Source organism: Phormidesmis sp. 146-20, assembly GCF_052939475.1.
Genome location: NZ_JBJPHT010000001.1, coordinates 1 through 57,671 on the forward strand (window position 1 = coordinate 1; position 57,671 = coordinate 57,671).

The window sequence follows — 57,671 nt, forward strand, 5'->3', positions numbered from 1 at the left end:
TTCGATGAGAGTGACTCGCTTCGTTTCAATCGGCTTCAGCCCCCTAAATCCCCCACAAGTGAGGGACTTTGAACGAGAAATATTGTCTCAAAGTCCCCCAAAATTGGGGGGTTGGGGGGCAGAAGTGCTGAATAACGAAGCGAGAAAATTCCATCGAATTCACGTTTGGTTTAGGTCGATCGCTCCTGCCTCCTGTGCTGACCCCACCCCGCAAACTGAGCTAATCGCCGAATAACGCCAACGGTCAACCTTCTACGGGGCGGCGCTTGCTTTCACAATTGGTCATTCCTACAACATTCTCCCTCAAGGTTGATTTAACTGTGCGATGTGCTTTTCATATTATTAAGCAATGTGAAGGCTACTAATCTGCTAGATCAATTCGTGTTGTGACGATGCATAGCCACGCTTTGAAGTTAGCCGATTTTTTGACCAAGCTCCTTCCCAGTCGTCAATCCCTAGTTTTTCGGAGTTACCTGATGCTGAACCTTTCGTCTGGTGAGGAGATTGCTTCACCTTCAGCCGATGATTTTTTAGCCCCTTCTTCTGGCAGGCAAACAATTCGACCTGCCCAAGCAGATGTCTCGTTAAAATCGTCTGGCGACGAAACCCTGCGGTCAGCGTATGGCAAATCCAGCTTTGAAGCCTCGCTAGTCAACCCTTGGCGCAATGTGGTGACTTCTCCTCGTCCCAAGGCGGCTCCCGCTCCAATTTACGATCATGCCGCTCCTATCTCACCTTTGCGCGATCGCGATATTGCCGAGTTGTCGGGGCTGTTCGATCGAGAAGACATTCTAGAGTTAGAACAAAACGTCAATCATTACTTGATTCGTCTATTTCCTGAGCCTTGCTGGGAAGACGATGATGATTTGAGCTTTTTGAACGAACACCTTTGAAGGGATGAGGGATGAAGAAAAGCGGTGAGGGTGGAGCTTTAAGGTTTAAGGTTTGAAGTGGCATCAGAATTGGGGGTTGAATGAAATCCTGCTGATGCTGATTGGTTCTTGTCCCTTTCACCTTCCTTGCTATGGCTTCTTTGCTTCCCTCTTCCCTGATTGAACTGATTGACGGACTTCCTAACCTCTCAGGTCACGAATCGGAAGTGCGATCGATCACCCAATCCGAGGCTGCTGTTTTTTTGCCGACAACTACGGTCAAACTCAAATCGGTGAAGGCGACATTTGCGATCGCGCTCCACATGCATCAACCGACAATTCCCGCTGGGACAGATGGCGCGTTGATCAGCAACCTCCAACAGATGTTTGAGCATCCCTACCTTGGCGACAACCACAATGCGGGCACGTTTGCCTGGTGCTATTCGCGCATGGGTGATTTTATTCCAGAGTTGGTGGCTCAAGGCTGCAATCCACGGGTGATGCTCGACTATTCAGGCAATTTGCTCTGGGGATTGAGGCAGATGGGGCGAGGCGATGTGCTGGATAATTTGAAGCGGGTGACGTGCGATCGCACCTACCAACCTCATGTCGAGTGGCTGGGGACGATGTGGGGTCATGCCGTCGTGCCGTCTACACCCATTCCTGACATCAAGCTGCATATTCAGGCGTGGCAACATCATTTTGCGGCGATTTTTGGCTGGGAAGCACTAGCGCGAGTGAAAGGATTTTCGCCTCCAGAAATGCATTTGCCCAATCATCCCGATACGCTGTTTGCGTTCATTCAGGCGCTCAAAGATTGTGGCTATCGCTGGCTGATGGTGCAAGAACATTCGGTCGAAACGCTGACCGGACAGCCGCTCGAAAATCGTCATCTGCCTCATCGACTGATCGCCCGCAACTCCCACGGTGAGACGGTGAGCATTACGGCGCTGATCAAAACTCAAGGCTCAGACACCAAATTAGTAGGTCAAATGCAGCCTTACTATGAGGCAAAAACGCTGTCTCGACAAACGATCGCCGGGGTCAATATTCCCCCGATCGTCACACAGATTGGCGATGGCGAAAATGGGGGCGTGATGATGAATGAGTTTCCTAGTGCGTTTGTGCGGACGTGGCATGAGGCGGCGAACAATCCCGATGTGGTGGGTGTGACGGGCACAGAATATTTGGAACTGATCGAGGCGGCGGGCTGTGATGACCAAGCGTATCCAACTTGTCAGGCGATCGCTCAACATCTAATCTGGCAGCGAGTCGATCCAGAAGCGGCCACGACTGAATTGGTGGAAGGAGCGATCGACGATTTGACGCAAACTCAGCCCAATTTTCACATGGATGGCGCTTCGTGGACAAACAGCTTGAGTTGGGTCAAAGGCTACGAAAATGTGTTGGCTCCGATGAATCAGTTGAGCGCTTTATTTCATCAAAGATTTGATAGTGAATCGTCCGACATTACGCAACAAGAAAATTACCGTCAAGCACTCTTATATAACCTTGTGTTGCAAACCAGTTGTTTTCGATATTGGGGGCAGGGAGCCTGGACAGATTACGCACAAGAAATCTATCGTCGAGGCAAAGAGTTGTTAGAAAAATAAGTTTGTAACTTACTTCTAATGGGTTTGAAACTGAGTAAGCAGCCACGCTCCCACTTGCGATTGATCGGTTTCTCGACTTTGCCGAAGGGCGGCTTCTAAAACTGCAAACTCTAAGCCTGGTAGCACTTCTGATTGATCAATTCTTTTGCTGCCGCGATCGATCATTTGAAACGCCAAAATTTCTGCTTTTTCGACATCCACAACCCAATATTCAGAGATGCCTAGTTCTTCGTATAAAGTGCGTTTGTTGCCGCGATCGTCCAACAATGTTGTTTTAGAAACTTCGATCACAAGGTCAGGAACAGGATACAAATCGAGATCCACAATATTGGTTCCTCTTGGAATCAGTCTGGCGCGACCTCCGATGTAGTAAGACACATCAGGCTGAAATTCTTGTACTCCTACTTTGCGGAAGGAGCAGTTATCGAGCGATCGAAATGCAATCCCTTTGAGAGTCGCAAACAAAAAGACTGCAAAGAGAATGACAGCGTGGTCATCCGCATGGTCACATCCAACTGCTGCCATCTCAACCCTCATGTTTCCTTGGTAATAGTAGCCTTTCGCTTTTTCGTGGGCGGGGTCGTCGATCGTCTGAAGATACTCCTCCCACGACGCAGGAACCCAGGCATCTGTGACTACTTTGGCTTTGAGTTCTACCATTGCTTCATTCGCCTTCGATCAAGACTTTAGCCACTACACCATTATGATCGCTCATTTTAATCGTGTCTGTAAAACTTTCCCAGGCTGATACCTGATGACTTTTGGCAAAGTTTTGACTGATGCAAATGTGGTCGATATTTTGGCGATTTGCTAATTCAAAGTCTCTCTCGGTGAGGCAGATTAAGTGACTGTGATCGAGTTCCTTAGTCAACAAATCCTCAACCTCTTTTGTACTGTACCAGCCTGATTCGTTTCTAGATTGATTGAAGTCACCTGCTACGCACAAAGCATGATTTGGATATTGCAAAGTGAGATTTGCCCAATCGTTTCCTTGACGTAAAATTGCTTCTTGATGCTTTTCCCAAACGCTCACATAAGCTTCGTCTAGTTCAAGGTTTTTACGGCTAATTACTCCTTCATTTTTGTAAGGAATGATTGTTCCATAAACGATTAGATTTAGACCAGATTCTAGTTTTAATGCAATGCAAGCAGTTTCTATAGACTGAGATTTGATCAATACTTTTTGATGAGGAAGCCGAGAGCAAATCATCACGTCAGCATTTCTAGAACCATACTCTTGAGACAGAGTTGTTGAATAGTTGGGCAAAAATTCAGCAGCGAGTGCTGTCCCATGTCTGACTTCTGTAAACACCCAAATATCTGCATTGGTTTCTTGAATCTTTTGGGCGATCGCCTCTTTTCTACTCCAACTGCGAGGCGTTAATTTCTGAAGATTCCAGGTGGCGATCGTCAACATGATTTCGCTTAAAAAAGGGACATAAAAAAAGGGACATGATTGCTCACATCCCCATTATTCCTTTAAGTTAGAGAAATTGACTACTCGATGCCTTCGATCTTGTCCTCAACTTCTTGATACAACTCGCGCAGTTTGTCGAGATTTTCTTCGCTGGTTTCCCAGTATCCTCGACCGTTGGCTTCTAGCAATGTCGTCACCATTTTACGGAACGAGTTTGGATTGAGATCTAGCAATCGCTTTTGCATTTCTGCATCTTTGATAAACGTATCATTCGCGTCTTCATAGATCCAATTATCTACGGCTCCTGCGGTTGCTGACCAGCCCATTGTATTAACCAATCGCTTTGACAGTTCACGAACGCCTTCATAGCCATGACTCAGCATTCCCTCATACCATTTGGGATTGAGTAATTTGGTGCGCGCATCCAATCTCACCGTCTCAGACAGCGTGCGGACTTGAGCGTTTGCGGTCGTCGTGTCTGCGATGAAAGAAACGGGCGCTTTGCCGTCATCTCTCAGGCGAGAAACTACCTTCGTCGGATCAGAGTCGTAGTAGTGCGAAACGTCGGTCAGCGAAATCTCAGAAGAGTCCAGATTTTGGAAGGTAACCTCCGCCGTCTTGAGCGCCGCTTCAAAGATCTTGCGATCCTGTCCCATTTCGCCCGGATTGTCCGACGAGAACGCAAACGACTTGCGCGCCAGATACATATCCTGAAGTTCGGCTTCGCCTTCCCAAGTGCTATTCTCGATCGCCAGGTTCACATTCGACGAATAAGATCCAGATGCATTGGAGAAGACACGAGTCGCTGCCTGACGCAGATTAATGCCCATCTCTTCAGCTTGCTTGGTGGCGTGTTTGCGAACGAAATTCATCTCCATTGGCTCATCCGCTTCGGCGGCCATTTTCACCGCGCGATCGAGCAATGCCATCTGATTAATAAACAAGTCGCGGAACACTCCAGAACAGTTGACGACGACATCAATGCGCGGACGACCCAACTCTTCGAGCGAAATCAACTCAACTTTGTTAATCCGCCCCAGAGAATCGGGAACCGGACGCACCCCAACCATCCAGAAGATTTGCGCCAGCGATTCGCCGTAGGTTTTGATGTTGTCGGTGCCCCAGAGAACGCAGGCGATCGTTTCAGGATAGCGACCTTCATTTTCGGCACACTGACGCGCTAGGAGGCGATCGACGACAATTTTGGCAGACTTGACCGCCGCCGCTGTCGGAATCGATTGGGGATCAAGGGCGTGAATATTCTTCCCCGTCGGCAATACGTCAGGATTGCGAATCGGATCGCCACCTGGGCCGGGAATAATGTATTCGCCTTCCAATCCGGTCAGCAATGCGCCGAGTTCATTGTCTGCAACGACTTGCTTGAGGCAAAATTCCAGATACTCAAACAGCGGCTTGATTTGTTCGACATCGACTTTGGTGTAGCCTGCACTGTGCAACGATTCGATCCAGGGTTCTTTTTTGCCCATGTTGAAGAAGTTGAGCCTCGTCACCTTAGAAACGCGCCCATCTGCATCGATTTGAGCCTGCACCATCGCGCCCACTGCATCCCGAACCGCCATCGTAATGTCCTGCAAAAGCTGAACGTCTTCAAGAACGCCGCGATCGCTCCCTTGATAAATATCGTCAATGTCACGGCCCACGCTATTCGCAATGATCCGAGTCAAGCTCACGACATCATCTTCGGCCCGATCCAAACTGGCAATGTTGACTAAAGTTGCGATCGCTTCTTCCGCCGTCGGAGGCTTCCCAATCACATGCAGTCCACAGGGCAACAGCCGCGATTCGATCTCCATCAGCTTGATGTAAACCTTACCCACGATGTTGTCTTGCGCTTCGACCGTCATATCTTTGACGCTGTGATCCGGCAGAGCAATGTCACGATCGAGATTCACAATCCGACATTTGTCAACGATCGTATCAACAATCTGCACGCCCCGACCCGAATCTCTGAGCGATTGGTAAGACGCAACCAGTTCGCCCAGTTCTTTCAAACCCTTGTACAGTCCCGCGTTCTCAGCAGGCGGTGTCAGGTAACTGATCGTTTCGGCATACGATCGGCGCTTGGCGATCGTCGCTTCAGACGGATTGTTAGCCGCGTAGTAGTAGAGGTTGGGAATGGTGCCAATCAAGCTATCGGGGAAGCAGTCACCCGACATGCCAATCTGCTTACCTGGCATGAATTCTAGCGATCCGTGAGTGCCAAAGTGCAGAACAGCGTCAGCCTTCCAGATCTTTTCTAAGTACGTGTAGTAGGCAGCAAATCCATGATGGGGACTGGCCGATCGCGAGAACAACAGCCGCATCGGATCGCCTTCATAACCAAAGGTCGGCTGCACTCCGATAAACACGTTACCAAACGATTTGCCGTACACCAGCAGATTTTGACCATCTGTGTTCAAATGTCCAGGAGGCGGGCCCCAAGACTCGTGCAGTTTCTCAGAATAAGGCGTTAACTCCTCATATTCCGGCACCGACATCCGATAAGCAATGTTCAATTCGGGGCTGTTGTACTGCGCTCTGGCATCATGCAACACTTCCAGCATCAGCGCTTCGGCCGTATCCGGAACGCCTGCAACATCATACCCATTGTTTTGCAGCGCTTCTAGAACTTTGTGAATGGAGCCAAACACATCTAAATAAGCCGCCGTCCCCACATTCCCTTTATCGGGTGGAAAGCTGAAAACCGTGATGGCAACACGCTTCTCAAGTTTGGGCTTGCGGCGCAGATTGGCCCACTTCATGGCTCGTTGGGCGATCGCTTCTACTCGATCTTGAAGGGCGATCGCTTTCCCGGTATTGCCGTCGCGTCCAGAAAGAATAATCGGCTCGATCCCGCCATCCAACTCAGGTAAGGCAATCTGCAACGCCACTTGAATCGGGTGCAACCCCAAATCGCTATCCTGCCATTCTTCCGTCGTTTGGAAGACCAGCGGCAACGCCACCATATAAGGACGGTTGAGACGCTTGAGGGACTCGATCGCTTTGGGGTGATCTTGACGAGCCGGGCCGCCCACTAGCGCAAATCCAGTCAGCGAGACGACCACATCCACCACCGCATTCTTGGAGATCGGATCGTAGAAAAACGCATCCACAGGCTTCGAGAAGTCTAATCCTCCCGCAAAAACCGGAATGACTCGTGCGCCCATGCACTCCAATTCTTGCACCATTGCCACATAGTGAGCGTCGTCTCCGGTGACCAAGTGCGTTCTTTGCAGCACCAATCCCACACAGGGCGCTAACGGATCTTTGGTATCAGCAGGAATGTCTTTGCGCGAATCGAACCAGTTCAAATATTCTTTAACATCCTCAAACATCTGAGGCGCGAGGGGATGCCAGATGCCCAGATCAGGATAGGTGACAGGCTCTTGATACGCCAGCACTTTCACATCTTTGTCTTTGATCACATACTTGTCGGTCAGCATCAGCAGGAAGTTTTCTAGATTTTCCTGTGAGCCACCCAGCCAGTATTGAAAGCTCAACATAAAGTTGCGAGCATCTTGCGCTTTGTCCATCGGCAGATATTTCAGCACTTTGGGCAAGGTTTGCAGCAGCTTTAACATGCCATCTTGAAAGCCAGCGCCTTGCTTTTCTTTGCGCTTTTTCATGAACTGAGCGATCGCGCTCTTTGACTGACCCAACTGAGCCATCGAAAAGCTGCCCATCTTATTCAACCGCATCACCTGCGGCATCGACGGAAAGACGACGGCCACATCCAGGCGATCGCGATAAGGCTCGACCGCTGCCACAACCTTATCGGCCAGGTCTTCTAAGAAAATTAGCGAAGCGATGAAAATATTGGCTTCAGAAACATCTCGCTTAAAGTTTTCGTAATTTTCGGCATCCCGCAGTTCTTCAATCAGGTAGCCGCTGATTTCATACGCGAGATTAGGATGGTTTTGGTTAATCGATCGAATGGCAGCAGAGAGCGCGCTTTGATATTGCGGCTCTAGCACGACATAGACCACCTTTACTAAAGACCGTCCCTGAAGGTTGTCGGGTGCAATGTGTCTAATGGTGGGCTTGACGTGGGTGAACATGCTAGTGAGACTCCTTGCGATGCGTGTTCTCTTCTTCTAGTCAGTCGAGTGAGCGAACTTTTGACGAGCCGTTGCTGCTGTCTCAGGTTCGGATAGGGATGAAGCAGTACAGATCAGGAAACCAAAATTTCCTCAACGCTCAGAGAGACCTTCTTGAAGTTTCTTGAAGTCGTTTTTTCTCGTGAGCGGGTGCAGACGTAAATTTATCCCTGTATGTGTTTTTACCAGAAAAGGCATACCAGAAAAGCATTCTGGCGAATAACTGACACAATTTGATAAGAACTTTGAGATATTTGTTTACACTTATTTACAAATAGCCGAGTATTAGCTCATAATGTTGTTTCTAAAAATTTACATTCTCAATTTAGAAGAACAACTTTTGCCAAAACAGACGGACAGACCCCCAACTTCTCTTTGAAGGTCAAGGATCTGAAATGCTTTTTTAGAATGCGATCGCCAGCTTAAGGAGTGCGATCGGGCGAGGTTTGAGGCGATTCACCCATTCGCTCAATCTGGTTTAACACGCCTTGTAGAGAAATCTTTTGGCTGGCAACGCCTCCGACCACAGCCATCGAGAACCCCAATAAAATCAAACTACCCAAAAGAGCGAGAAGCTGAGAATGTTTGGAAACGCCAGAGTCGCGCAAAATTCTTGCCAATGGCCGACTTTGACGGCGCAACATCTTCTCGGTCACCTTTTGTTTTTTGGGTGAAAACGGGTCGCGAACGTAATGACCGCTCATACTGACCACAAGCCGTTGCCGACAGTGAGGACAGGTCAACAAACCATTCACCATTTTGACGGACTGCAAACCGCCCATCTGATGGCAGACTGGACAGGGGGAAGAGTGGCGATCGAAGGTATCAGCATTCATCAGGCACTTTTGGTTGTCACGCGACAAAATGACAATTTTTTTAAGAGAACTGATCAGCGGCACACTTGCCATCAGAAACTAACCAATATTCTGGCTCAGTTTATAGAGCATTGCGAAAAATTCACGATCGACTTTTTTCACAAACCCCTCTCAGGCGAGTTTATCCAGTCTATCCAGGTTTTTCTCGATTTCTAATTTCTGTGGCCTTAAATAGGTTTAGCTTTATGCCCAGTATGGATCAGAAAGCCCTTCGCATGATTTTTTATAGAAATTTTATAGAAAATCTTCTCAAATCTCAGGGCTATTTGTGCAGAAGTCTGATCCTCACGTCGATCGCCAACAGTCTACACAGGAGTGCTATTTTGAGGGTTTCTCGGTGCGATCGTACTGCCCCATTGGCTTGTCTGGGACGATCGTTCTACATCTGTTGATTGTTGAGGCACGATCGCGTTTAGCTTTTGATAGAGCGCCGATCGCAAATTTCTTGTCTTAGCTGTAATTCATGACTCACAATGAGAGTAAGAAATAAAAATTAACTTTGTCTGACGTAAATATCCGGGATGCCTTCTGTTTCTTCGCCAAAAGGCTTGTCGTCCGAACCGCAAGCACCCTCTCCTCCTCCTTTACCCGGTACACTTCGCCTCCAGCCGTCCCCCGAAACGATCGTCCTGATTTTGGCCGTCGTAATTGGGGGCAGCGCAGGTATGGGGGTTGTGACCTTCAGATACCTGATCGAAATTCTGCATCATCTACTGCTCGAAGACGGGATGGGAACGATCGCTCACCTGGGCGCGTGGACGTTGGCCTGCGTTCCGACTCTGGGCGGGGTGTTGATTGGGCTAATGCGCTGGTGCTTTAAAGACTTTGGCCCTGGCATTTCTTCGCTGATTGCTGCGGTGCAGGCGGGTCAAGAAATTTCGGTGATGCGTCCGGTTACTAAAATGGTTGCGGCGGCGATTTCTCTGGGATCAGGGGCATCGTTGGGGCCAGAAGGGCCGAGCGTTGAGATTGGCGCAAACTTAGGGATTCTTCTAGGTCAGGCATTGCGAGTGTCTCAAGAACGCCAGCGTTTACTGTTGGGGGCCGGAGCCGCCGCGGGGTTGGCCGCAGGATTTAATGCACCGATCGCTGGGGTATTTTTTGCGCTAGAAGTCGTTTTGGGTACCACGTTTGCAACTTCGGCAGCGAGTGTAGTTCTTTTGTCAGCAGTCGTTTCGGCGCTCGTGGCTCAGATTGGATTGGGCGCTCAACCTGCCTTTAATCTGCCCGTGTATGAGGTTCGCAGTCCCTTAGAATTGCCGCTCTACCTGGGATTGGGGCTGTGTGCCAGCCTGGTATCGATCGCTTACACCAAGTCGCTCCAGTGGTCACAAAACTGGTTTAACGGCAAGATTCCGGGATTCGCTTGGATTAACCAGATTCCGAGAGAACTTCACCCCATCATGGGCGGACTCTTTGTGGGACTGGTCGCCCTCCAGCTACCGCAGATTTTAGGGGTGGGATATGAAACCGTTGAAGCCATGCTGCGAGATGTGGAGTTTTCTCTCAGATTGCTCGTGGCGCTATTGGTGGTCAAACTGTTTGCAACGGCGATTAGTCTGGGCAGTGGTCTGGTGGGTGGTGTGTTTGCTCCAGCTATGTTTTTGGGCGCAACGTTGGGAGCCGCCTACGGAAAGATTTTGCCGTTTGCTTTGCCCTGGTTTGCAGCGAGTATTGCGGCTCCGCCTGCCTATGCGATGGTGGGAATGGCGGCTGTTTTGGCGGCGAGTGTCAATGCTCCACTGACGGCGATTTTGCTGCTGTTTGAGATGACTCGTGACTATCGGATCGTGTTGCCCCTGATGGCGGCGGTGGGCTTGAGCGTGTGGCTAGTGGAGCGATTGAATCAGTCTCCAGAACGCGGGACAAATCTCAAAAAAATTGAGTCTCCTCAAGAAGCCGATCGCGCTCAACAAATTCTCAACACGATCGCTGTGGGGGATGCCATGCAGACAACATTTCTCCTGCTTTCTGAGTCGCTGCCCCTAGTTGAAGCGGGCTGGTCACTCACCGAACATCATTTGCACAGCGCCCTGGTCGTCGATAGCCAAGACCAACTGCTAGGAATCGTGACACTGCAAGACATCAATCGGTCAATCACTCGCTGGGAACACGCTCAAGTCAAAGTTTGTGACCTCGATCAGTCGCTGCAAACTCAAAGAATTGGCGAAATCTGCACCAAAGAACTGCTCTACGCTTATCAAGACGAACCAGTTGCCGAAGCCCGCGATCGCATGTCTGCCCGTGGCATTCACCAACTCCCTGTTCTGGATCGAGCGGCTCCCCATCAAATTCTTGGCATGTTGGAGCGAGAAGACATTGATCTGGCTTACAACCTTGCTCTGACGAGATCGGTTCTGTTGCCCTACCTGTCGATCAAAATCCAAGCGGATAAATTACCTCAGGCTTCTCAAGCAACTTCTACATCGGTGATTTCTCGCCTACCTGAGATCCAATAGCTTGTGAAAGTCACTTATTTCGAGCCGTCCAAATCCCGGTGAACATCATCAGCATTCCGCCGAGAAAGATTGCGATCGCAAGTCCGGCGGGTGCTACATTTAGCCAGTCGATGTTTTCCATAAAGTTGAATCAGCCAGAGGTGAGCTTACAAAAATTCAGTGCTGTACTCTTACCTTAATACAGACAGAAGGATTTCTGAGAAAAACAAAAGATGTGGCTCAGGAGATTCTCCTGGGTTTGCATCGAAAACTTCGGAGAAGCCGTCTTTGATTGATGACGATCAATCCGATTTTTCTACTTCAGCCAGCAGTTTTTGAGCGTGCGCTAAGTAACAGCAATAAGTAACAGCAAGATGAGCATCAGCCAGCCAAATTTTAGTTGCGTTTATTCCACATCAGTCAGCAAGGCATCTTCGGGTCGCTCAACCTGACGTAGATGAATGTGCTTGCGCCCTAGAGAGATCTCAAACTCATCACCAGGTTGCAGTTCCATTTGTTTGGTGTAGGCTGCGCCAATTAACAGATTGCCATTTGATTGAACGCTAATCCGATAGCTGGCACTGCGACCACCTCGCCCGTTGGTATTTTGCTTGCCGTCAAGCTCAATGCCTTCTGCATCAATTAGCGCGTTTAAAAACTTCATCATGTTGACGCGCTCTACACCGTTTTTGGTCACTGTGTAATAGCCGCACTCTCTTGCTTTTTCTTCTTTGTTGAGGTTTTCGAGTTCCTTAACCTTCTTGAGGAGTGCTTCACCAACAAGAGGCTCAATCTTTTTCTTTTTGCTCATCAACTTGGGTTTGAAATAATAACAGTGCAGTTGGGTTGTTGGCGGGTGCTAACAGGTGGTGGCAAGCAAGTCTTACTTAATGTTAGCCGCTTAGTTTATATTACACTGAGGTTGTAGGTTTTTCACCTTTTAATGGCGATTGTTTCTAAGGCATTCACTTAAGACATTTGTTAAAGATAACTGATTTGATTTGAGATAGATTTAGTAGACTCGATGTTTTAGTTTGTCGAATATGAATGATGGGCAATTGGTTGAGAGAGGCTGTTTTTGACCACATGCGATCGCGCTCTTAACTTAATCAACCCTAAGCGTTTCTGATCAAAGCTTTTGGTGATAACTGTGTGCCCAAGAGGACGCAAATTCGACAAATTGATTGGCTGTAGTCGCGAATTTAGGAACGTCTCTCTAACTCCTTCGTGAATGAAGAGCTTTAGCCGGAACGCTTGTCATAAAATCTCTCAGAGTTGGCGGTTGAAAGCAAAAGTCTCACACATTGACGCGAAAGAACCTGAGCGAATTCACATTAAGATGATCCCGCTTCTTCTCAGAGGATGTTTGAAAAGTATCAAATCGTCAGGAGATCCCCCTAGCCCTCCTTAAAAAAGGGAACAAGACCTCAAAGTCCACCTTTTTAACGTCAGTTCGATGAGAGTGACTCGCTTCGTTGCGATCAGCTTCAGCCCCCTAAATCCCCCAAAATTGGGGGACTTTGACCCAGAGAAAGTTCCAGAGTTCAAAGAAATTATGCTGATTCAAAGTCCCTCAGAATGGGGGATTTAGGGGGCGAATCCCCTGGCAACGAAACGAAAAAGTTTATCGAACTGACATCTTTTTAAGGGAGATTTAGGGCGGATCGAAAAACTGTAACGTCAGAAAAAACACTTTTCAAACATCCTCTTGAAATGCTGCCCGAACTTTGCGTCTAATCGCGCGCTCAAAGAGGCTAGAGAACGGTTTGATTTTGGCTGTCTAAAGCGATCGACGCATCAGGGCTAAGAAGTAGGACTAAGAAGTCATGCAGGCTGCCCCAAATTTGCTCCAGACATCCTGCCAAAATCTCAGCACTCTACAATGCTAAAAAGAATGCTAAAAAGATTGACTGCTTTGTTCAGTTAAAAAAAGTTCTTTGAGACCGCCTGCGCGCCCTGTCTGCAAGGGCTAAAATAAAAAAAGAGCGGAAAGACTGCTTCTGAGAGACTTTAACCTAAGCCACTAACTCAGCACTCGCTGGTATCTGGGCAATTAGGGGGAGGACAGTTCAGCAATCAGACCGCTCTTAACCATTCATTCACCTGTTTTTATAAAGTACTAACCAGGCTTGTCAATTTCATGTTTCAAAGATGAACTTGAAATGACAGTTTGCACCCCTGTGAGGGAGTCATTCTCTTTTACAGCGTCTCTTACAAAAACAAGGGAGCAAACTGACGGCAATCTCGTCTATAAAAGCGCTAATCCCAAATTTGATGGCTCTGTGATACGACTCCTGATGGGCAACTCAAAGCAGATTGCAATTGAAGGTCATCTGGTTTGTCTAGAGTGCGATCGACCGACTTCAAATCTCTTGAAAACAGTGAGAGGTCTGCTAAGTTCCGGATGGTTGTCTTGTTACATGAAGGCCATTTTATGACCGTCCAATGGTTACGATTAAGGAAAACTGAAGTGCGATGAATATGCCAAACCACGATTCTAAAACTCGTCTGGCTGCATGGCGATCGACCTGGAAGCAGTCTGTTCTCTATGTACTTTTGCCCTTTGTGGGAGCCGGAACCGCTCTTGCCGGAAGTCGTTTGGTGACCCCTGACTTTCTGCAAACTCAGCCTGCAGTTGCTCAAGCGGCCGATACTCAGATTGCTCAGAGCCGAAGCTCGGCCATTTTGTCTGCTACCGATCCCAATTTTATTGCGGCGGCTGTTGATCGAGTTGGGCCGGCCGTCGTGCGGATCAACGCCTCTCGCACAGTGAGAAACCGAGTACCGCCGATCTTTAATGATCCGTTTTTTAGACAGTTTTTTGGCTCCGAGATTCCTGATATGCCAGCAACGCGGGTTGAGCGAGGCACGGGGTCAGGCTTTATCATCAACGCAAACGGCGTGATTTTAACCAATTCTCATGTGGTCAATGGGGCAGATACTGTTTCGGTCAAGCTCAAAGACGGTCGAGAGTTTCAGGGCAAGGTGCTGGGGCAAGACCCGGTGACGGATGTGGCGGTGGTCAAGATTCAAGCGAGCAGTCTGCCGACGGTGACGCTGGGTAACTCTGAATCGTTGAAGCCTGGAGAGTGGGCGATCGCCATTGGCAATCCGTTGGGACTCGATAATACGGTGACGGCGGGGATCATTAGCGCCACGGGTCGCACGAGCGCAGAAGTCCGAGTGCCTGACAAGCGAGTGAGCTTCATTCAAACCGATGCGGCGATCAATCCGGGTAATTCGGGTGGCCCGTTGCTCAACCAGCGCGGTGAAGTGATCGGCATGAATACGGCCATTATTGGTGGCGGTGCCCAGGGGCTGGGGTTTGCGATTCCGATCAACACGGCTCAACGCATTTCTCAGAAGTTGATTGCTACAGGGCGAGTTGATCATCCCTACCTAGGCATTCAGATGACAACGCTGACACCCGAACTTAGACGGCAAATTAACAGCGATCGCCAGTCTGGTATCACCGTGCAGGACGATCGGGGCGTTTTGATCTCTGGTGTAATGCGAAACTCTCCGGCGGCGAGGGCAGGAATTCGACCAGGGGATGTGATCAAGAAGGTCAATGGGCAGCCAGTCACGACGGCCGATCAGGTGCAGCAAGCCGTAGAAGCTAGTTCGGTCGGTGGAAGGCTGCAAGTTGAGGTCAGTCGAGGTGGGCGAGCCGTGAATCTGGCCGTTCAACCGGGAGCCTTTCCAACTCAGACCGCGCAAAACGAGTAGAGGCTGGCGAATGGTGAATGCCGGATATGTTTCCAATGGCTTCACCATTCGTCTCGCAATGAATCAACCTTTTCTAAGGACTGTAAAGTTAATAAACTCGAAGATTCCGTAGATAACGATTTTATTTAATTTACGATTCTAAAACCGATGGGTGAACTGCGATCGATTATCGAGTTAGGCAATCCAATTTTGCGTCAGGTGGCGCTGCCGATTTTAGAGGTTAGAGACGAAAAAATTCAGGCGTTGATTGATGATTTGTTAGTGACAGTGAAACAGGCAAACGGGGTAGGAATTGCTGCGCCGCAGGTGGCCCAATCTTGTCAGTTAATGATTGTTGCGTCGCGTCCCAATCCTCGCTATCCCGATGCGCCTGAGATGGAGCCAACCGCTATTTTGAATCCGCGCATTCTCTCCCATTCCAGCGAAACGATTAAAGGGTGGGAAGGGTGCTTGAGTGTTCCTGGAATTCGGGGGTGGGTGCCGAGATATCGAGCGATCGAGATTGAATACTGCGATCGCAACGGCAAGCTGCAAAAAATGGAAATGACCGATTTTGTGGCGCGAATTTTTCAACACGAATTCGATCATTTCAACGGGCTGATGTTTGTCGATCGAGTCGAAAATCCCCAAGATCTAATCACTGAAGAAGACTATCAACAGCAAATTCAGAAATCTGAGTGAGAATGCTTTAGCGGTAAAGCAAGTGAGACCCTATATTTCCGGGTTGCTGTACATAGTCTCAGCTTTAAGTTACGCTGTCTTTCCAAGAGGTCGTTTAGATGCTTCAGCTTCGTAGCATTTGAGAATTAGATCACTGAGGGTATCTAAATCACTGACTGATGAAATTAAAACTCTTGATGCTGCATCCCCAAATGAAGCTGACATCTCCTGAACCTCAAAACCTGGTGCCAATGCCTTCACTTCATTAACAGGTAAACGAGTCACGAAACTCTTCTTTTTAGGCGATAGGTAGAACCTCAAAAACCACCAAGTTGTCTTGCCGACATTGACACCAAAATAGGACACCACATCCTTGTATTTAACTTCCAAGGTGTGGGTTTTTGATTGTGCCGCAATAGACTTGATTTTCTCAAACGCCTCAATGTCTTCTAAATCTTGCTCAGACTCATCCTGACTCTCTTCAACCTCTTCAATTAGCTGTGTGGGAGAAGAAATCTCGCTAGATTGACCTATTTCCTTGTTGATAGATTGGGTCATTAGGTCAACTAAGCTGCCCTGAACAGATTTTTTCACGATCAAGCGGAACTTCTCAATAACCCTGCTGGTAATTTTGCCTTCGATCGCATATCTAGAACCAATACTGCCAAGTTGAGAAACCAGAAACCGAATGAACTCATCAGATGGAGAGCGAAGGAGACTGTCTACTAATTGAGTCATTCCACTGAGATAAACCATCTCTTCAGCTTGACGTTTGATTACAAGAGCATCAAAGTTGTCTCTGTGAAAAAACTTTAGATTTTCAATTTGCTTTTGGTCATGACTGAGGATGTTGAAGATAAAGAACGGCTCCTCGTCCATCATGTTCTCATGACGTAAATCTGTAAAAAATAGATACTCAATGCCGTTTGTGACGATTGCGACTTTGGCTGAACGCAGGCCGTTAAAGTATCTTTTTAACTGACCGTCATGAGCTTCCGGCTTCTTGTCACGAGCTTTTGCCTCAACTAGCATGACAATCGCACCACTAATTGATATTGCATAGTCCACTTTCTCAAACTGACCTGATTTTTTGATTGCAAAGTCTGCAATATATTCAGGAATAACCTCTGTTGGATCGAAGACATCGTAACCAAGCGTACTGAAAAACGGCACGATTAGTCCCATTTTTGTGCCTTCTTCACCTGAGACTGCTCCAGCCCTTTTCTGAACTTGCTCTGCTACTTTAGCGATATCATCGGCAAATGCCATCTTGTCTGCTCCAATGGATAAGAAATACTTAATGATAATGCACAAAAAACATACACACACCACTACTCGTTCTACGGATCTTCCTCCGGAGATTTAAGCATTAAAAGGGCTTCTGCAAACTCTTACCATCACTCAAATCAAGGCAGACTGATGGGCTTATCTACACAAATTTAGACCTCTAAGTGAGAATGCTTTAGCGATAGAACAGGTAACGCGCTCCGATCGCAAATAGAAACAGCCCATATAGCTTTTTCATCATTTCACCGCTAATGAACGGCTGATTGGCGAATAAAGCACCCAAAAGATTGCCGACAACCAGCCCCGCTGCGATCAAAACTGCATCTCGAATGCTGAGATTGTTGTTGCGATAGTAGACCCCTGCACCGAGAATGCCGATCGGTAAAATTTGAGCCGCGAGAGACGTTCCGGTCGCAAACTTTTGATCCATTCCCAACAGCAGCACCATCGCCGGAACCATGATCGCGCCCCCACCGATGCCAAACATTCCGCCTGCAATTCCTGCGACCAACCCAATCAACAACAGTTGCACCATCACAGTAGACATGAATCCGTAAGCTCCTTTGCATGATTTGTGTAGAGGCAAGCTTATCGTAAAGTCATCAAGGGCTGAAAGGGTAAAAGTTGAGATTTGCTGACAGGCTTCATTCGGATGGCTGTGGACGTTAGACATTGGACGTTAGACATCGAACGTTAGACTCAAACTGTTTTCCTATGCAAAGTCCCGCTAATGGTCGCTTAGTTTTGAATGGAAGGATCAAAGAGTGAGGTTTCTGGAAAACAGGGTTCTCTAGAAAAATAAGAATTAGACTGGTGAGCGGTCTTGAGGTTGGAAGTCGATCGCACCTCACTGGCTCGACCTTCTACTCTTTTAATCATCTAATCTCACAGGCGAGGAGCGAATCTATGAAATTGACGACCAAACAAACTGTGCTGCTGGGAATGTTGACCTTTATCCCACTGGCGATCGCCGCCGAACATTGGGAGCTTCCGCCCGTCCTGGTCTTTGTGGCATCAGGATTTGCAATTATTCCCCTTGCGGCCCTGATTGCCGAATCGACCGAAGGCATCGCTGAAGTGGTCGGCCCAACGCTGGGAGGCTTGCTCAACTCCACGTTTGGCAACGCGACAGAATTGATTGTAGCGATCGTGGCGCTGCGGGCCGGTCTCGTCGATGTGGTCAAAGCCAGCATTACAGGCACGCTGATCGCCAACTTGCTTCTGGCGCTAGGCCTGGCAACTTTCTTGGGTGGCTTGCGATATAAGGAACAAGATTTTCAGCCCGCAGTGGCTCGTCTCAATGCATCTTCGCTCAATTTAGCAGTGGTGGTTTTGCTGACTCCGACGGCCATCCATCTCACCACAGCCAAGAGTTTAGAATTCACAACGCTAAACGATTTCTCGGTCGTTTTATCGATTTTATTGCTGGTGTTTTATGGCTTGATGCTGCTGTTTTCGATGAAGACTCACACCTATCTTTATCAAGGTGTAGCAACTGAAAATGAACTCGAAGCTGAACACCCCTCTCACGCAAAATCGGCCTTGTGGCGGCAAGTAGCGCTGTTGTTGGTCTGTACGATCGCCCTAGTTTTTGTGTCCGAAATTCTGGTTTCCAGTCTAGAAAAAGCGGTTGTCACGCTAGGTTTAACGGATCTATTTACGGGCGTAATTTTGATCCCGATTTTTGGTGGAGCAGTGGAATACATTACCGCCGTGACGTTTGCAGTCAAAAATAAAATGGATCTTTCTGTTGCGGTAGCGATGGGGTCTAGCTTACAGATTGCGATGTTTGTTGCGCCTGTTTTGGTCTTAGTCGGCCGAGTCATTGGGCAACCGATGAATCTAGAATTTAATGCGTTTGAACTGTTATCCGTGGGGATCGCCGTTCTCATCACTAACTCTATTAGCGGCGACGGCAAATCTAACTGGCTTGAAGGATCAATGTTGCTCGTGACCTATGCGGCGATCGGAGCCGCCTTTTACTTTCACCCCTAGCTGTCTACACCAAAACCTTTTGTGCAAAATGAAGGTTCATTCCCTTTCCAGGAATTTTGGGAGTCAATTCTGTAGGGCTAACAAACCCACATTGAGTCAACAAGTCTATGAAGCCGATCTACTTGGCATTACTAACAGGGTCGATCACAATTTTTAGCTGTAGCGCTCCCACCCCAGCCACTCTACCGACCCCCAAACCCGCTGCCCCCAGTTCAAGACAGCACGCCAGACGAAGCGATCGTGAAACAGACGGTCATGGATGCTTACAATCGCAAGCCACTTTCAGAACAGGCACTTAGATTGCATGACATCACAATAGCTAATGACTACGCGATCGTGGAGGGCGCTGTCGAGGATGCGATTGTCCAGTTTTTGGTGCGGCGACAGCAAGGTAAATGGCAAGTCGTCGCGATGGAATTGGGAGAGCCGTTTGGTGAGCAGGCGGGTTTGTTGGCTCAAAAGGTGCCCGCTGCTACTGTGCAAAAGTTGCTCAGTTTTCAAAAGTTGCGAGAAGTGGCAGCGATCGCAAAGCGTGAAAAAAGCTGTGTCACCATAATAGACGACCCCAATCCGCCGACCAATGTACGATCGCGTCCCACCGTTCAAGCCAATGTTGTCGGCAAAGTTTTGCAGGGCTTACAACAGGTAGGATTTCGCCCAAACGATCGACAAACCTTCACATCCAAACTGTCCCAAAATCCCAACTCACCGACCGCAAAAACATGGGCAGCCTTACGGCGATAGAGTTGCTCAAAAACGTTCTTTGATCAGCCTGTAGACGGCCATAACGTTAAAACTTCAGGTGGGGAAGCGCGGGAGACTGACTTCACACAGCTTAGAAAACTAGCTTAGAAAGTCCTCTCTCGGCTCCCCAGTTTGGTTTTAGGCGGCATTCCGGGTGATCAGACCCCACAAGAAGATGGCAATTATGGCACCAATCACCGCCACAATTACTCCAGGAATACTAAACCCTGCGGCGGTTAGCCCTATCTGCCCTGTTGTGAGTAGTGTGACAACGCTGCCGCCAATAAATGCGCCGATGATGCCGAGGATCATAGTGCTGAGAAGTCCGCCGCCTTGAGTGCCCGGATAGATGGCTTTAGCGATCGCACCTGCAATAATTCCCAAAATAGCCCAAGCGATAATATTCATAGTTCTATTCCCCAACAGAGATTTTGTAGAAGTTTTGCTTAGTGTTTTTAGCCATGATTTGAGCCAAACGTTTTAAGCAAAAACTCTATCTTTGGAGGTAGTATATCTCCCAAAGTTCATTCTTTCAATGGATAGAAATGTTAATTATTATCTTCAATTCTTGGCGGTTTAGTTGGTAAGAATTGCCCAAACTCATTGAGAGTTCGTCGCCTTAAACACACCATCTTTGGGAATGTTTACTTAATTAGCTACAGACAAAGTAAAAGTGAGCGATCGACCCACCTGCTCTAAAGTTAAAGCCAGAAATGATGGGAGTTTCTGCCCTGGACAAAGATATTAAGAAATTTGAGGAAGTTAAACATTTAGAGCGTAAATCTGGTGCCTACTTTTGTGTTTACAGCTACGACTCTGGCTTATACGGTTTTCCTCCCTAGTGGGTTAGCTTTGGGGATCGTTAGATTAGGGAGACATACTACAAGAAACTTTACGTGCATCCAACACCCGTCCCGCTCGTCGGTTAACCGAGTGGAAGCTGACAAAGCTTAGTGGAGAAAGTCCCAATGTTTGAATATTTCACCGAACAGGCGATCGCCGCCATCATCAACGCCCAAGAAGAAGCTCGTCGCCTCAGACAAAATTCTGTGGGCACTGAAGCGGTGCTGTTGGGCTTACTTCGACAAAAAGACACGATCGCAACCTCGGTTTTGACGGAGTTGGGCGTGACCCTGCAAGCCGCTCGCCAAGAAATCGATAAAATTGTCGGGCGGGGCACCGGTTCATCGCTGGCGGATCTGCCTTTTACGCCAAAGACAAGACAGCTTTTTGACCATGCCCTCGAACAGGCGCGTCAACTTGACCATCGCTACGTCCACCCCGAACATCTGCTGCTGAGTCTAGTCCAAGACAATCAGGGCGTGGGTGCAAAAGTGTTGACTAACCTGGGCGTTGATCTCGCTCAAGTGCGCTTGATGATCATCCAGACCCTCGGAGAAGTGGCTTCCGTTCCCGCGGGGGGTTTGAAGGAACGTCCTATCCAAAATTCTTCTGAGCGTACCCCTGGTTTGAATGAGTTTGGGATCAATCTGACCCAAAAAGCAGCCGAGGGCAAGCTCGACCCAATTATCGGACGGCACACTGAAATCGATCGCGTGATTCAAATTCTCGGTCGTCGCACCAAAAACAATCCCGTCTTGGTGGGCGAACCAGGTGTCGGTAAGACAGCGATCGCCGAAGGGTTAGCCCTGCGAATCTACAATCAAGACGTGCCTGAGATTCTGCAAAACAAGCAGGTTGTCAGTTTAGATATGGGCAGTCTCCTGGCAGGCACCAAGTTTCGGGGCGAATTTGAAGAACGCCTGAAACAAGTTATGGATGAGGTGCAGCAGTCAGGCAACGTTATTCTGTTCATCGACGAAATTCATACCCTGGTGGGTGCGGGTGGCGTGGGTGGCGGTATGGATGCTGCAAATCTGATGAAACCTGCTTTGGCGAGAGGTTTGATCCAGTGCATCGGGGCGACCACGCTGGATGAGTACCGTCAAATCGAGAGCGATGCTGCCCTAGAAAGACGATTTCAGCCTGTGAAGGTCGGTGCGCCCAGTGTTGAAGACACGATCGACATTCTCTATGGATTGCGCGATCGCTATGAACAGCACCATCAATTGATCATCAGCAATGCGGCGATCGCGGCGGCGGCTAAACTGTCCGATCGGTATATTACAGATCGATTTCTACCGGACAAGGCGATCGATTTGATTGATGAAGCGGGGTCGCTTGTGCGGTTGAGACATACTCATCAGTCGGCAACCAAAGCGCTCAAGAAAGAACTGCGCGAGGTCACCAAGTCTAAGCAGGCAGCCGTTACCCTTCAAGATTTTGACAAAGCGGGGACGCTGCGCGATCGTGAACTCGAACTCGAAGCCAGCCTGCGCGGAGATGATGCTCCTGTGAATGCTCAATCGCCGATCGTCACCGAAGAAGATATCGCGCAAGTGGTTTCTTCCTGGACGAGCATTCCTGTCAATCGGTTGACCGAATCGGAATCGGTGCTGCTGCTGCATTTAGCAGATACGTTGCACGAGCGAATTATCGGACAAGATGAAGCCGTCACCGCCGTTGCGAGAGCGATCAAACGCGCCAGAGTTGGCTTACAGAATCCCGATCGCCCGATCGCCAGCTTTATCTTCTCTGGGCCGACTGGAGTCGGTAAGACTGAACTCGCCAAAGCTTTAGCTGCTACCGTCTTCGGTTCAGAAGAGGCGATGATCCGATTGGATATGTCAGAATTTATGGAGTCCCACACCGTTTCTAAGCTGATTGGCTCACCTCCGGGGTTTGTTGGCTATGACGAGGGCGGTCAGCTTACCGAAGCCGTTCGTCGCAAGCCTTACACAGTCATCCTGCTGGACGAAATCGAAAAGGCTCACCCCGATGTCTTCAACATGCTGCTGCAAGTCTTAGAAGACGGGCGACTGACGGATGCTAAAGGTCGGACGGTCAGCTTTAAAAATACGCTGCTGATCATGACTTCTAACCTTGGCTCAAAGGTGATTGAGAAAGGTGGCTCAGGGTTGGGCTTTGAGATTGCTAGCGGCTCGTCCGAGTCGCTTCAGTACAATCACATTCGCACACTGGTCAACGACGAGTTAAAGAATCACTTCCGTCCAGAATTTCTCAATCGTCTGGATGAAACCATCGTCTTCCGTCAGTTGTCTCGCGACGAGGTGACCCAAATCTCGGATCTGCTGATTCAGGAAGCGGCAACCCGTCTGAGCGATCAAGGCATCCACCTCGAAGTCAGCGATCGCTTCAGGTCTCAGGTCGTCACCGAAGGCTACAATCCCAGCTATGGGGCGCGGCCGTTACGTCGGGCGATCGCTCGTCTGCTCGAAGACAGTTTGGCTGAGGCATTCCTGTCGGGTCAGATTCAGTCAGGCGACACGGCGATCGTGGATGTCGATGAAGATGGGCAGGTACGAGTCACTTCAGAAAAACCACGAGTCGCGGTCAACGTTGCTTAACGGTTAGAAACTAACGGTAAGAAACTAACAAGCTCTTAGCGATCGGCTTCAATTCAAATTGCTAGACCATAAGGCCTGGCAGTCTGGATTTATGAGTCGATCACTAAGAGCTACTTTTTTGAGCGTAAATTGCGTGAATTCGCCCCCTTGCGGGTAACTCGAAATCAAGTTTTTTGCTTCGTTACCAGGTACTTCTGCCCCCCAATCTGGGGGACTTCCAGACAAGAATCCTCATTCAAAGTCCCTCACTCGTGGGGGATTTGGGGGGCTGCCCGAAGAACTTGTAACCGCAGCACAAAATTCCATCGAATCCAGGTTTTTTAGGGTGCTAACGCATTGCCGCGAATCAGGCTGCCCAGGGTTTTCGCGGTGATTTTTAGCTGCACCAAAGGATTCGCCGGAACGACCGTCTTGTACAGATAGCTGTCAAACGTCAACTTCTGCACATCGATGTCAGAACACATTTCTACAAAGGCTTCGCGAGTGGCATCCGATCGATAAAAGACCGTTTGCAAGATGTCCAGCACTTTGTAGGTGATGCCGTATTTTTTGTCCCAACGCTTGAGATAAACCTTCAGATCAGACTCTGTAGGAATTTTTGCGCCATTTTCAGAAAATTCGACGATTGTTTCGGCACACATGCGGGCAGACTTGGCGGCAAAGTAGATGCCTTCTCCCGAAGATTTGGTCACTGTCCCGGCAGCGTCTCCGACCAGAGCAACTCGGCCCACCACTCGGCGAGGTCTGGGATGCTCAGGAATGGGATGCGCTTCGACGCGAATGATCTTGCCGCCTCTGAGTTTCTTGGCAGCCCTGGCGCGAATGCCTGCTTGCAGCTTTTTGATGTCTGCTTTGTTGGGCGACATGGTGCCAGTCCCGACTGCGACGTGATCGTATTTGGGGAAGACCCAAGCGTAAAAATCGGTCGAGACATCATCGCCCACGTACATTTCGGCCAGGTCTTCGTAGTAGGCCATTTTGTCTTCGGGCAGTCTGATCCGCTCTTGGAAGGCGATCGCATACCGATAATCTCCGGCATCAATGGCTTTGGCGATCCGTGAGTTTGCGCCGTCTGCCCCGATCACGAGATCGACCTTGAGCGTTTTGGCGGTTCCTTCGAGGCTACCATCCGAGTGATCGGCGTAGTGCAGCGTGTAAGCGCCTTTGTCAGACGAGGGAATTTCTAATTTGTGAACCGTGCCGTTGATCAAAACTGCTCCAAGCGAGACGGCGCGATCGCGCATAAAGCCATCCAACACTTCGCGGCGACACATGCCAATATATTCGTCATCTTTGAGCGTGTGACCGATGTTGACCTCCACATTCGACGGAGAGATCATCTTCATCTTGCGGACTTTGCGATCGATAATATTTTCGGGCAGATCAAACTCGGCCACCATGCAGAGAGGAATCGCGCCCCCGCAAGGCTTTACGTTGTCTAATTTGCGTTCGATTAAATAGGTTTCAATCCCTGCTTTTGCCAAGGTTTCTGCCGCAGAAGACCCTGCTGGGCCTCCGCCTACCACTGCCACCCGTAGTGCCAAAGGTTTTCTCCCATTCTCTAAAAGCTACGAAAGCATGGTATCACGGACGTTTTGCCGAATTGTTCATACTCTCGTGAACTTGAAACAGAGCTTAACAAAAGGGGTTTGTATTTACAGATGAAGTTTTGAGTGACAAACCTCTGAACCTGAGTGTGAGCAATGCTTTCACTCGATCGCCCCGGTTGAGCGACCGCCAGCAACCTTTGCATCTATACCAGAGGCTTTCGCCATGCTCCGATCGGATTGTTATGCGGCGGCTTTACTCACCACGCCACTGTTTGCAAACTCTCGATTTCTTGAAAATGAGCATCGCGTGTTACCAAAATCAGAGCGTGTTGCAGGGCAAGGGCTGCAATCCAGACATCATTCTCAGGTAACGGACGACCCTTGAGCCTCAACTTATTTTTGACCTCACCATATTGCCTCGCAGTTTCAGCGTCACATCCCAATATCGTGCTGCTAGCAATCAGGTCGTCAACTCTTGCTAAATTTGCTTCCACTCGTCCTGATTTTCTGGCTCCATAACACAACTCGCCAATCACAAAACTTGGAATGAAAACTTCGTTGGTCTGAGCGAGATTGCTTTTGACGACTGCTTCATCTGCAAAAAGAGCAATAATAATGTTGGTATCGAGCAAATACCTACCACTCATCAACATCTACCCGTTCACAATCCTGCTCGATCGCCTCACGCATTAACTGGAGATCGTCCGGAGGAATTGAACCTGCAAATCGTAGCAATTGCTGCCCTGGAGTTCCTCGAACTTCAGCTTTTACTAACGCCTGAGTAAATTCAAGCACTCGTTGTTGCAAGTGCTGCGGCATTATTTCTAGCCGTTTGATCACTTCATTGATAATGAAAACACTCATTTTCTCCTGCTTTTCTTAAGGCTGTAGATGATCACTACAATTGCTGCGCCATCTACTTTATTGTTTGACAACAGTATATCCACTGACGTACTTTGTGCCGTCTGGTAGTGACATCCACACTCACTCGACATCCTCGCCATTTTCTAGCTCAACACTAATGACGCGATTAGCTGGTAGTGAAGAGGATGAAACTAAGGATGGAGGTGCAACCACTATTCTCTTTTATTTATCTTCTGACATAGCTACTGATCAATCGTGGAGTGCATCTTCATTTTAGTCAACTAAGCAACTAGCTGTCGAGGTAGAGTCGATAGGGCTTCTTTTAGAAGAAAATGACTACTTGATGCTGATTGACTGACAAAACTTCTAAAACCCTTCATTTCCCGCAGGTTGGTGTTGAGCAAAGCAAAACCCAGCAGAGACTTCTCCAGCGTTTAGTTTCACCCAGGTTTAACCCAACCTAACCCAAAAGATTTGTCAGTCAATCAGCTACTTGATGTTCTCACTCAGATGTACCTTCCACCTCAATCCTCCGGATAGTTGAAGGCGGCATAATTGATGTTTCAGCATTCAGTTTCTTTGAAAAGTACAACAATCTCTCGCTGCGCTGCCCTCCCGCCCTGCACTGAAAGTACGGGCTAATTGAGAAAAGTCCACTGAAGGGACTCCAGAGCCATTTCAACTTCTTTAGCCCGTTTTAATGGAGTTCGCACCGTGAGCTACGACTTCCAGTGCAGGGTGGTGAATGCGATGAACGACCACCTTTGAACGTCCTCTTACCTTCAATTTTTCAAGACTCTTTTTTCTGCGTAGCCAACGTATTTCGCTCCCAAAATACGCCATCTGCAAACCCCTGAATCGTAGGAACGGTTTCTGCAAGCTCAAGGCGGCGCTCGGTCAGCAGACAATATTCTTCATCTTGCTCGATTCCCAGATAGCGTCTGCCTAGCTTTTTGGCGACGACTGACGACGTACCGCTGCCCACAAAGGGATCAAACACAAAATCACCAGGATTGGAACTGGCCAAAATTAACTTGGCGATCGCTTTCTCACTTTTTTGTGTCGGATGATGCGTATTTTCAGACATTGACCAAAACGGAATCGTGATATCTGTCCACAGATTAGAAGGATGAGTGTCGCGAAAATTGCCGCGATCGGTCACCTGCCAGTCCTTCGGAATGCCCTCTTGACGATAGGGAGCCAGTACTTTTCTACGCAGCTTTACCGCCTCAACGTTGAACGTATATTGGTCTGAAACCGTACAAAACCAAATATCTTCGCTGGCGTTCTTCCAGTTAGCTTTGGCTCCGCGACCTTTTTCTCGCTCCCAGGTAATGCGATTTCGGACGGTGAAATGTTGGGCAGCGACGGTAAAAATTGACCCCGACGAAAACCAATCGCCACAGATGTAGATTGAAGCCGTGGATTTGAGTAGCGGTTTTAACGCAACGATCGACCCCTCCAGCCACTCCGTATATTCATCGACCGTCCGTTTAGAAAACTTGAGTTGGTTAAATTCTTTGGTCAGATTATAGGGCGGGTCTAAAATCAGCAGATCGACAAAGGCTGAGGGCAGACGATCGACCCATTCCAGGTAATTTCCGCAGAGCGTGCCGATCGGAGCTTCCGTAAATTTCTGGTTATTGGTGAAGTTGATTAAGCGCGATCGCAATCGGATGCAATCAGCAGGAGTTAGCTTGATACTACGGTTGCGCTGAGAACGAACACTGAGATCTGCCGATGAATAGTTTTCTTCCATTACGATGTTCCGAGTCGTCAAATCAAGAGTTGTGAAGAATTACGCAGTGAATTGTAAAGAATGCATTACTTTTCCGTATTTTTTCTGTAAGCATATTTATATTAATTGAAATTAACAGTAGAATGATGGGCTTTTTTCTTTAATGAATCCTTGAATACCATGAAAAATTGCCTATAACGATGAAAAATTGCCTCTAACGGAAGAGGATGCACATTTAACAGAAAGAGTAGAGTGACGTATCAGTACACTTATCTACGGGTAAACACTGAGCTTGTTCTGGAATTTCTTAAATCCCTCATGAAACCATTATGAAGTTTCAGTATTTTTACTGGATGACTTCAGCATAATTGCTTAAAATGTTTTGCAAGGGTCATTCGTCTGCTGCTTTATTACTCAGGTTGCTAAAATGAATACCTTTTCAAAAATCGCTTGCCCTCTGGTTTTGGTTACGGTTACGGCGCTCGGAGTTTCTCAGGCTCGTTCCTCTCTAGTCAGCATCCGCGAATCTGACAAATCCGTCTCCGATCAAACTTTAGAAAAAGTGGGCGCGATCGTGACATCCAAGGTGACCAGTTCAATAAGCTTGCCATCACATTCGCCGTTTTCCTTCAATGCTGCCTTCAGTCCAAGTCCAAACCCTGCCCCCAGCGGTACGGGCGGTGCGGGGTCGCGCTAACCTTAACTAAAAAACCCTTCTGAAGAAATCATTTAATCCAAGCAGGCTGCCAAGAAAGCCACACAGTCCGTAACTCTTGACCTCTTAGTGGGTAGGAGCTACGGATTATTTTTTGCTCTTTTTGTCTCAAGAAAGGATGAAAGGAATTTAGACAGTCCCCACGAAAGTGAGACGCGATCGGCTAAAGTCCAAGAATGGTCAGTGTTTTTAAGAATTAGGTTTCATCAATGGCAACATCTCCAGACATTGATATCGCTCCTTATATTGATCATTCGCTCTTGTCTCCGACTGCCACCGCCAGCCAGGTTCAACAGTGGTGTGATGAAGCCGATCGCTTCCGATTTGCGACGGTCTGCGTCCAACCTTGCTATGTTCGTCAAGCCGTTGAGTTGCTGCACAACAAAAAGCCCAAAGTTTCAACGGTGATTGGCTTTCCTACCGGAGCGACGACCTCAACCGTCAAACTCTACGAAGCGCAAGAAGCCGCCGAAAACGGAGCCGCCGAGTTAGATGTCGTAATCAACCTGGGACTGCTCAAAATGGGACAGGTCGATGCCCTTCACAAAGAAATCGCAGAGATCTGTGAATCCACCAACCTGGTCATCAAAGCCATTTTAGAACTGTCTCTATTGACCGATTCAGAAAAGCGATTGGCGGCCGAAATCTGCATGGATGCGGGCGTTTCCTTTCTCAAAACCAGTACAGGCTGGACGGGCGGCGCAACGGTAGCCGATATTCGCCTGCTCAAAGAAATCACCCAAGACCGGGTAGGAATTAAGGCTTCTGGAGGAATACGCACGATCGACCAGGCTCTAGAGTTAATTGTCTCAGGTGCAACTCGGCTCGGCACATCACAGGGCCCTGATCTGCTTCGTCAACGCGATACTCTAGGTAAGGAGGGATGAGGGGTGAGGGACGAGGGATGAGGGATGAAAAAGTCATTCTTTGTTTTCGTCTCAAGTCTTAGCTCCAACCTTGCACTCATTTCCAGATGTGAAGTCCGTTGAAATCTCCGTTTCAAACCCCTCATCCTTCATCCCTCCTCCCTTCTTCTTTCCTCCCTTCTTCTTTCCTCCCTTATCCCTTCATGAGCCGCACCTACAAAGCAACTGGAATTAATCTCAAAACAATGCCCCTGGGTGAGGCCGATCGGATCTTGACGGTTTTGACGCGGGAGTTTGGCTTGATGCGGGTTGTGGCGATCGGGTGCCGTAAGCAAAATTCTAAGCTGGGGGGCAGAAGCGGTTTGTTTGTTGTGAACGAATTGATGCTGGCTAAGGGCAAGTCACTTGACAAAATTACTCAGGCTGAGACGTTAGAATCCTATCCGGGGCTGGGGCGTGACCTTAAAAAACTCACCGCAGGACAATATCTCGCTGAACTTGTTTTGCAGCAGGCTCTAAGCGAACAGCCCCAAGAAGATCTGTTTTATCTACTCAACGAACATCTCGCACGACTGGAGCGATCGCCCTCTTCTCAGGTGCTCTCTCATCTCACCCACGCTGTCTTTCAGCTTTTGGTACTCGCCGGGATTGCTCCTCAAGTGCATCAGTGCTGTGTTTCTCAAACTCAATTGCACCCCGACCTGACGGATTCTAGCTGGCAGGCAGGCTTTAGCACCGTTGCCGGAGGAGTCGTCACCCTCAAAGAACTCGAACAAATCCGTCTAGAAGATCAAGGTTTAACCGACTTAGAGAAACCTACCCAAATCCCCAACTTCAAGACTTCCCACTCCAAAAGATCCGCCAAACTCAACACGCTGCTCAATGCCACCGAACTCACACTGCTGCAACAACTGGCACAAGCTAACTTGTCTGACCAGTCCTTTCCATCGGTTGAGACTGCCTGGTTTGCGATCGAGCGCATTCTCCGCTATTACGCTCAATATCACTTTGACCAGCCGATTCGGTCTGCTGCCTTGATCGACACCTGTTTTGCTCCCGCTCCGTGACCCTTTGAGTGCTAATCATGATGCGATCTTCTGACTTTCTGTTGATGTCCTCTAGCGACCCTTCTCCCAATCGTGGCCCTGGCGATCGGGGGGTGGGCAATCCCAAAACCTCGCGATCGCCCAATCTGGCGCAAAGAGTGACTCGACCTGATTCGGATGCGTCGGTTTTCCCTGATAATGGGTTGAGTGAGGAGAGTGTGCCCGCGATGCTGAGAACGCAAGATACCCCATCGGATGAGTGGGACGAGATAAATTCGCAGGAAGCCATCGCCCCTAATTCGTCGCGTCAAAACGGCACAAGCAAACATTTGTCAGACGATACAAACGGCGATCTCGTACCCCAGTCCGATCCGCTCAAACTTTTGAATGAGGCGGCTGCGCTAGAGGAAAAAGAAGCTGTGCCTCTAGATGCTGAATCAGAAAGCGAGTCAGAAAGCGGCTTTGCCCCCGTTTTGAGGAACCGTAATTTTTTGACGCTGTGGGCCGGGCAGGTTTTTTCTCAGCTTGCAGACAAAGTGTATCTGGTGCTGATGATTGCCTTGATTGCCAGTCGCTTTCAGTCTGAGGGTGAGACGATCAGCGGCTGGGTGTCGTCGATTATGATCGCCTTCACGATTCCCGCAGTTTTGTTTGGGTCGGTGGCGGGTGTGTTTGTCGATCGCTGGTCAAAAAAAGGCGTTTTGGTCGCTACAAATCTATTGCGCGGGGGGTTGGTGTTTGCCTTGCCGCCACTGCTGTGGATCTCCAAGGATTGGGCCAGGGTGCATGGCTTGCCTGTCGGGTTCCTCATCATGTTGGGCATCACGTTTTTGGTGTCTACCCTGACCCAGTTTTTTGCCCCCGCCGAGCAGTCCGCTATTCCATTAATTGTCGAACGTCGCCATCTTTTGTCTGCCAATTCGCTCTACACGACGACGATGATGGCTTCGGTGATTATTGGCTTTGCTGTGGGGGAACCGCTCTTGGCGCTGGCAGATGCGATCGTCGCTCATCTTGGCGGCGTTTTTACTGGGATTGGACGAGAACTGCTGGTTGGGGGCGGTTATGCGATCGCGGGTCTACTGCTGCTCTTTTTGAGAACCGGGGAGAAACTAAAAGCCTCGACCAATGGCATTACGCCTGACGAACCCGAAGACTATCCCCACGTTTGGGAAGACATCAAAGACGGATTGCGCTATCTGGGCAAAGAAAGCCATGTTCGCAGTGCGCTGATTCAGCTTGTGATTTTGTTCTCAATTTTTGCCGCGCTGGCCGTGTTATCTGTGCGCCTTGCCGAGGTGATCCCAGAGATCAAATCCTCTCAGTTTGGCTTTTTGTTGGCGGCGGGTGGGGTTGGCATGGCCTGTGGTGCTGCGATTATTGGCTACTTTGGGCAACGGCTGCCTCATGCTCGATTGGGGCTATATGGGTCGTTGGGTATGTCTGCGTCCTTAGTCGGGCTGGCGTTCTTTTATCACACGCTTTGGGTGACGCTTCTACTGATTGCGCTGTTGGGCGGATTTGCCTCTCTGGTGGGCATTCCCATGCAGACAACCATTCAGCAAGAAACGCCAGAAGAAATGCGGGGCAAGGTGTTTGGCTTGCAGAATAATGCAATTAACATTGCTCTGAGTTTGCCGTTGGTGTTGGCGGGTGTGTCTGAGACGTTGTTTGGGTTGCGGGCTGTATTTTTGGCACTTGCTGCCCTGACGATCGCAGGGGCTACCCTTACCTGGTATATTTCCCGTACAACGATTTCTAAAACAAGCTAGAGATTAGTGGTTAGTCGTTTATCTCCCTTCGACCACTAACGACTAGCGATGTACGAACCCTCTTACGACATAACCCCGAATGCACATTGCATGGCTTGGCAAGAAAACGCCGTTTTGCGGAAACGTGACCTATGGTCGAGAAGTCACCAACGCTTTATTAGATCACAACCATCAAGTTAGCTTTCTACATTTTGCTCAGGAGGAAGACGCACCTGATAACTGGCCTGACATTCGAGAGGTGCCGATTCCTTTTTTCTACAAGTCTCAGCTTTATACGATTCCCACTTTAAAGTCCAGTCGAGTTCTGATCCAGGCGCTTCAAGATTTGTCGCCCCGTCCAGATATCGTTCACGCTTCGCTGACGCTTTCCCCGCTGGATTTTTTGCTGCCTGAGATTTGTCAAGAATTAAATCTACCTCTGGTGGCGACGTTTCATCCGCCCTTTGATCGCAAGCGGCGCAACCTGACATCGGGCACTCAACACTTGATGTATCAGCTTTATGCGCCTTCTTTAGCAAAGTACGATCGCATCATTATTTTTTCTCAGATCCAGCGTGACCTCTTGATCAAATTGGGCGTACCGAGCGATCGGATTGCTGTGATCCCCAACGGCGTAGATACGACGAAATATTCTCCCGGCAAGTCCAGCTTTAAGGCGCAGATGGGCGGCGATCGCATTTTTCTTTACCAGGGTCGCATCGCACCCGAAAAGAACGTCGAATCGCTACTCAAAGCCTGGAAGCAGGCAAATATGGGCAAAAATAGTAAACTCGTCATTGTGGGCAATCATGGCACGCTGGCTGCCTCACTCATTCCTTTTTATGGAGAAGAACACGGGATCGTCTGGTTGGGATTTATCGCGGATGAGCAACGCCGGATTGAGATTCTCAGAGGGACGGATGTGTTTGTGTTGCCGTCTTTAGTAGAAGGGCTGTCTTTATCTTTGCTAGAAGCAATGGCCTGTGGTGTCGCTTGTGTGGCTACCGATGCGGGAGCCGATGGAGAAGTCTTAGAAGCTGAGGCGGGCGTAATCATCAAAACCCAGGGGGTTGCGTCTCAGCTAAAAACCCTTTTGCCTCAACTGCGCGACCACACCACCTGGACAGACCTTCTGGGCCAAAAAGCACGCCAGCGCGTCGAAGAACGCTACACCTTAAGCAGTAATATTCAGCAAGTGATTGCTCTTTATCATCAGCTTTTGGTGGACTACCACGATCGCAGCAGTCGCATCCGCATCCCCGCCAATCTACCTGCTCGCGACGCGATTCCCTCCTGGAATTCTCACCGCAGCGATTCGCAAAATCGTTCAAAAGACTGGTTTTTGTAAAGGAGTAGTTGAGCTTGCGATTCGTACCGGATGGCGATCGCTCGGTACTGCTTGAGTGCGGCAAAGAAATTCCCTCAAAACTTCTCATCTATTTCTGTCAGGCGAGGCAGGGTAATCAAATAGCGAAATCCAGGTTCACCAACGCCTTGAACGAGAACTTGTCCGCCATGCATCTCGGCTAGTTGGCGACTGAGCATAAGTCCCAAATTTTTGCGGAGCGCTTCTGCATTGAGATCAGTGACCACATCAGGCTCGTCTAGCAAAAAAGAGTGTTTGCCGTTGCCATTGGTGGGAGGGCGCTGAGAATATGTGGGTTGGGCAGTGTAGTCGTAATCCAGTCCGACCAAGGCAGGGGAAGCCGTTTGAGCGGGATAAATTTCGGTATAAGCCAACCCGTCGCCCAGACAGGGATGCGTTGCCCAAACCGTGAGTTTCAAGCCGCTACTTTTGTGCGAAACGTGAAGGCGAATCACACTCCCACCATTTGAGGATTGAATCACACTAAAGATCAGGTGATAAAGCATCTGCCGAACTTTTTCTTTATCGAGCAGCCAAATGCGGTTTCCAGGTTCGACAGAGAGACGAATGGCTTGTTCTCGACGGTGGGCGGCTTGCTCTAGCGTGTCGATCGCCTGCTGACAAAGCATCTCGATATCAATTGAAGTCAGGTTGAGAATCCGGGTGCTTTCATCTAGCTGAGACAGTTCTAAGATCTCCTTGACCAGAGAAAGTAGATATTGTCCACTGTGATGAATGATGTCTAAGTATTCTTTCTGTTTAGCCGTGAGCGGCCCGTAAATTTCCCGATTCAAAACGCTGGCCATACCCATGACGGAGGTAAGGGGAGTTCTCAATTCTTGGGTGAGTTGAGCCAGTAGAGCAAACTTGACGGGGTGGGCAAGCTGGGATGATGGGGTAGGCGGCTCAGAGAGCGAAGTGAAAGTCCTCGGTTGGAGGGTTTCTGGAGTCAGGGGGAGTGCGTCTGCTGGCGGCTGACTTGCCGCGATCGTCTCCTGAGTCTTGGTTAAGTGTAGCCGTTCGTATTCGCTCATACTGAGACGAGCCGTTAGCGCTAAAAATTCGATTTCTTTAGGGGTGAACGATCGAGGCAAAAGATCCATCAGGGCCAATGCACCAATACACTCGCCACTTGATGTCAACAGCGGCGCGCCCAGGTAGGCTCGAATGTTGTATTGCTGCACCAAAAGGCTGCTGGCAAAGACAGGATGACGGAGCGTATCTGCGATCGCCAACACCTGATGACTATCGACCACATGGACGCAAAACGATTCAGCGAGAGGCAGTTGGCGCGCGAGAGCCAGATCGTTCATCAAGCCTAATCGAGATAGCCCTACGGCGGATTTGAACCATTGACGTTCCTGATCGAGCAAGCTCAGGATGCAAATGGGTACTTCTAGAAAATGCGCGGCCGTTTGCGTGGCTTCTTCAAAAATTGGCACACTTTCTGTTTCTAGCAGTCCTAGTCGAGTCAACACCTCAATCTGGCGCTGTCTACGTGCTGCGGCTGTCAATCCATCTAAGCGACAAAATAGTCGGCTTTCAGGGATTCCCATTCCAACCCCTACCCCTCTAAGTGAACCGTAGAAATTCTAAGAAATTCTAAGATTGAGTGAATTACTCATTAAGAAAGTCTTCAACTATACAAAGACTTCCCTCACCGATCGCTCAACCAACGGAGTCATGCAAGGGAGATTACTGAAGTTTAGATTGACCCTGCCCAGTGGATTGGAAAAACCACGGAATCCTAAAGCTTCACTGACAAAAGATTTAAGAATTGCTCCCGTACCTCTACGCTCTGAAATTGGCTCAAAAAATGCTGGGGACGAAGCCTACTTTAACCAGGCGGGATGGACGAGCAGCGCCGCAATCACCTGAACCCCACGCAGTTGGTTAGATAAAGGTAAATGCCCTTTGGGAGCGTCGAGACTCCAGTCAAACTCGTTGGGGTAGCGCGTCCAGTTGTTACCTGACTTCCAGCCAATTTTTGACCAGAGTTTCTCCCAGTTTTTACCGACACTGAGCCAGATTTCGCGCTGGACTGAGAACCCAAATTTGCCGTTTGAGTGGGCCAGCCAGAGGGCATCGATCGTTTGCAGGTCGGTGACAGGGTAGCTTTTGACTTCGGTGAAGTAGATCCACTTGCGCTGCACAGCAGACTCCCCGGCTAGTTTGCACATCAGTTGGAGGGTGAGGCGATCGGCTGCTTCAAAGTCTTGTTGAGCGAGGAGGCGTTGAAGAGGGGCGTAGTCGATCGCGCAGTCTGATTTGAGCAACACAGTGCCCGTTGGAAAGTGTTTTTGTAAAAAATCAGCGACTTGGGGCGTTTGACAATCAAAGAGCGCTTGATAAATTTTTGCGTTGACTTGAGACCGGGAGGAGTCTAAAGAATGCTTTGCCAAAAAGTCCATCAATACGTCCAGACCTGCTTCTCCCAGTGTCACAAGGTCATCAACCAGCTTTAGCTGAATTTTTTCTGGCTCAGATTCTAGCTTGTATTGCAGAGTAGCGATGCTGTCGGGGAGATTGAGAGCCGGGGAGGTATCCAGGTTTGTCATGAAACAATATTAAAGGGGGAACGGGATTAAAGGGGGAACGGATGGGTTAGCGATCCCTTGCGGGTGACTCAAAGCGACTGCCGCCTCGAATCTGAGCAATCAGGGCACTGGTCGAACTGGGGATTTCGATTTGAATCAGTTCTACTCGACCGCCATAGGACTGAACGATCGCCGCTTCGGGTAGGGTATCGAGTTTGTAGTCGCCTCCTTTAGCATAGATCTCAGGCTGGAGCGCTTCAACCAGGGGACAGGCTGTTTCTTGAGAAAAAATCACAACTCCATCGACAGGTTTGAGGGCAGCCAAAACTTCGGCACGTTGAGCCTGGGGAACGATCGGGCGCTGAGGCATTCCCACTGGTTGAGGTTTGATGGTTTGGATGGAGCGATCGCTATTCAATCCGACGATCAGCGATTTGCCCAACCGTTTCGCCGCTTGCAGATAGCGAACATGTCCCGCGTGTAATAAATCGAAACAGCCATTCGTCAAAACCAGCGGTCGCCAACTTTGGGGATCAGCGGCGATCGCCTGTTGCAGTTCACTCAACGTATAAATGCTAGAAACCATGAGGAGTCGATTAAATCGCAGAATTCTCTGATCCTTTGAGAATTGTAGAGTGCAACGGGCGGCTTATAGTTCTTCCACGGCTTGAATGAGTGACGACCAGAACCTGGTTGACTGACAGAACTCCTGAAACCCTCGATTCTTCGCAGGTTGGTGTTGAGCAACGCGAAACCCAACAGCAGCCTTTCTACCGTTGCTAACGTTGGGTGTCACCAGGTTCAACCCAACCTACCTGAAAAGATTTGTCAGTCCATCAGCGACCAGAACTGTAAAGATGCCTGAAATACGAATTCAGGATACGATCGATTAGCCATAGATCCTGGCATTCACGCTCCCCCAGATGAACGCGATGACCACTACTCAAAAGCTGACTTTTGAAGAATACCTGACTTTAGCAGACACCGGGTTTGAGTGTCGCACTGAATTGATCGACGGAGAACTCATCGAATTGCCACCCGAATCAGGAATCAACACTGAAATTGCTGCGACTCTGTTTGCTGCGCTCCTCGCCGCAGGGGTAGATAGGCTTCACCTCAAGATGGGTAACTGCGAACTGCAAACTCCGGTCTTAAGCCCTGGAGATGCTGCCAATCGTTATCCTGACATTGTGGTGATCCGAGAAGAGCATCGATCGTTGACCCGCGATCGCATGACCATCACCTTAGACATGCCCCCGCCGCGCTTTGTGCTAGAAGTGGTTAGTCCTGGTAAAACCAATCGAGATCGAGACTACACCCGCAAACGTGCCCAGTATGCTGCTGTCGGCATTCCTGAATATGTGATTGTTGACCCGTTGGATCAGAGAGTCGTTGTCCTGATTCTAGAAAATGTCACCTACCGGGAGTCTGGGCGTTATCGAAATGCCGAAGTTGTGCAATTCACAGCGTTTCCGACCCTCCAACTCACTGCCCAGCAAATCCTCTCGGCAGGGCATCCATAATTCTTCCAACATCCCACGCGGCTACTCTTCGACTCGATAGCCCAACTCTGCCAGACGGGTGCGTGACTGTCGCCATTTGGGTTGGACTTTGACGAAGAGTTCGAGATAAATTTTGCCATCGATCAGTTTTTGCATTTGTTGACGGGCAGCGGTGCCGATCGTTTGTAGCATACTGCCGCCCTTGCCAATCACAATGCCTTTCTGCGAGGGGCGTTCGACAAAGACGGTGGCCCAGACCCGTGTGATCGAGTCTTCTTCTTGAACGCGCTCAATGGCGATCGCCACCGAATGCGGGACTTCTTCACGAGTTAGCAAGAGAATTTGTTCTCGAATCAGTTCGCCCATGATGAAACGTTCTGGTTGGTCGGTGACGAGATCGGGCGGGTAGTAGTATGGCCCAGGCTCCAGGTTTTGAACCAGTGACTGTTGTAGCGCCTCCAAACCCTCTCCGGTGACGGCCGAAAATTTGGCGATTGTCCATCCTTGCTCTTTAGCCAATTCTCGGTAACTGTTGTCGAGAAACTGGTTGCCTTCTCCCTGCTGGTCGGCTTTGTTGAGTCCCAAAATAACAGGCGTTTTGGTGTTAGTGAGAAGGTCTGCAATGTAGCGATCGCCCCCACCCAACTCGGCTGTACAGTCTACGACAAACAAAATTACGTCAACGGCGTGAATTGCGACTTGAGCGTTTTTCACCAGCACTTGACCGAGTTCGTGATGGGGTTTGTGAATACCAGGCGTATCGACAAAGATAATTTGGGCTTCTGGGGTCGTAAGAATTCCTTGCAGACGATTGCGCGTCGTTTGGGCAATTGGAGAGGTAATCGCAATTTTTTGCCCCACTAGATAATTCATCAGCGTAGACTTACCGACGTTGGGGCGACCAATAATCCCCACAAATCCAGACCTGTAGCCGTCGGGCGCAGTGGGAATCATCCCAGAGGTGATCATGTCATTGGTTTCTGACATCGCTAAATTAATTCCGTAGTTTTGGATACTGTTTACCGTTTTGCGATTGACTGTCAGCAATTAGGCATTTTCAGTGTAATCGACATGGACGAGACAAAACGAATCGGGATTTTGACGAGCGGCGGTGACTGTGCAGGACTCAACGCCATTATTCGGGCAGTCGTTTTTCGGGCGATCGGTTCCTACGGTTGGAAGGTGTTGGGTATCAGTCGAGCGACGCAGGGGTTGATGTCTCGTCCTCCAGAGTTTGTGTCGCTGGAGATTGAGAAAGTCGATCGCCTTTTGACCGCCGGAGGAACCGTTTTGGGAACGACGAATAAGGGCAATCCGTTTGCCTTTCCGATGGCAGATGGGGAGTTGGTCGATCGCTCTCAAGAAATCATCGACGGCTATCATCTGCTGGGATTGAATGCGATCATTGGCATTGGCGGCGATGGCAGTATGGCGATCCTCAGACGATTGGCGCAGCAAGGCAACATGAATTTGGTGACGATTCCCAAAACGATCGACAACGATGTAGACATTACTGAATGTTCGATTGGCTTCGATACGGCAGTTAACACGGCCACTGAAGCCCTCGATCGCCTGCATTTCACTGCTGCCAGCCATTCTCGCGTCATGATTTTAGAAGTAATGGGACGAGACGCGGGACATATTGCCATCAGTGCGGGTATTGCGGGCGGTGCTGATGTGATTTTGATTCCAGAAATTCCTTATACGATCGCCAACATTTGCGACAAACTGCGAGAACGCCAGGAACAGGGCAAAAACTATTCGTTAGTGATCGTCTCCGAAGCCGTTCGCACCGAAGAAGGCGAGAAGATTAGCTCAACCGATCCGTTTGGACAATCGCGGTATGGGGGCATCGGGCAATATCTCGCCAGCCGCATCTCAACCTGTAGCGGTGCAGAAACTCGCGTAACCGTGTTGGGACATATTCAGCGAGGCGGCACCCCCTCACCGCTCGATCGCCTGTTAGCTTCAGCTTTTGGAGTCGCCGCCGTCGATCTGATCGCAGAAGGCAAGTACGATCGCATGGTGGGTTGGCGCGATCGTCAGGTGATCAGTGTGCCGATTGAGCAGGCGATCGCTCGTTATTGTGTCGTCGATCCGGGTAGCACGCTGGTCAAAACCGCTCGCGGGCTAGGAATCTATTTGGGCGATTAAAGCGTTTGGCAGCGAATGGCGCGTCGGTATGATTCAATAATCATGCATTTACTCAGATCTTGCCAACATGACTTTAATTCTCACCAATGATGATGGGATTGACGCTCCCGGAATTCGTGCCTTGCTTAGAGCGGTGGATGGAGAAGGCATTTTGGTCGCACCCCGCGATCATCAGTCGGGCTGTGGACATCAAGTGACGACGACTCAGCCGATTCAAGTCGAGCAAAGAGCAGCGCGAGAATATGCGATCGCAGGCACGCCCGCCGATTGTGTGAGAATTGCGTTGCATCATCTTTACCCCGATACGAGTTTCGTTCTCTCAGGCATCAACGCTGGGGGCAACCTGGGTGCAGATGTCTACATTTCGGGAACGGTTGCCGCTGTGAGAGAAGCCGCGTTTCATCGAATTCCCGGTGTGGCAATTTCTCAATACAAGAAAGGAAAGCTGCCGATCGATTGGGACTTATCCGCTTATTGGGCTGCCAAAGTTTTGCGAGAACTGCGCGATCGACCCTCTGAACCTGGAGCCTTCTGGAATGTGAATCTACCTTACTTAGAAACTGGGGTAGATGTGGCGATCGTCTTCTGCAAACCCTGCACCCAACCGCTCCCCGTCAATTTTCGGATTGAAGGCAACGAGTTTTTTTACTGCGGAGACTATGCCAAACGGCCGCGCGATCCAGGTGGCGATGTCGAGGTGTGTCTCTCTGGAAGCATTGCTGTCACTCAGATTCATTTGTGAAAAATGTTTTGCAGCGGAATTAGTTGAGCAACCGTTTCACTGACACCACCACATCAGGAAACCTAACAGGTCGAATCTCACCCTCTACCTGTGTGGTTTGAGAAGCGTAATTTCCATCAAATGGCTCTCGATACACAATCAATTCCATCGTCTTGAGATTCACAACCCAATACTCAGAAATGTTTGCTTGAGCATATGTTTTACGCTTAACTTCGGTATCTTTGGTCAAAGATGAATTTGAGAACTCAATTAACCAGAAGATATTCTCTGGATGGGGGTGATGAGTCAGGTACTCCCGTCCCAATGGCTGCACGATTGCCAAGTCGGGTTCTGGCTCTGATCTACTGTCAGGTAGGGTGATGGGTTTTGCCTCCCGAACGGTGACTCGATCTCTTCGAGTTACCCGCAAGGGGTCGCCCAGCAGACCAATTAAATAATCTCTGGTACTTGTGTTGAAATAGGCATGAGGTTCTCCCTCTGGCGGCATTTCTACGATCTCTCCAGACAACAGTTCCACTTGGCAGTCATCCAACACACCAGATGCAACCAGGCGGTGATAGTCGTCCAATGTCCACTTGGCCAGGATGACGCTCATGTCTAGTAGCCTTCTTCCTCGTATTCGGGCTGCTTGGTTTTTTCGGGGATCTTTAGCTCTTGAGGCTTGTAGGGTTCTTCTTGCCAGGGGTCTTCTTCGGGATCGTCAAATTTGACTTCGGGTTCGCGAAACTCGGCAGATTCAGCATCGATCGCGTCGTCGTAGTCGTCATCATCATAATCGTCGTCGTAGTCTTCGTTGTAGCGATCGCGCGAACTGGCTGCACTCCAGTTGTCTTCTTCTTCGTCTTCGTAAGCCATTTCAGCCCGACGTTGGCGAGGAGCTTCTTGACGTAGAGGCAGGGGTTCGGGTTCGCCGTAGTTGTCTTCGTCCCAGGTGGTTTCTTCGATCGGTTGGCGCAGCGGTGTCTGAATCGGTGTTTTTACCCCAGAACCTAGCTGATTGTTGACGTTGATCGGCTTCAAATATTGCTCGTTTTCGTCGCGCTCCCAGATGGGTTTGCCGATGCCTAACCGTTCGAGAATGCCAACACTCAACTGAGACATTCTTTCTTCGGCCCCTTCGTAGACGATCAAGCGATCGGGCCCGCTACTAACAATCTCATCGACAGGCATTTCATAGGTGCTGACAATTTGATCGGGGATCAGCGGGAGACCGATCGAGGCAATGGTCAGCGTATCGACTTTGCCGCTGTCAATATTAAAGCGAAACCCCCGCACCTTACCCAGCAACTCGCCTGTCTCGGTAATCACTTCGCAGTTGATCAGGGCGTTATAGACCTCGACATCGATATCCTCGATCACATTGTCATCATCGACGAGAATCACATCGCCAATCTGACGAATGCTGCTCAACATCATGGGCTGAGGCGTACCGTAGAACAGATTCGGGCGCAGACTGAGGGCGACGACTTCTTGACTGTCAATATCCACCCACAGTTGACTGACAACACCCAACCGTCTTCCGGTCGATCGAGTGATCACCTGTGTTCCAAGGAGGTCGGAGCGTTGGCGAAATTCTTCTGTCATTATGTCCCGAATCCTGTTTCGCAATCTGTTAAATATCAAATCATACGGAGGCACTTTGAGGGAGCTTAATTCCCAAAACTTGGGTGTATGCGCCTCGCGCCTGGGTGACCCCGATCGTTCGTTCCGCAGATTCGATCATAGGACGACGAAGGCTCACGACAATAAATTGCGCTTGTTGTGCCTGTTGCTTGATCATTCTAGCTAATCGCTCTACGTTTGCCCCATCGAGAAACATATCGACCTCATCAAAGGCATAAAACGGTGAAGGCCGATACCGTTGGAGGGCAAAAATGAAGGCGAGCGCCGTCAGGGATTTTTCTCCTCCAGACATGGAGGCCAATCTTTGGACGGGTTTGCCTTTGGGGTGAGCGACGAGATTTAATCCACCATTAAAGGGATCTTGAGAATCTTCTAATTGTAAGTGACCATCGCCATCTGAAAGTGTCGCGAAAATTGCCTGAAAGTTAATATCTACCGCATCGTATGCCTCTTTGAAAGCGCGTTGACGCAGGGTTGTAAAGTTTTCGATCCGCAGCAGCAGTTCGGTACGTTCTTCTTCGAGCGTGGTCAGCTTTTCGGTGAGTTCCTCTAGTCGAGCCTGGGTGCGATCGTATTCTTCCAAGGCCAACATATTCACTGGCTCCATCGCTTGCAGACGTTTTTGTAGCGATCGCAGTTCGTGTTGGAGTTGTGAAAGATCGCGGGTGGCGGTTTCCGGAATTTCGGGGAGGGGATCGGGCAGATCGGCTCGTTGGGCGGCGAGTTGTTCTTGCAGGGCGATCAGTTCAGTCCGGCGAGTTTCCTGAGTTTCTTGAATTTTGTTGCGTTGCCAGTCGAGTTGTTGTTGGCGGGTTTGCAGGTCTCGCAGTTGACGATCGACGCGATCGCGCTGTTGCCGTTCTTCTCCGAGCGTCTTCTCTAGTTTGGCGAGGGCGGCTTGCAGTTGGGCAATGTGGGTGTTGACGGCGAGTTGCTGTTCGGTGAGGCTGGTTTGCTCTTGCAGTTGGGCGGTTTGCTGGGTGCGGTATTCCTGAACTTTGGTTTGTCCTAGCTGAATTTTTTCTTGAATGCGCTGGCGCTGATTTTCGAGATCTTGTAGCCGCTGTTCTGCTGTGCGAAGGTCGAGTTCTTTTTGGTTGAGGTCAGATTCGAGCGATCGCAGTCTGCTTTGAATTTGCTGCCATTCGCTATGAGTTTGAGATTGCTCCAGATCTGCCAGCGTTTGTCTCAATTGCGCTAATTGCGTTTCTTGAATGGGAATTTCGGCTTCTAAAGTGTGTAATCGAGTCTGAGCCGCAGTGTTTTCTTGGGTGCTTTTTTGCAGTTGCAAATTGGTTTGAGTTTGCTCAGTTTCCAGTCGCGTCGTCTCAGTTTTAAGCTGTTCTAATTTGAGTTGAATTTCTCGATGATTTTGACGAGATTCGACCAATTGTTTGGATTTGTTTTGATGGTCGATCGTCGCCCTGGCCATCGCATCTTCACAGCGCAGCAGAATCGTATCAATCACGCGCAGCCGTTCTTTTAAGTCCAGCACTTCAGCCGATTCGCTCGCGTCCACCGTCCCAAACCGAATCGCAGAACGGTTATTGGAACTGCCCCCGGTCATGGCTCCACTTTGTTCGAGCAGTTCGCCATCGATCGTCACGATCCGATACTGTCCCAAATAGCGCCGCGCATCTTGCAGCGTCTGAAAGACAACCGTATTGCCAAAGACGTAGGAAAACACTTCCCAATAGCGATCGTCACATTCGATTAAATTCAGCGCAAAATCGACACAGCCACTCATCGATCGCAAGCTGCTATTAGAGGGCGCACGTCCACCCCGAATTTTGTTGAGCGGAAGAAATGTAGCCCGTCCAGCGCGTTTTTGTTTGAGAATCTCAATGGCAGCGGCGGCGATCGCATCATCATCCACCACCAATTGCCCCAATCGCCCCCCGGCCGCTGTTTCGAGCGCCAATTGATACTGAGGTTCGACTCGGCCCAATTGAGCCACCAAGCCATGCACGCCTGTCATTCCCATCTTGAGAATCACCTGAGTCGCATGAGTGCCCTGAGCTTCAGACATCGCTTGAGTTTGCGCTTCTAATTTGTCTAACTTGCGCTGTTTCTCACGCTGTTCATTCAGCAATCGCGTTTGTGTTTCCTTCTGAATTTGCACTTCTTGCTCGGCTGCGGAAACAGACTGTGCTAGTGATTGAATTTTGGTCGTTGCTTGTTCGAGTAATTTTGTAAGTTCGGATTGTTCGGATTGTTTTTCGAGCAGTTGGGTTTGCAGCGTGAGGAGCGATCGGCTTTGTTCTTCAACCTGCTTTTCTAACTGACTGGCGCGTTCTCTCAGTCGAGCCTGCTCTGTGCGCTGTGGCTCCAATGTTTTGAGAATTCTGTCAATCTGATGACGCAACTCCGTTTGTTCTTGTACCCAAGCTTCTGCACTCGCTGCCGACGCATTCGCCGCATCTCGATTCGTTTCGAGGGTTGCTCTCGCTTCGTCTCTTTGTTGTCGAAATGACGCTAAATCTCTCGCTTCTAGCGTTTGTTGCTCTCTGGTCAACGATTCCAGCGTTTTCATCTGCTCCTGAATGTCTTGCTGGGCGCGAGATAGATTTTTCGTCAGATCTTGGCTGGCAGTTTGTAAGTCTTGCTCCTGTCGTTGAAGTTGGCGCAGTTCTGCTTCACGAGTCGCCAAAGTAGACTGAATGGCAATCTGTTCTTCTTCTCCGAGCGCACGAACGTGAGCGTTGAGTGTCTCCAGTTCAGCGGTTTTCTGTTCGATTTCGGTCACCAAAGCGCCTAACTGAGTTGTCAGATCCGCGATTTCCTGTTCACCAATTTGAATCTGCGCCTGTAGCTGTTTTCCTGCCTGAGCCGCCTGCTCATAGCGAATGACAACTTCCCACTGTTCTTTGTTTTGCAGTTCGGCCCGAAGTTTTTGATATTTCTCAGCTTTGATGCGATCTTGGGCGAGGCGATCGCGCTGATCAATCAATTCTTTTTCGACAATGTGATACTTGTCTTCGTGATCTTTGACAGCATCGAGTTTGTCTTTGGCTTGATTGATCTTGCGATCGAACGAAGCCACTCCTGCCAATTCGTCAATAATTTCTCGCCGTTCCCGCGCATTCATCGAGATGATCCGGGTCACATCCCCCTGTAAGACGACGTTGTAGCCTTCGGGATAAATTCTCAGGCGATTTAATTGCTCGTGCAGTTCTGTGAGCGTACAGGGTTCGCCGTTGATAAAATAATTTGACGTGTAGGTTCCCTGTTGTGTGACACGCAGCTTTCTAGTCACGCTCCATTCAGCATTGGGCGCTACATCACTCGTACCGTTTCCATTCCCGTTCGCATGACCATTCTGTGAATGATCTTTGAACGTGACATCTTCTGCGCCTTCAGTTTCGGGATTGTTGAGCGCATTGAGCAGATCTACCTCGTCAGACAAATCGAATACGGTTGTGACGCTGGCTTCGACGGTCGATCGTCCCTTCGTGCTTTGCGTATGATTGACCAGATCCGGCAATCGCTCTGCCCGCATTCCTTTGGAGCCTGCCAACCCCAAGCAAAACAGCAGGGCATCTAGCAGATTTGACTTACCCGACCCATTGGGCCCCGAAATCACAGTAAAACCTGGCAGCAACGGAATCGGAGTCGTGCCACCAAAGGATTTGAAGTTGGTCAGTTCGACGCGCTTGACGTACACAGGCTAGATGGTGGCAAAATTAGTGTTCAGTGTAGCCCGGAAAAGGCGATGTGACTCAAAATTAGGCGGTTTCTACAGTGATACCACAGTCAGAACAAATGTTCTAGGCTTTTTTAGAGATTAGGTTAAAGATTAGATAGAGGAAGAAAAGCGTGGTTCGTGAGGTCTACCAAGCCTTAAAGCGCAACTCAAAGGCTTTGGTGGATTTTGACGACGCAGTTAAACGAGACCCCACCCTCACTTGGGCGAAGGAAGCATCCGATCAGATTCGGAGAGACATAGAAATAACTCGTGTCAGCAAACTTTCTCTGGATGTCCTGAAGTGATCGCAAGGAGATCATCTAGAGATCGCCTGGTAGTGTTTTAGAGGTACGATCGCCCAAAGAGTATCAAATAAATAAGCTCGGCTCAACGCCAAAAAACTTGCCCAATGCTTTGATTTGAGTTCTGCTCATTTCACAGCGATTGACAAGCACATCTACAACAACCTGCTCTGACCCAAATACTTCAATTAAATCTGTCTCAGTCAATTCTCGTTGTTCCATTAAAAACAGCAGCATTGATTGGGACGTTGAAGCAGATCCAGGTAGATAATGTGCTTGTTCAAACTTCTCAATCAAAGCAACTAGCAACTCTAATAATTCATCTTCCTCGGAACTGCGATCAGAGCGGTGCATTAACTCTTCTACGATCGCTAAGGCCTGCTCATTTGATTCCTCTGTTTTAATCAATCGAGGCTGATATTGAGAGAGCAACTCACTATACCGAGTTGGGTTAAAAGTAAGGGTCATCCTTCCATTTCTCCTAATCGTATTCTGCGTGAGTCAAAACATACTTGATATAAACTAGCTGTTTTTCATACTCGATACTGACAATTAAACGATAGCTATTTCCCTTAATCTTAAAAACTGTAAAGTTGCCAACTGCTTCAGCTTTTGGGAAAAGTGATTGCACCTCAATGAGATTAGACCAATCAGCCTTGCTAGCAACCTTGTACCCATTGTCTAGAGCATTCTGGCAATCAGCATGTCGTTTACCAAACTCTCGTAAGCGCTTGTAGCTAATAACGTGCCTTCACATGCACCATTAAAGCCCTTTCCAAAATTATATCTACCAGTAGAATTCAGACAAAATCTATTTTTAACAGTAACGCGATCGCAACTGAAAGAGCATAGAACTCGCCACCAAATTTATCCTTAAATCCATTTCGGCTCACGTTTATTGAAACATTCCCACTGGTCACGATCGATCCCATAGCAAACCCAGTCAACTCCAAAGTACTGCACAGTTTTTTCATACTGCATTCCAATTTTCTCCATGACTCGGCGAGAAGCCAGATTTTCGGGTTTGGCGAGGGCCACGAGCCGATCTCTTCGAGATACCCGCGAGGGGTCGCGTCCCAATCTTTCAAATCCATATCGCACCAGTTTTCGTGCAGCTTCGGTGGCCAGTCCTTTTCCCCAGTGAGGGCGATCGAGCAGATAATTAACCTCAACTTCAGACGTGTCTGCCAGAAATTCCAATCCACAGTGACCGATGAGATTTTGAGTGGACTTCTCGATCTCAAAGAGATATCTGCTGAAGCAGATCGTCGCCCATCGACCAAACCCATACCGCTGCCAATGAGCGATCATCTGGTCTAGACTTTCTTGCGTTTGTTCTCTAGAGGCAGGTTCTGAATGCAGACGATATTGCATGACCTCCGGATCACGGTAAATTCGTGCCAACACCTCTAAGTCTTGCGGCATCAATGGGCGAAGGTGCAGTCGAGCCGTCTCGATTTCCGTCATAATAAAAAGTCCTGATTGCGCTCATCCCAAAGCAAAAGGCAGGAAACGCCAATGGTTGCTACTCCCACGTCGATCGTCTATCCTGACTCCGATGGTTTGCCCATATCAGACAATACCCGCCAGCTTGAGTACATTGTGTATATCAAAAAGGGTATCGATTGGCTGTTTAGCGACAATCCTCAAGTCTTTGTCGGCAGCGATTTGCTCTGGTATCCGCAAGAAGGAAACAACAAACTTCGACAGGCTCCAGATGTCATGGTTGTCTTTGGGCGGCCCAAGGGAGATTGGGGAAGCTACCAGCAGTGGAAAGAAGATAATTTGCCTCCGCAAGTTGCGTTTGAAATTATCTCTCCGAGCAACACGATTCCTGAAATGACCTGTAAGTTTCAGCTTTATGATCGCTACGGCATCGAAGAATACTATATTTATGACCCTGATCGTCTCAGTTTGGGTGGCTTTGTCAGACAGGAAGGCAGACTTGAAGCGATCGAGCCGATAGAAGGTTGGGTCAGCCCTCGTTTAAAAATTCGCTTTACTCTGGGGCAAGACGGTAGCCTGGAACTGTATCGGCCCGACGGACGACCCTTTGCGCTATGAGAAAATCGCGGCACGAGCCGACCAAGCCGAACACAGGGCCCAACAAGCAGAAGCGCAACTGGCAGAACAGCAAGCTGAAATTGCTCGACTCAAAGAACAGCTTAAATCAATGGGGCAAGATCCCGATCGTTAAATCGAACATAAATAGGACATAACAATGCAAACGCTGGATAAACCTTTAGAACATTCACTCAATGACGCGCTGGTGATCGCTGGACGGACATTTCGATCGCGCCTGATGACCGGGACGGGCAAATATCGCACTTTTGAAGACATGCGGCAGAGCATCGAAGCCAGTGGCAGTCAGATCGTCACCGTGGCAGTGCGTCGAGTCCAAACCAAAGCACCCGGACACGAGGGACTGGCCGAAGCCCTTGATTGGACAAAAATCTGGATGTTGCCCAATACGGCAGGCTGTCAAACTGCTGAAGATGCCGTGCGAGTGGCGCGTCTGGGTCGCGAAATGGCCAAACTGCTAGGACAAGAAGACAATAATTTCGTCAAGCTCGAAGTGATTCCCGATGCAAAGTATCTGCTGCCTGACCCGATCGGCACCCTGCAAGCCGCCGAACAGTTGGTCAAAGAAGGCTTCGCAGTCCTGCCTTACATCAATGCTGATCCTCTACTAGCCAAGCGTTTAGAAGAAGTGGGCTGTGTCACGGTTATGCCGCTGGGGTCGCCGATCGGTTCTGGTCAAGGCATCCAAAACGCCGCTAACATTCGGATTATCATCGAAAACGCTCAGGTGCCCGTCGTCGTCGATGCGGGGATTGGCACACCCAGCGAAGCCACCCAAGCGATGGAGTTGGGAGCCGATGCGCTACTGATTAATACGGCAATCGCTCAGGCAACTCACCCGGTCATGATGGCACGAGCGATGAATTTGGCTACTGAAGCAGGTCGTCTTGCTTACCAGGCGGGTCGAATTCCCGTTAAAGCGATCGCCAGTGCCAGTTCGCCCACATCCGGCACGATCGCCTAAAAAGCTTACAGCGGTTAGCTTGTGCAGATCGAATGCTAAAAGTTAACCGTTTGATTAAGTTTTCTTACGTTAAATCGAGTTTATTTCTTCATCTTTTGATAAACTTAACAAAACAATAGAGGAACGATTCTTATGAGATACACAACCGAAGAAGGTGGTCGCTTAAACAACTACGCAATTGAGCCAAAGATGTATGAAGCGACTCCTCCTGACAAAGCCCAACAGCGTGGCTACCTGATCCTTGGTACCCTGGGAACTTTGCTGGTCGGTGGATTAATTGCCGTCGCGGTTGTGGTTTCACAAGCTTCCTAGCTCAACCTCTAAAAGATTTGTACAATCAGAAGATTTGAGATTCTTGTAGCCTCAGACGAGCCAGGTCGCTTACTGTAATAGACAGCACCTGGCTTTTTGATGGGCATTATTAGAACGATCGCAAAACGACTCAAGTTCATGATCGATGAATCAAACCAGACGATCTCAACCACGGCTCAAACTTTCAGCGCAAAATCCCTTTTGTGATTTTTTATCTGCCCCATACAGACCAGAGTCTCAACTGTCACCCCAGGTTTCATCCTGACATCAGCCAAAATCAATCGAAAAAGGGTTCATAGCCCAATCTATTCGGGTCACAATAAAGTGACCGAAATCATCGCTGATGACACTCGTCGATTGCCAACCTGCCTCCAGCACCCCCGTGACCGAGCTTGTTTCTCAGGGCCGCTCAAGCTTGAATCAACAGATTTATCTGCGCTTAAGGCTGGCGTTGAGCTTAAATCTGCGCCGTCAAATTTTTGTGACCGTCTGCGATGATGTCGAGTTGCGCGATCGCCTCGCCCTTCAACTCCGAACCGATCTCGCCAATGCTCACACCACTCCTGTAACCGAGAAAAACGGTGTCGCACCTCTTCAGGCAAGCCCTTCTCGAATTGTCAGCCTCGGTCTCAATCTGCCCAACCCCGACATTTTGGGGCAAATCAATCACTGGCTCAGTCAACATTCCAACCGCCCAGCCAACTGGGTGCCGACCTTTCAAATCGTGGGCATTGAGGCGCTCACCCGTCAGCCCGTCCATATTCAACGCGCCTTTCTCGACTCGCTTCAGCGATTTGCCAAACAGCGATCGTCGATCGAATTCAATCTAGTCCTATGGGTGTCGCGTCCCTGGTGTCGATCAATTCAGCAGTCCGTTCCAGAATTTTGGCGCTGGCATACAGGAATTTTTGAGTTTGAAGGCGACCCGGCCCCTCTGGGAGAACGCAGGAACCAGGGAGCAGGTAACCAAAAAAGCAGAAAGTCTCCTCAATCCTCAACGCTCATTCCATTGCCAAAGCGCGTCGAAGACAGTCCGCCAACACCCCTCACCCCTCCTCGCCAAGCGGAACAAAATCCGCCTTCATCCCCCGTCCCAATCGCAAAGCGGGTTACCCCAAAGGGGGAACAGATCATCGCAGACAACTCCTCATCCCTCAATTTTTCAACGCCTCCCGACCCTCAACCTGCAAAGCCCAAAGCCCCAATCAATCGCACTCGTGCAGACTCCGAATTTGCCGATTTGGTGCTGGCTTCCGTCATGCAGGACGTGGAGCAGGCGGATGGAATCTCGTTAGATCAGGTGGCTGCTGACCATCCCAGTCTAGAACCGATGCGTCTGTTGCAGCATTTAGAGGAATTGCAGCTTGCTCAAGCGCCTCCTGCCTCTCATGCCGCCGCCTATCGTCAGTTGGGAGATTGGTATCGCGATCGCGTCGAGCAAGGCCATTCGTCTCAATCCAATCTCACGGTTACCGTCCGAGCTTACGAACAGGTTTTGCGATTTTTGGAGCCGACTTCTTCTCAAGCTCCAGATGTGTTAAACGACGTAGGCAACCTTTATTGGATGCTGTCTCGCTGTCCGACGGCGGCTGATATTGCCTTACCCAACTTAGAAAAAGCGCTGAAAGCCTACCAGCTTGCTCTGAGCAAAATCAATCCTCAAACGCGACCCAGCACCTTCGCAATGGTTCAAAACAATCTGGGGTCAGCGTATAGCGACTTGGCTCAACGACAGAATCCGGCTGAAAATTTGCAACAGGCGATCGCCGCTTACCAATCTTCTTTGCAATATCGTCAGATCGAAGAGGAAGCTTCTCGGTACGCAGCCACCCAAAACAATCTAGGCACCGCTCACTGGAATCTGGCCCAGCACCAAAACCCGATCGACAACTTGCAGCAAGCGATCGCCTATTACAGTGCGGCTCTGCGTCACTACGATCCCGATCAGGAGCCGTTGCACTATGCCATGCTGCAAAACAATATGGGCACCGCTTACTGGAATTTAGCTCAGTGCGCTCAAGGCTCAGAACAGGCCGATGCGACTCCGGGCGACTTTTTGCTGCTGGCGATCGGAGCCTACCGGATTGCCTTAATGTACCGAACCTTGGATGCGGCTCCTGCGGCCTACGCTTCGACTCAAAACAATTTGGGGACTGCTTACTGGCATTTGGCAAACCAGCCCTCGACCCACTATGACGAAGCAGAAGGCTATTTACATCAAGCGATCGCGGCCTACAAAGAAGCCATCGCCGCCGTAGATTATTTGACGACTCACATGCCCCATCCGCCAGCGCTGACCTTCGATCGCTTCTCAACCTACAACAATTTGGGATCGGCTTTCTATCAGTTGGCGACGGCTACCCATGCAGAATTGGATACTCAGCAGCGATTGGCCTATCTCGAAGCGTCTCTTTCTCATCACGTTCAGGCGCTCCACGGCTGGCAAGACAAGCCTGACTTTTACTCGACTGCCCTTAATTGCATTGTGCAAAACGTCAGAGCGTTTCATGAGCGCAGCGGCATTCAAGGACAAACGCAGGCTCTCTCAAAAATCCCAGCAACGCTGATTCCGGCCGTGATGAAACAGCTTTAATAGGATGACGATCCCCTAAATCTTATTGGCTCAAGATACTTCTTTTAAATGGAAAGTTTTCTGGACGGCCGCTTGCTTGTTACTGACCATACCTTGATACCTGCCCCGGCAAAACCAATACCAAAGATCACCCCAGATACGACAAACAATAAGCTGAGACCTGGCATGAAGTAGCCAATGAATCCTACGATCGGCGAAAGTACCCACAAAACACAGACCCAGCGAGGGAGCTTTCTTGCCATCCAAGAACCAACTGCTGACAAGCTCAAACCTACTGAAAATATCATTGCTCCGATCGGGTATAGACTGACCCCAGAGATTCTTCCAGTCCGTATCACTACAATGCCAATGATTGCTAATAGGAATCCGAATAATCCCCATAATCTAGATTCCTGATGCTGAAATCCATATATACCAATTATTCCAAATAGGATGAAGATATCAGTCAAGAAGTAAAGGATTGCGATCGCAACACTAGGGGCATCACTGGGTACAAACGATCCAACTCCACGCAGGATGCCTGCAAGTATTGCTGCAAGTCCGCCTAACCGAATTAGATTTGCACTAGACATTTAGTTGGTCTCCGGTGCAGCATATTTCTATAGAATCTGTGCTATTGATAATCCTATTTCTTGTCCATATGATAGTTCAAGCGTGTGACCGTTGGATTTTGCAAGAAAGCCCTCTTCCAAAAATCGATCATAAAATGTCTTCTGCGTAACAGTTGTAGACTCCATAATTGGCAATAGTGATCATCCGAGTGACCTTTTTGCCCTCAGTGCCCATGTTCAACGAAAGCGAATATTTCGAGAAAGCCGAAGCCACACGAGTGCGTGTTTTGAGTGAGGCGCTGCCCTATATTCAACAGTTTGCAGGACGGACGATCGTCGTCAAATATGGCGGTGCGGCGATGAAAGATAGCGCCCTCAAAGAGAAGGTGATTCGCGATGTCGTCTTTATGGCTTGTGTAGGGTTGCGCCCGATCGTCGTGCATGGAGGCGGGCCCGAAATCAACTCCTGGCTAGATAAGTTGGGAATCGAGCCTCAATTTAAAAACGGTCTGCGCGTCACCGATGCCGCCACGATGGATGTGGTTGAAATGGTGCTCGTGGGGCGCGTTAACAAAGAAATCGTTTCGTTGATCAATCAAGCTGGAGGATCGGCGGTGGGGCTGTGTGGCAAAGATGCCAGTCTGATTAAGGCGCGACCTGCGGACGAAGAAGGCATCGGATTTGTGGGAGAAGTCACCAGCGTAGACACCAGCATTCTAGAAACGTTGGTTAGCAATGGTCACATTCCTGTGGTCTCTAGCGTTGCAGCTGATGAGACTGGGCAGGCCTACAACATCAATGCAGACACGGTAGCGGGAGAAATTGCGGCAGCGTTGGGCGCTGAGAAATTAATCTTACTGACCGACACGGCTGGCATCTTGCGCGACTACAAGGATATTTCGACTCTGATCCCCAAGCTCGACATTCAAGAAGCGCGAAAATTGATTGACAGTGGCGTGGTATCGGGCGGCATGATTCCCAAAGTGAGTTGCTGTGTGCGATCGCTCGCTCAAGGAGTCCGGGCGGCCCACATTGTCGATGGTCGTCTGCCCCACGCGCTGCTACTCGAAATTTTTACCGACGCGGGGATTGGCTCGATGCTAGTTGCTTCAGAATTTATGGCGTAATGAGTGAACCATAAGACACTATGGGAAGGAGAAAAAGACGATCGCCCCTTTCATTCCCCGGTGTCTACTTTTATGACAAAAATTTCAGCTCAGGCTTACAGAGCGGCTAAAACGATCGCTCAAACCACCAAGTCCTACGAAGACAAGCTGCCCGTTCGCAACAATGGCTGTCGATCTCAATTTTTGCTGCATTCCGCACCCACGCCCAAAGTCTGTCTGTTTTTTCATGGCTTCACGGCGGCTCCTTACCAGTTTTTACCGATGGGGCGCACGTTCTACAACGCAGGCTACAACGTGATTATTCCTCGGCTGCCAGGTCATGGAAAAGCAGGCGACTGGGGCAAAGACAATCCGCCACCTCTACCAGACGAACCGGATGTTTACAAACAATTTGTGCTCACCTGGCTCCAAAAGGCTCAAACGCTAGGCGATCGCGTCATCGTCGGAGGACTGTCAGGGGGCGGGACGATGGCGGCCTGGTTGGCATTGGAGAAATCTGACCAACTCGATCGCGCCCTGTTGTTTGCCCCTTATCTCAGCAGTAGCAACAAAGTCATCGATCTGGTAGTGAATGTGTTTAGCACTTATTTCTCCTGGAAACCAGAGGCTCCTCCTGATAAAGTGATCGGCTACGGCGGGTTTGAGGTGCCTGCTCTGCGCGTGTTTTTGGAAATGGGAAAAGAAATTTTGCAGCGATCAAAAACTAGCTCCTCGGCTCCCATGTTCATTATTTCGACCGAAGCCGATCGCGCCGTCAGCAATCTTGACCACCAAACGCTCTACGAAAATACGCTAAAGCGCCAGCCCAAATCCTGGTATTACTGCTTTGATCAGTTGCTCAACATTCCTCACACAATGATGACTAAAGAGGAGGGCAACAAGTGGGAAAACCTGCTAAATGTCATGGCCAAAGCTTTTGTCGAAAGTAACGTCACCTGGACAGAAATCGAAGACATTGCCTACACCATGACCGAGGGCAAGACGTTTGATCAGTCGGTGAGACAGTTGAAACTGAGCGATCGAGTTTCGCGTGATCTGCCAACGGTGCTAACAATGGTCGATAAGCGAGAAATCGTCATCAAACGCAACCCCAGTTGGAGCGACGAGTAGAACTTCAAAGCACGTCGATTTGATGAGATTATGCGCTTTGCCGATGAGTTCCAGTTGCCCCTAAATTCCTACATACGAAGGACTCACTCGATCTACCACACCGAAGCTTGATGGACTGCTGGCTTAACGCTAGTCCGTGTCTACCTTGCAGGTGTGGAATTCAACGGCTCGAATGTTTTAGGATGCAGAAGTCAGATCACCTAAAACGATAGAAACCTGTGACTTCTGAGAGCTTAGAACTGGTCAAAACTGAATATGAATCAGGCAAAAATACCTTTGAGCGGGGCGACTACCGCAAAGCCGTTCAGCATTTAGAACGGGCCAGCGCCCTGGTCGAGTCAGGATCACGGCTAGGAGGCGAAGTGCAGATTTGGTTAGTCACTGCCTACGAAGCGGCCGGACAGCGATCGGAAGCCCTCAATCTTTGCCGTCAAATCAGTCGTCACCCCGATCTCAAAACTCGTCAGCAAGCCAGACGGCTGATCCACATTCTCGAAGCGCCCTTGTTGAGAACCCGTCCTGAATGGCTGACCGAGATTCCTGACCTCTCCAAACTGCCAGACAACGGTTCGCCTGACAATTTGGGAGTGTCTAAATTTGCCCTAACTATGCCTCGCAAGCCTGCCTCAAAGCCCCGTCTTACCATCCCGGAACCTATTGATTTAAGTCAGGTTGACACCCGAGACAATCGGTTTATCTGGGTAGCACTAGGCGCGATCGGACTGATTCTAGGCGGCTTGGCGTGGTTGAGCTAACACAAGTTTAATGAGAGATGCGGTGGAAAACATCCATTGAACTGAGGTTATTCTGAAGTTTCTCAGAATTGAGGCGTTGGAGACAGAAGATCCGGTCGCGAAAAACTTCACTAAATTGATGTTGATTTAGAGCGTCTAGCGATCGTCCCATTGCCTCTCGCTCCTTCTAGCAATTAGTGATTAGATGTTAGGTGATATCAATCCGCCTGTGTCATGCTGCTTAGAACTCTCAACCTAAAAGCTTTTGTGATGTCATCTCTAACCCGTGTCTTGGTATGGTTTCGCCTCGTTGGGATCGTGCTGCTCTCAACACTGATGCTGTCGGGCTGTGTGCGCTACAACTTGGGCGTAAATTTTGACAGTCCCAATCAAGGAGCGATCGTGCAGCAGATTCGTCTCGATGAGCGACTGACCACCGGGCAGGCATGGCTAAACGATGTTGAAAATCGGGCGCGCAAAGTTGAGGGCAAAATTCGCCGGGTGTCTGATCAAGAAGTTTGGGTGACGATCCCGTTTGGCAGCGGTAAAGAATTAGAAGCAAAGTTTAATGAATTTTTTAGCTCCGACTTTAAGGACACCCGTAAAAAACGCTCCGCCAAAACGGTGGATCTGCCCAAAATTGACTCTCATCTGACGGTCAAACAAGGCAACTTTCTTCTCTTAGAAAGAACTCGGCTGATCTATGACCTGGATCTACGATCGCTCGGCGTTCAATCTTCAGATGGCTCCTTGCTGCTCAGTCCCGGTTCTTTAATTGAACTAGAGTTTGATCTAACAACTCCCTGGAATGCTCGAAATGTGGGGGCTACTCAGGTGCGGCGATCGGACAAGCACTTAATTTGGACACTCCAGCCAGGTCAAAAAAATCATCTCGAAGCGACCTTTTGGATGCCTAGTCCGCTGGGAATTGGGGCTGTTGTGATTGGGCTACTCGTCGCCGGGGGAATTTATCTTAAACGAAACGACCCGCCTCAGCCTTCGTTTCCGTAGATTCTTCTCCCTTTGACTGTCTCCCTCTAACTGTGCAGAATTGCGAAAGCCAGACTTTAATCCTTTAATGCTTCCAGTTTCTCCGCCCCCTACCTCTTTGCAAGAATGTCACGCCGTTCAGATGAGCTACAGCTCCGCAGATTGCTGGTCTTGGGTTTGAGTGGGCCGATCGTCGCCCTCAATGTGTGGCTCCTTAGTCAAGTGTTGCGCTATTTTGAGCATTCTGTGACAGTGCTGGTGATTTCGGCCATTTTGGCTTTTTTGCTCAATTACCCTGTCGAATTTTTTGAGCGGGCCCGCATTCGTCGCACCGGGGCCGTTGTGTTGGTTTTGCTGGCGACGGTGACAATTTTGGGGATTTTGGGCGTGACGCTGGTGCCGATTTTGATCAGCCAGGTCAACCAACTGCTCGAAAAAATTCCAGGTTGGCTAGAGGCGAGTCGGCAAAATTTTGAGGCGTGGGATGCTTGGGCAAAGACGAGAAATCTGCCGATCGACCTCAGAGGATTTGGCGGACGCATCAGTACCCAGATCGAAAATCAAATTCAAGAAGTCGCTCCTCAAGCGCTCGGACTGGCTCTAGGAACGGTTTCTGGAATCATTGACACCATTTTGATCATCGTGCTGGCGTTCTATATGCTGCTCTATGGCGCTCGGCTCTGGCGAGGTTTGATCAACCTGTTGCCACCCAAATATGGCATTCCCTTTAGCGAGTCACTGCGGCTTAATTTTCACAATTTCTTTTTGAGTCAGATTCTTTTAGCCCTATTTATGGCAGGCGGGCTGATTCCCATTTTTTTCGCGCTGAGAGTTCCTTTTACGCTGCTGTTTGCGCTAATCGTTGGCATCGCCGAATTAATTCCCTTTATTGGTGCCGCCTTGGGGATTGGGATTGTGACGATTTTGGTGATGTTTCAGAGCGTCTGGTTAGCCTTTCAAGTGGCGATCGCCGCCATCATTTTGCAGCAAGTTCGAGACAATCTGTTAGCGCCCAAAATTATGGGTGACTTTACCGGACTCAACCCCCTGTGGATTTTTATCGCCCTGCTCATCGGTCTACAAATCGGCGGATTTTTGGGTGTTTTTGTTGCCGTCCCCGTCGCTGGCACCATCAAAGGCACGATCGACATCATTCGCAATGTCAAACCCCCCACGATCGTCGTCACCGAAGTCATCCGTACTGAATATCCGCCGATCGAATAACCTCCAGGCAGTTCTCAAACCCAGGCAAATTTCCAGCTTTTAGTCCAGTTAAAAAGATTTCTACTATATAAAAAGTTTCTAAAATTCAACTCCGTAGCGTCTCGATCTTAATGTCAGCCTTGCTCACCCGACGTTTGATCATTTCTTTTGTGAAAACAGCCTAAAAAACCCCTACCCATTTCTCCTCACTCCTCACCGCTCACTCCTTACGTTTTTGCAACGAATTCCAAGACAAAATCACAGACTACTGCATAATTGAACTGCATTTTCTTGCTCGACCCATTTCCCAAAAGTTGGTACACAGAACCGCGTAATTGGAGAATCAACCCGATGAGACAAATCAATTTTTTGCTGATCTTTGTGATTTGCTTGGCTCTGGTTTTATTTG

The 57,671-nt window shown here is 49.3% G+C and carries 53 protein-coding genes (1 of these 53 running past the window's edge); 29 read left to right on the plus strand and 24 right to left on the minus strand.

Annotated elements, in window-relative coordinates; genetic code table 11:
- The 3 genes from ACKFKH_RS00005 to ACKFKH_RS00015 form a co-directional block, all read left to right on the plus strand.
- Positions 1 to 235 (plus strand): hypothetical protein (locus ACKFKH_RS00005; protein WP_446856158.1); only part of this gene is annotated, 235 nt, incomplete at its 5' end.
- 241 nt (positions 236 to 476) lie between these two features.
- Positions 477 to 893 (plus strand): hypothetical protein, encoded by a 417-nt coding sequence (locus tag ACKFKH_RS00010; protein WP_446856159.1) that lies wholly within the window; start codon positions 477 to 479, stop codon positions 891 to 893.
- A gap of 131 nt (positions 894 to 1,024) precedes the next feature.
- Positions 1,025 to 2,485: a glycosyl hydrolase family 57 gene (locus tag ACKFKH_RS00015; RefSeq protein ID WP_446856160.1), complete on the plus strand. Its 1,461-nt coding sequence runs from the start codon at positions 1,025 to 1,027 to the stop codon at positions 2,483 to 2,485.
- Positions 2,486 to 2,500: 15 nt separating this feature from the next.
- Here ACKFKH_RS00015 and ACKFKH_RS00020 read toward each other — a convergent pair whose 3' ends face one another.
- From ACKFKH_RS00020 to ACKFKH_RS00035, 4 genes are all read right to left on the minus strand, one after another.
- Positions 2,501 to 3,145: a Uma2 family endonuclease gene (locus ACKFKH_RS00020; RefSeq protein ID WP_446856161.1), complete on the minus strand. Its 645-nt coding sequence runs from the start codon at positions 3,143 to 3,145 to the stop codon at positions 2,501 to 2,503.
- Between the two features lie 4 nt (positions 3,146 to 3,149).
- Positions 3,150 to 3,902, minus strand: coding sequence for an endonuclease/exonuclease/phosphatase family protein (locus ACKFKH_RS00025; RefSeq protein ID WP_446856162.1), 753 nt, complete (start codon positions 3,900 to 3,902; stop codon positions 3,150 to 3,152).
- Positions 3,903 to 3,982: 80 nt separating this feature from the next.
- A complete protein-coding gene (locus tag ACKFKH_RS00030) occupies positions 3,983 to 7,960 on the minus strand; it encodes a magnesium chelatase subunit H (protein ID WP_446856163.1) in 3,978 nt (1,325 codons plus the stop codon).
- A gap of 461 nt (positions 7,961 to 8,421) precedes the next feature.
- Positions 8,422 to 8,907, minus strand: a complete 486-nt coding sequence (locus ACKFKH_RS00035; RefSeq protein WP_446856164.1) for a hypothetical protein — start codon at positions 8,905 to 8,907, stop codon at positions 8,422 to 8,424.
- A gap of 235 nt (positions 8,908 to 9,142) precedes the next feature.
- On the opposite strand from ACKFKH_RS00035, the gene ACKFKH_RS00040 reads away from it, so the two are divergent.
- Positions 9,143 to 9,328 carry a hypothetical protein gene (locus ACKFKH_RS00040; protein WP_446856165.1) on the plus strand — a complete coding sequence of 62 codons (186 nt, stop codon included), beginning with the start codon at positions 9,143 to 9,145 and terminating at the stop codon, positions 9,326 to 9,328.
- 67 nt (positions 9,329 to 9,395) lie between these two features.
- Positions 9,396 to 11,333, plus strand: coding sequence for a chloride channel protein (locus ACKFKH_RS00045; protein WP_446856166.1), 1,938 nt, complete (start codon positions 9,396 to 9,398; stop codon positions 11,331 to 11,333).
- A gap of 385 nt (positions 11,334 to 11,718) precedes the next feature.
- Here the strand turns inward: ACKFKH_RS00045 and ACKFKH_RS00050 are convergent, their stop codons facing one another.
- The gene (locus ACKFKH_RS00050) at positions 11,719 to 12,123 is read right to left on the minus strand and encodes an AbrB family transcriptional regulator (protein ID WP_446856167.1); all 405 of its coding nucleotides are present in this window, start codon (positions 12,121 to 12,123) and stop codon (positions 11,719 to 11,721) included.
- A gap of 1,670 nt (positions 12,124 to 13,793) precedes the next feature.
- Between ACKFKH_RS00050 and ACKFKH_RS00055 the strand changes: the two genes are divergently transcribed.
- Both ACKFKH_RS00055 and def read left to right on the plus strand, forming a co-directional pair.
- Positions 13,794 to 15,041 carry an HhoA/HhoB/HtrA family serine endopeptidase gene (locus ACKFKH_RS00055; protein WP_446856573.1) on the plus strand — a complete coding sequence of 416 codons (1,248 nt, stop codon included), beginning with the start codon at positions 13,794 to 13,796 and terminating at the stop codon, positions 15,039 to 15,041.
- A gap of 147 nt (positions 15,042 to 15,188) precedes the next feature.
- Positions 15,189 to 15,722: a peptide deformylase gene (gene def, locus ACKFKH_RS00060; protein ID WP_446856168.1), complete on the plus strand. Its 534-nt coding sequence runs from the start codon at positions 15,189 to 15,191 to the stop codon at positions 15,720 to 15,722.
- A 69-nt stretch (positions 15,723 to 15,791) separates the two neighbouring features.
- Here def and ACKFKH_RS00065 read toward each other — a convergent pair whose 3' ends face one another.
- The 3 genes from ACKFKH_RS00065 to ACKFKH_RS00075 all read right to left on the minus strand — a co-directional run bounded on the left by ACKFKH_RS00065 (position 15,792) and on the right by ACKFKH_RS00075 (position 17,867).
- Positions 15,792 to 16,970: a type I restriction endonuclease gene (locus tag ACKFKH_RS00065; RefSeq protein WP_446856169.1), complete on the minus strand. Its 1,179-nt coding sequence runs from the start codon at positions 16,968 to 16,970 to the stop codon at positions 15,792 to 15,794.
- 193 nt (positions 16,971 to 17,163) lie between these two features.
- Positions 17,164 to 17,661, minus strand: coding sequence for a TSUP family transporter (locus tag ACKFKH_RS00070; protein WP_446856170.1), 498 nt, complete (start codon positions 17,659 to 17,661; stop codon positions 17,164 to 17,166).
- A gap of 65 nt (positions 17,662 to 17,726) precedes the next feature.
- Positions 17,727 to 17,867, minus strand: coding sequence for a hypothetical protein (locus tag ACKFKH_RS00075; RefSeq protein WP_446856171.1), 141 nt, complete (start codon positions 17,865 to 17,867; stop codon positions 17,727 to 17,729).
- A gap of 27 nt (positions 17,868 to 17,894) precedes the next feature.
- Between ACKFKH_RS00075 and cax the strand changes: the two genes are divergently transcribed.
- Both cax and ACKFKH_RS00085 read left to right on the plus strand, forming a co-directional pair.
- Complete coding sequence (cax, locus tag ACKFKH_RS00080; protein ID WP_446856172.1) at positions 17,895 to 18,983, plus strand: calcium/proton exchanger; 1,089 nt, start codon at positions 17,895 to 17,897, stop codon at positions 18,981 to 18,983.
- Positions 18,984 to 19,223: 240 nt separating this feature from the next.
- Positions 19,224 to 19,727 (plus strand): hypothetical protein, encoded by a 504-nt coding sequence (locus ACKFKH_RS00085; protein WP_446856173.1) that lies wholly within the window; start codon positions 19,224 to 19,226, stop codon positions 19,725 to 19,727.
- Positions 19,728 to 19,865: 138 nt separating this feature from the next.
- Here the strand turns inward: ACKFKH_RS00085 and ACKFKH_RS00090 are convergent, their stop codons facing one another.
- Positions 19,866 to 20,135 carry a GlsB/YeaQ/YmgE family stress response membrane protein gene (locus tag ACKFKH_RS00090; protein ID WP_446856174.1) on the minus strand — a complete coding sequence of 90 codons (270 nt, stop codon included), beginning with the start codon at positions 20,133 to 20,135 and terminating at the stop codon, positions 19,866 to 19,868.
- A gap of 560 nt (positions 20,136 to 20,695) precedes the next feature.
- On the opposite strand from ACKFKH_RS00090, the gene ACKFKH_RS00095 reads away from it, so the two are divergent.
- Positions 20,696 to 23,155, plus strand: a complete 2,460-nt coding sequence (locus tag ACKFKH_RS00095; protein WP_446856175.1) for an ATP-dependent Clp protease ATP-binding subunit — start codon at positions 20,696 to 20,698, stop codon at positions 23,153 to 23,155.
- Between the two features lie 320 nt (positions 23,156 to 23,475).
- On the opposite strand, the gene chlP is transcribed toward ACKFKH_RS00095, so the two are convergent.
- The 4 genes from chlP to ACKFKH_RS00115 form a co-directional block, all read right to left on the minus strand.
- Positions 23,476 to 24,699 (minus strand): geranylgeranyl reductase, encoded by a 1,224-nt coding sequence (chlP, locus tag ACKFKH_RS00100; protein WP_446856176.1) that lies wholly within the window; start codon positions 24,697 to 24,699, stop codon positions 23,476 to 23,478.
- A 263-nt stretch (positions 24,700 to 24,962) separates the two neighbouring features.
- Positions 24,963 to 25,352, minus strand: coding sequence for a PIN domain-containing protein (locus ACKFKH_RS00105; protein WP_446856177.1), 390 nt, complete (start codon positions 25,350 to 25,352; stop codon positions 24,963 to 24,965).
- Positions 25,342 to 25,569 carry a hypothetical protein gene (locus ACKFKH_RS00110; protein ID WP_446856178.1) on the minus strand — a complete coding sequence of 76 codons (228 nt, stop codon included), beginning with the start codon at positions 25,567 to 25,569 and terminating at the stop codon, positions 25,342 to 25,344. Before ACKFKH_RS00110 ends, ACKFKH_RS00105 begins: the two co-directional genes overlap by 11 nt.
- Positions 25,570 to 26,359: 790 nt before the next feature.
- The gene (locus tag ACKFKH_RS00115; RefSeq protein WP_446856179.1) at positions 26,360 to 27,328 is read right to left on the minus strand and encodes a DNA-methyltransferase; all 969 of its coding nucleotides are present in this window, start codon (positions 27,326 to 27,328) and stop codon (positions 26,360 to 26,362) included.
- 406 nt (positions 27,329 to 27,734) lie between these two features.
- Here ACKFKH_RS00115 and ACKFKH_RS00120 point away from each other — a divergent pair, with 406 nt between their 5' ends.
- From ACKFKH_RS00120 to ACKFKH_RS00140, 5 genes are all read left to right on the plus strand, one after another.
- Complete coding sequence (locus ACKFKH_RS00120) at positions 27,735 to 28,004, plus strand: hypothetical protein (protein WP_446856180.1); 270 nt, start codon at positions 27,735 to 27,737, stop codon at positions 28,002 to 28,004.
- Between the two features lie 227 nt (positions 28,005 to 28,231).
- On the plus strand, positions 28,232 to 28,909 hold the full coding sequence (gene deoC / locus ACKFKH_RS00125) for a deoxyribose-phosphate aldolase (protein ID WP_446856181.1): 678 nt from the start codon (positions 28,232 to 28,234) through the stop codon (positions 28,907 to 28,909).
- Positions 28,910 to 29,091: 182 nt separating this feature from the next.
- A complete protein-coding gene (gene recO / locus ACKFKH_RS00130; RefSeq protein WP_446856182.1) occupies positions 29,092 to 29,955 on the plus strand; it encodes a DNA repair protein RecO in 864 nt (287 codons plus the stop codon).
- Between the two features lie 17 nt (positions 29,956 to 29,972).
- The gene (locus ACKFKH_RS00135) at positions 29,973 to 31,706 is read left to right on the plus strand and encodes an MFS transporter (protein WP_446856183.1); all 1,734 of its coding nucleotides are present in this window, start codon (positions 29,973 to 29,975) and stop codon (positions 31,704 to 31,706) included.
- Positions 31,707 to 31,785: 79 nt separating this feature from the next.
- Positions 31,786 to 33,033, plus strand: coding sequence for a glycosyltransferase family 4 protein (locus ACKFKH_RS00140; RefSeq protein WP_446856184.1), 1,248 nt, complete (start codon positions 31,786 to 31,788; stop codon positions 33,031 to 33,033).
- Between the two features lie 74 nt (positions 33,034 to 33,107).
- Here ACKFKH_RS00140 and ACKFKH_RS00145 read toward each other — a convergent pair whose 3' ends face one another.
- From ACKFKH_RS00145 to ACKFKH_RS00155, 3 genes are all read right to left on the minus strand, one after another.
- On the minus strand, positions 33,108 to 34,607 hold the full coding sequence (locus ACKFKH_RS00145) for a GAF domain-containing sensor histidine kinase (RefSeq protein ID WP_446856185.1): 1,500 nt from the start codon (positions 34,605 to 34,607) through the stop codon (positions 33,108 to 33,110).
- A gap of 276 nt (positions 34,608 to 34,883) precedes the next feature.
- On the minus strand, positions 34,884 to 35,609 hold the full coding sequence (locus ACKFKH_RS00150) for a GUN4 N-terminal ARM-like repeat domain-containing protein (protein ID WP_446856186.1): 726 nt from the start codon (positions 35,607 to 35,609) through the stop codon (positions 34,884 to 34,886).
- Between the two features lie 46 nt (positions 35,610 to 35,655).
- Positions 35,656 to 36,174: an adenylyltransferase/cytidyltransferase family protein gene (locus ACKFKH_RS00155; RefSeq protein ID WP_446856187.1), complete on the minus strand. Its 519-nt coding sequence runs from the start codon at positions 36,172 to 36,174 to the stop codon at positions 35,656 to 35,658.
- A gap of 346 nt (positions 36,175 to 36,520) precedes the next feature.
- Here ACKFKH_RS00155 and ACKFKH_RS00160 point away from each other — a divergent pair, with 346 nt between their 5' ends.
- Positions 36,521 to 37,111 carry a Uma2 family endonuclease gene (locus ACKFKH_RS00160; RefSeq protein ID WP_446856188.1) on the plus strand — a complete coding sequence of 197 codons (591 nt, stop codon included), beginning with the start codon at positions 36,521 to 36,523 and terminating at the stop codon, positions 37,109 to 37,111.
- A gap of 21 nt (positions 37,112 to 37,132) precedes the next feature.
- On the opposite strand, the gene era is transcribed toward ACKFKH_RS00160, so the two are convergent.
- Positions 37,133 to 38,077, minus strand: coding sequence for a GTPase Era (gene era / locus ACKFKH_RS00165; RefSeq protein ID WP_446856189.1), 945 nt, complete (start codon positions 38,075 to 38,077; stop codon positions 37,133 to 37,135).
- 84 nt (positions 38,078 to 38,161) lie between these two features.
- Here era and ACKFKH_RS00170 point away from each other — a divergent pair, with 84 nt between their 5' ends.
- Together ACKFKH_RS00170 and surE are read left to right on the plus strand one after the other, a co-directional pair.
- On the plus strand, positions 38,162 to 39,244 hold the full coding sequence (locus tag ACKFKH_RS00170; RefSeq protein WP_446856190.1) for an ATP-dependent 6-phosphofructokinase: 1,083 nt from the start codon (positions 38,162 to 38,164) through the stop codon (positions 39,242 to 39,244).
- Between the two features lie 67 nt (positions 39,245 to 39,311).
- Positions 39,312 to 39,986, plus strand: coding sequence for a 5'/3'-nucleotidase SurE (gene surE, locus ACKFKH_RS00175; RefSeq protein ID WP_446856191.1), 675 nt, complete (start codon positions 39,312 to 39,314; stop codon positions 39,984 to 39,986).
- A 19-nt stretch (positions 39,987 to 40,005) separates the two neighbouring features.
- Here the strand turns inward: surE and ACKFKH_RS00180 are convergent, their stop codons facing one another.
- From ACKFKH_RS00180 to ACKFKH_RS00205, 6 genes are all read right to left on the minus strand, one after another.
- Positions 40,006 to 40,581 carry a Uma2 family endonuclease gene (locus ACKFKH_RS00180; RefSeq protein WP_446856192.1) on the minus strand — a complete coding sequence of 192 codons (576 nt, stop codon included), beginning with the start codon at positions 40,579 to 40,581 and terminating at the stop codon, positions 40,006 to 40,008.
- A gap of 2 nt (positions 40,582 to 40,583) precedes the next feature.
- Positions 40,584 to 41,570 carry a PRC-barrel domain-containing protein gene (locus tag ACKFKH_RS00185; protein ID WP_446856193.1) on the minus strand — a complete coding sequence of 329 codons (987 nt, stop codon included), beginning with the start codon at positions 41,568 to 41,570 and terminating at the stop codon, positions 40,584 to 40,586.
- 40 nt (positions 41,571 to 41,610) lie between these two features.
- A complete protein-coding gene (gene smc, locus ACKFKH_RS00190) occupies positions 41,611 to 45,273 on the minus strand; it encodes a chromosome segregation protein SMC (protein WP_446856194.1) in 3,663 nt (1,220 codons plus the stop codon).
- A gap of 389 nt (positions 45,274 to 45,662) precedes the next feature.
- Complete coding sequence (locus ACKFKH_RS00195; protein ID WP_446856195.1) at positions 45,663 to 46,064, minus strand: helix-turn-helix domain-containing protein; 402 nt, start codon at positions 46,062 to 46,064, stop codon at positions 45,663 to 45,665.
- A gap of 13 nt (positions 46,065 to 46,077) precedes the next feature.
- On the minus strand, positions 46,078 to 46,338 hold the full coding sequence (locus tag ACKFKH_RS00200) for a type II toxin-antitoxin system HigB family toxin (RefSeq protein WP_446856574.1): 261 nt from the start codon (positions 46,336 to 46,338) through the stop codon (positions 46,078 to 46,080).
- Positions 46,339 to 46,469: 131 nt separating this feature from the next.
- A complete protein-coding gene (locus ACKFKH_RS00205) occupies positions 46,470 to 47,063 on the minus strand; it encodes a GNAT family N-acetyltransferase (protein ID WP_446856196.1) in 594 nt (197 codons plus the stop codon).
- Between the two features lie 51 nt (positions 47,064 to 47,114).
- Here ACKFKH_RS00205 and ACKFKH_RS00210 point away from each other — a divergent pair, with 51 nt between their 5' ends.
- The 5 genes from ACKFKH_RS00210 to ACKFKH_RS00230 all read left to right on the plus strand — a co-directional run bounded on the left by ACKFKH_RS00210 (position 47,115) and on the right by ACKFKH_RS00230 (position 51,547).
- Positions 47,115 to 47,660: a Uma2 family endonuclease gene (locus ACKFKH_RS00210; RefSeq protein WP_446856197.1), complete on the plus strand. Its 546-nt coding sequence runs from the start codon at positions 47,115 to 47,117 to the stop codon at positions 47,658 to 47,660.
- On the plus strand, positions 47,650 to 47,793 hold the full coding sequence (locus ACKFKH_RS00215; protein WP_446856198.1) for a hypothetical protein: 144 nt from the start codon (positions 47,650 to 47,652) through the stop codon (positions 47,791 to 47,793). The genes ACKFKH_RS00210 and ACKFKH_RS00215 overlap by 11 nt, the downstream gene beginning before the upstream one ends.
- A gap of 24 nt (positions 47,794 to 47,817) precedes the next feature.
- The gene (locus ACKFKH_RS00220; protein WP_446856199.1) at positions 47,818 to 48,642 is read left to right on the plus strand and encodes a thiazole synthase; all 825 of its coding nucleotides are present in this window, start codon (positions 47,818 to 47,820) and stop codon (positions 48,640 to 48,642) included.
- A gap of 132 nt (positions 48,643 to 48,774) precedes the next feature.
- A complete protein-coding gene (gene psb34 / locus ACKFKH_RS00225; protein WP_446856200.1) occupies positions 48,775 to 48,954 on the plus strand; it encodes a photosystem II assembly protein Psb34 in 180 nt (59 codons plus the stop codon).
- Positions 48,955 to 49,297: 343 nt separating this feature from the next.
- Positions 49,298 to 51,547, plus strand: coding sequence for a tetratricopeptide repeat protein (locus tag ACKFKH_RS00230; RefSeq protein ID WP_446856201.1), 2,250 nt, complete (start codon positions 49,298 to 49,300; stop codon positions 51,545 to 51,547).
- A gap of 44 nt (positions 51,548 to 51,591) precedes the next feature.
- On the opposite strand, the gene ACKFKH_RS00235 is transcribed toward ACKFKH_RS00230, so the two are convergent.
- Positions 51,592 to 52,119, minus strand: a complete 528-nt coding sequence (locus ACKFKH_RS00235; RefSeq protein WP_446856202.1) for a hypothetical protein — start codon at positions 52,117 to 52,119, stop codon at positions 51,592 to 51,594.
- 212 nt (positions 52,120 to 52,331) lie between these two features.
- Between ACKFKH_RS00235 and argB the strand changes: the two genes are divergently transcribed.
- From argB to ACKFKH_RS00265, 6 genes are all read left to right on the plus strand, one after another.
- Positions 52,332 to 53,225: an acetylglutamate kinase gene (argB, locus tag ACKFKH_RS00240; protein ID WP_446856203.1), complete on the plus strand. Its 894-nt coding sequence runs from the start codon at positions 52,332 to 52,334 to the stop codon at positions 53,223 to 53,225.
- A gap of 72 nt (positions 53,226 to 53,297) precedes the next feature.
- Positions 53,298 to 54,335 carry an alpha/beta hydrolase gene (locus tag ACKFKH_RS00245; RefSeq protein WP_446856204.1) on the plus strand — a complete coding sequence of 346 codons (1,038 nt, stop codon included), beginning with the start codon at positions 53,298 to 53,300 and terminating at the stop codon, positions 54,333 to 54,335.
- 218 nt (positions 54,336 to 54,553) lie between these two features.
- Positions 54,554 to 55,090 carry a hypothetical protein gene (locus ACKFKH_RS00250; protein ID WP_446856205.1) on the plus strand — a complete coding sequence of 179 codons (537 nt, stop codon included), beginning with the start codon at positions 54,554 to 54,556 and terminating at the stop codon, positions 55,088 to 55,090.
- A gap of 249 nt (positions 55,091 to 55,339) precedes the next feature.
- On the plus strand, positions 55,340 to 56,080 hold the full coding sequence (locus tag ACKFKH_RS00255) for a DUF3153 domain-containing protein (protein ID WP_446856206.1): 741 nt from the start codon (positions 55,340 to 55,342) through the stop codon (positions 56,078 to 56,080).
- A gap of 105 nt (positions 56,081 to 56,185) precedes the next feature.
- Positions 56,186 to 57,283: an AI-2E family transporter gene (locus ACKFKH_RS00260; RefSeq protein WP_446856207.1), complete on the plus strand. Its 1,098-nt coding sequence runs from the start codon at positions 56,186 to 56,188 to the stop codon at positions 57,281 to 57,283.
- Between the two features lie 330 nt (positions 57,284 to 57,613).
- On the plus strand, positions 57,614 to 57,671 hold the 5' portion of the coding sequence (locus ACKFKH_RS00265; protein WP_446856208.1) for a LapA family protein. It continues 296 nt past the right edge of the window; only the first 58 of its 354 coding nucleotides appear in the window; the start codon lies at positions 57,614 to 57,616; its stop codon lies beyond the right edge, outside the window.

Coding starts and splice junctions, on each gene's coding strand:
- deoC (WP_446856181.1), top strand. CDS start 28,232: ATGGCAACATCTCCAGACATTGATATCGCTCCTTATATTGATCATTCG.
- psb34 (WP_446856200.1), top strand. CDS start 48,775: ATGAGATACACAACCGAAGAAGGTGGTCGCTTAAACAACTACGCAATT.
- ACKFKH_RS00235 (WP_446856202.1), bottom strand. CDS start 52,119: ATGTCTAGTGCAAATCTAATTCGGTTAGGCGGACTTGCAGCAATACTT.
- ACKFKH_RS00260 (WP_446856207.1), top strand. CDS start 56,186: ATGTCACGCCGTTCAGATGAGCTACAGCTCCGCAGATTGCTGGTCTTG.
- ACKFKH_RS00030 (WP_446856163.1), bottom strand. CDS start 7,960: ATGTTCACCCACGTCAAGCCCACCATTAGACACATTGCACCCGACAAC.
- ACKFKH_RS00105 (WP_446856177.1), bottom strand. CDS start 25,352: ATGAGTGGTAGGTATTTGCTCGATACCAACATTATTATTGCTCTTTTT.
- ACKFKH_RS00230 (WP_446856201.1), top strand. CDS start 49,298: ATGACACTCGTCGATTGCCAACCTGCCTCCAGCACCCCCGTGACCGAG.
- surE (WP_446856191.1), top strand. CDS start 39,312: ATGACTTTAATTCTCACCAATGATGATGGGATTGACGCTCCCGGAATT.
- argB (WP_446856203.1), top strand. CDS start 52,332: ATGTTCAACGAAAGCGAATATTTCGAGAAAGCCGAAGCCACACGAGTG.
- cax (WP_446856172.1), top strand. CDS start 17,895: ATGAAATTGACGACCAAACAAACTGTGCTGCTGGGAATGTTGACCTTT.
- ACKFKH_RS00090 (WP_446856174.1), bottom strand. CDS start 20,135: ATGAATATTATCGCTTGGGCTATTTTGGGAATTATTGCAGGTGCGATC.
- ACKFKH_RS00065 (WP_446856169.1), bottom strand. CDS start 16,970: ATGGCATTTGCCGATGATATCGCTAAAGTAGCAGAGCAAGTTCAGAAA.
- ACKFKH_RS00110 (WP_446856178.1), bottom strand. CDS start 25,569: ATGAGTGTTTTCATTATCAATGAAGTGATCAAACGGCTAGAAATAATG.
- ACKFKH_RS00010 (WP_446856159.1), top strand. CDS start 477: ATGCTGAACCTTTCGTCTGGTGAGGAGATTGCTTCACCTTCAGCCGAT.
- ACKFKH_RS00135 (WP_446856183.1), top strand. CDS start 29,973: ATGATGCGATCTTCTGACTTTCTGTTGATGTCCTCTAGCGACCCTTCT.
- ACKFKH_RS00180 (WP_446856192.1), bottom strand. CDS start 40,581: ATGAGCGTCATCCTGGCCAAGTGGACATTGGACGACTATCACCGCCTG.
- ACKFKH_RS00070 (WP_446856170.1), bottom strand. CDS start 17,661: ATGTCTAACGTCCACAGCCATCCGAATGAAGCCTGTCAGCAAATCTCA.
- ACKFKH_RS00120 (WP_446856180.1), top strand. CDS start 27,735: ATGAATACCTTTTCAAAAATCGCTTGCCCTCTGGTTTTGGTTACGGTT.
- def (WP_446856168.1), top strand. CDS start 15,189: ATGGGTGAACTGCGATCGATTATCGAGTTAGGCAATCCAATTTTGCGT.
- ACKFKH_RS00255 (WP_446856206.1), top strand. CDS start 55,340: ATGTCATCTCTAACCCGTGTCTTGGTATGGTTTCGCCTCGTTGGGATC.
- ACKFKH_RS00210 (WP_446856197.1), top strand. CDS start 47,115: ATGGTTGCTACTCCCACGTCGATCGTCTATCCTGACTCCGATGGTTTG.
- era (WP_446856189.1), bottom strand. CDS start 38,077: ATGTCAGAAACCAATGACATGATCACCTCTGGGATGATTCCCACTGCG.
- ACKFKH_RS00140 (WP_446856184.1), top strand. CDS start 31,786: ATGCACATTGCATGGCTTGGCAAGAAAACGCCGTTTTGCGGAAACGTG.
- ACKFKH_RS00145 (WP_446856185.1), bottom strand. CDS start 34,607: ATGGGAATCCCTGAAAGCCGACTATTTTGTCGCTTAGATGGATTGACA.
- ACKFKH_RS00160 (WP_446856188.1), top strand. CDS start 36,521: ATGACCACTACTCAAAAGCTGACTTTTGAAGAATACCTGACTTTAGCA.
- ACKFKH_RS00195 (WP_446856195.1), bottom strand. CDS start 46,064: ATGACCCTTACTTTTAACCCAACTCGGTATAGTGAGTTGCTCTCTCAA.
- ACKFKH_RS00035 (WP_446856164.1), bottom strand. CDS start 8,907: ATGGCAAGTGTGCCGCTGATCAGTTCTCTTAAAAAAATTGTCATTTTG.
- ACKFKH_RS00115 (WP_446856179.1), bottom strand. CDS start 27,328: ATGGAAGAAAACTATTCATCGGCAGATCTCAGTGTTCGTTCTCAGCGC.
- ACKFKH_RS00220 (WP_446856199.1), top strand. CDS start 47,818: ATGCAAACGCTGGATAAACCTTTAGAACATTCACTCAATGACGCGCTG.
- ACKFKH_RS00185 (WP_446856193.1), bottom strand. CDS start 41,570: ATGACAGAAGAATTTCGCCAACGCTCCGACCTCCTTGGAACACAGGTG.
- ACKFKH_RS00055 (WP_446856573.1), top strand. CDS start 13,794: ATGCCAAACCACGATTCTAAAACTCGTCTGGCTGCATGGCGATCGACC.
- ACKFKH_RS00050 (WP_446856167.1), bottom strand. CDS start 12,123: ATGAGCAAAAAGAAAAAGATTGAGCCTCTTGTTGGTGAAGCACTCCTC.
- ACKFKH_RS00045 (WP_446856166.1), top strand. CDS start 9,396: ATGCCTTCTGTTTCTTCGCCAAAAGGCTTGTCGTCCGAACCGCAAGCA.
- ACKFKH_RS00150 (WP_446856186.1), bottom strand. CDS start 35,609: ATGACAAACCTGGATACCTCCCCGGCTCTCAATCTCCCCGACAGCATC.
- ACKFKH_RS00075 (WP_446856171.1), bottom strand. CDS start 17,867: ATGATTAAAAGAGTAGAAGGTCGAGCCAGTGAGGTGCGATCGACTTCC.
- ACKFKH_RS00170 (WP_446856190.1), top strand. CDS start 38,162: ATGGACGAGACAAAACGAATCGGGATTTTGACGAGCGGCGGTGACTGT.
- ACKFKH_RS00155 (WP_446856187.1), bottom strand. CDS start 36,174: ATGGTTTCTAGCATTTATACGTTGAGTGAACTGCAACAGGCGATCGCC.
- ACKFKH_RS00095 (WP_446856175.1), top strand. CDS start 20,696: ATGTTTGAATATTTCACCGAACAGGCGATCGCCGCCATCATCAACGCC.
- ACKFKH_RS00015 (WP_446856160.1), top strand. CDS start 1,025: ATGGCTTCTTTGCTTCCCTCTTCCCTGATTGAACTGATTGACGGACTT.
- ACKFKH_RS00025 (WP_446856162.1), bottom strand. CDS start 3,902: ATGTTGACGATCGCCACCTGGAATCTTCAGAAATTAACGCCTCGCAGT.
- recO (WP_446856182.1), top strand. CDS start 29,092: ATGAGCCGCACCTACAAAGCAACTGGAATTAATCTCAAAACAATGCCC.
- ACKFKH_RS00205 (WP_446856196.1), bottom strand. CDS start 47,063: ATGACGGAAATCGAGACGGCTCGACTGCACCTTCGCCCATTGATGCCG.
- ACKFKH_RS00245 (WP_446856204.1), top strand. CDS start 53,298: ATGACAAAAATTTCAGCTCAGGCTTACAGAGCGGCTAAAACGATCGCT.
- ACKFKH_RS00020 (WP_446856161.1), bottom strand. CDS start 3,145: ATGGTAGAACTCAAAGCCAAAGTAGTCACAGATGCCTGGGTTCCTGCG.